The sequence below is a fragment of the Tabrizicola soli genome (genome assembly GCF_015999335.1).
Lineage (GTDB): Bacteria > Pseudomonadota > Alphaproteobacteria > Rhodobacterales > Rhodobacteraceae > Tabrizicola > Tabrizicola soli.
The window spans coordinates 110,427-166,223 of the sequence record NZ_JAEACP010000003.1 but is presented as its reverse complement, the minus strand read 5'-3'; the positions used below and the strand labels follow the sequence as shown (position 1 = coordinate 166,223).

Sequence of the window (55,797 nt, the reverse complement as noted above, 5' to 3'; positions counted from 1 at the left end):
GCGGCAACCTGATCCTGCGCACCCCGCAAGCCACCCTTGCCATCCCGGCCGCCGAAGTGTTCTTCTGACCTCTGGCGTCCTCCTGGCCGGAATGCTCCACGGGGTTGGCCATTGGTTTACGCCATTGCTTCAAGTAACCAATGGGATGTGACCTCCCGGTCCTTCGCCCCAACCCGAGATCCCGCCCATGCTTCTCGCCATCGACTGCGGCAATACCAACACCGTCTTCTCGATCTGGGACGGCAGCCGCTTCCTTGCCACCTGGCGGATCGCCACGGATCACCGGCGCACGGCGGACGAGTATTTCGTCTGGCTCTCCAGCCTGATGGCGATCCGCAAGGTCGAGGCCGAGATCACCGAGGCGATCATCTCCTCGACCGTGCCGCGCGTGGTGTTCAACCTGCGCGTCCTCTGCGACCGTTATTTCAACTGCCGCCCGCTGGTGGTGGGCAAGCCCGACTGCCGCCTGCCGGTGGCGCCGAGGGTGGACCAGGGCACCACGGTCGGCCCGGACCGGCTGGTCAACACGGTCGCCGGCTTTGCCCGGCATGGCGGCGACCTGATCGTCGTCGACTTCGGCACCGCCACCACCTTCGACGTGGTGGACAGCGACGGCGCCTATGTCGGCGGGGTGATCGCGCCGGGGGTGAACCTCAGCCTCGAGGCGCTGCACATGGCCGCCGCCGCCCTGCCGCATATCGACGTGGCGAGGCCCGCGCGCGCCATCGGCACGAATACGGTGGCCTGCATGCAGTCCGGCGTGTATTGGGGGTATGTCGGCCTGGTCGAGGGCATCGTGCGCGAAATCCGGCGGGAGCGCGAGCGGCCGACGAAAGTCATCGCGACCGGAGGGCTTGCCAGCCTTTTCGCCCAAGGAACCGAGCTATTTCATCAGATCGAGGACGACCTGACCATGCATGGCCTCGTCCTGATCAATGCATACAACAAGGAAAACCCATGAGCGCGAACCGACTGATCTACCTTCCCCTCGGTGGCGCCGGCGAGATCGGCATGAATTCCTATGTCTACGGCTACGGGCCGAGGGGGAAGGAGCGGCTGATCCTGGTCGATACGGGCGTGGCCTTTCCGGACATGGACAGCTCGCCCGGCGTCGACCTGATCATGCCGGATGTCTCCTGGCTGCATGACAAGCTGGACCGGCTGGAAGCGATCTTCATCACCCATGCGCATGAGGACCATATCGGCGCGCTGCCGCATCTCTGGCCCGAGCTGGGCAAGAAGGTCTATTGCCGCCGCTTCACCGCGACCATCGGCCGGCTGAAGTTCGAGGAGGCGGGCCTGCCCGTCGACCAGATCGTCACCGTCGAGCCGCGCCCCGCCACGGTCGAGGCCGGACCCTTCAAGGTGCAGTTCGTCCCGGTCAGCCATTCTATCCCCGAATCCTCGGCCCTGGTGATCGACACGCCCGCGGGCCGCATCTTCCACTCGGCCGATTTCAAGATCGACCACAGCCCGGTGGTGGGCGAGGCCTGGGATGACGCCCGCATCGGCGAGATCGTGGCGGAAAAGCCGGTCAAGGCGATGACCTGCGATTCCACCAACGTCTTCTCGCTGCATCCCGGCCGGTCCGAGGCCACGCTGGCCGAACCGCTGACCGAGCTGATCCGCGGCTGCACCGGCATGGTGGTGGCGACGACCTTCGGCTCGAACGTCGCGCGGCTGAAGACCCTGGCCGAGGCCGGCCGCGCGGCCGACCGCACGATCTGCGTGCTGGGCCGGTCGATGAAGCGGATGCTTTCGGCGTCGGAGGAGGCGGCGGTGCTGTCGGGCTTCCCGAAGACCGTGACGCCCGAGGAGGCGCTGGAAGTGCCGCGCCGCAACCTGATGCTGCTCGTCACCGGCAGCCAGGGCGAGCGCCGCGCCGCCAGCGCGCAGCTGTCGCGCGGCAAGTATCTCGGGCTGGAGATGAGGGAGGGGGACACCTTCCTCTTTTCCTCGAAGACCATTCCCGGCAACGAGCGCGACGTGCTGCGGGTCTGGAACGCGTTTTCCGAGATGGGCGTGCAGGTGATCGACGACCAGGGCGGCAAGTACCATGTCTCGGGCCATGCCAACCGCCCGGACCTGGAGCATGTGCACCGGCTGATCCTGCCCGACATGCTGATTCCGATGCATGGCGAGCATCGACATCTGGCCGAACATGTCCGCATCGCCACCGAATCCGGGATCGCGGCGGCGGTTGCGCCGAACGGGACGATGCTGGACCTGACCGGCGACGTGCCCGAGGTGGCGGAATACGTCGAGACCGGCCGGATCTACCTGGACGGCACCGCGATGGTCGGGGCCCTGGACGGGGTGGTGCGCGACCGGATCCGCATGGCGCTGAACGGGCATGTGCTGGTCACGCTGATCCTGGACGAGGGCGACGAGCCGATGGGCGAGCCTTGGGTCGAGATCATGGGCCTTCCCCCGGTCGGGCGGGGCGAGCGGCCGCTGGCCGAGACGCTGGAGGCCGACCTCGCACAGGTGATCGACCGGCTGGGCCGCAAGATCCTTGGCGACGACGACAAGCTGGAAGAGGAACTCCGCCGCGTCGTGCGCCAGATCTCGGTCGAGGAGATCGGCAAGAAGCCCGAGGTCACGGTGGTGATCAGCCGGCTGGTGGCGGAATAGCACGAAAGAAAAGGCCCCGCACTGCGGGGCCTTGTCGTCTCAGCCTTCGGTGCCGGCCGGGATCGTCTCCTCGGCCTCATCCGTTGGCGTGGGTTTCGGCGCGAAGCTGCGCAGGATGAAATCGGGCACATGGTCGCCCATGCCGATCACCGCCGGGCCAAGGTCGCGGTCGCGGCGCTGGTCGCGGCGGTCGTCCCGACGCTCCTCGCGCGGCTCGCGGCGATCCTGACGCTCTTCCCGGGGTTCGGGCCGGGGCTCGCGACGCTCCTCGCGCGGTTCGCGGCGCTCGTCGCGGCGGCGCGGTTCACGGCGTTCCTCGCGCGGGGATTCCTCCTCGGCCACCGCGGGCTTCGGGGTGACGACCAGCGGCTCCATCGGCGCCACTTCGTCATGGGCCTTGACCGGACGCTCGCGCTCACGCTCGCGGCTCCGGCTACGGTCGCGCCCCTTGCGCTCTTCGCGCGGGCGGTCGGGCTTGCCTTCGCGGGTGTCGGGCTCGAAGCCTTCGGGCAGGGGCGCGCGCGGGATTTCGGCCTTGATCAGGCTTTCGATCGCCTTGAGGTATTTCTCGTCCGAGGGGACGGCGATGGTGAAGGCCTTGCCCAGGCGCCCGGCGCGGCCGGTGCGGCCGATGCGGTGGACGTAATCCTCGGGGTGGGACGGCACGTCGAAGTTGAAGACGTGGCTCACGGCCGGGATGTCGAGGCCGCGCGCCGCTACGTCCGAGGCGACCAGAAGGTGCAGGCTGCCGTCGCGGAAGGCGTCCAACGTCTTCATCCGCTGCGACTGGTCAAGGTCGCCATGGATCGCCGCTGCGTTGAAGCCATGTGATTTCAGCGACTTGGCGACGACGTCCACGTCCATCTTCCGGTTGCAGAAGATGATCGCATTGGTGCAGGCCTCGCCCTCGGCGCGGATCAGGGCCCGCAGGCAGGCGCGCTTGTCGCCGAAGCTGCGGTCCTTGCGGACGGGTTTCACCTCGATCAGGCCTTGGGTGATCGTGGTCGAGGTCGTCGCCTGCCGCGCCACTTCGATCCGGGCGGGGTTGGTGAGGAAGGTGTTGGTGATCCGCTCGATCTCGGGCGCCATGGTGGCCGAGTAGAACATGGTCTGGCGGGTGAAGGGGGTCAGTTGGAAGATCCGCTCGATATCCGGGATGAAGCCCATGTCGAGCATCCGGTCGGCCTCGTCCACCACCATGATCTGCACGCCGGTGAGGAGGAGCTTGCCACGCTCGAAATGGTCCAGTAACCGGCCCGGTGTGGCGATCAGCACGTCGACGCCGCGGTCGATCAGCTTGTCCTGCTCGCCGAAGGCGACGCCGCCGATCAGGAGCGCCTTGGTCAGCTTGGTATGCTTGGCGTAGATGTCGAAGTTCTCGGCCACCTGGGCGGCCAGTTCCCGCGTCGGCGCCAGCACCAGGCTGCGCGGCATCCGGGCGCGGGCGCGGCCCTGGCCCAGAAGCGTGATCATCGGCAGGGTAAAGCTCGCGGTCTTGCCGGTGCCGGTCTGGGCGATGCCCAGCACGTCGCGGCCCTTCAGCGCCTCGGGGATGGCCTGGGCCTGGATCGGGGTGGGGGTCTCGTAGCCGGCTTCGGTGATGGCTTGCAACACGCGCGGGTCCAGCGCGAGGTCGGAGAATTTGGTCATGAGCGTCCTAATGGATGCGGTATCGGACCGCATGGATTATGGGACGCAAGTTTCCGGGCGCCCCGGCGTCTCGGCCCGTTTTGGCCGCAGTTGGCCCTTATCGCAAATGCGCGGAAGGGTCAAGGCAGCGGGAAAAGGGTCGGCCTCAGGCCATCATCTCCTTGGTCGCGGTCAGCTTGACGCCGGGATAGTCGCGCAGCACCCGGTCGATGTCCCATTGCAGGCGGGTCAGGAACACGAGATCCCCGTCGCTGTCATGCGCGATATGGCCCTTGTTCACCGCGACCAGTTTCTCGATCTCGGCCTTGTCGCCGGAAATCCAGCGGGCCGAGACGAAGTTCGAACCCTCGAAGCGGACCGGCAGCGAATATTCCAGCTCGATCCGGCTGGCCAGCACGTCGAACTGCAAGGCCCCCACGACGCCGACGATATAGCCCGAGCCGATCATCGGCTTGAACACCTTCGCGGCCCCTTCCTCGGCGAACTGCGTCAGGGCCTTTTCCAGATGCTTGGCCTTCATCGGGTCAAGCGCGCGGATGGTCTGCAGAAGCTCCGGCGCGAAACTCGGGATGCCGGTGAAGCGCAGCGACTCGCCCTCGGTCAGCGCGTCGCCGATGCGCAACTGGCCGTGGTTCGGGATGCCGATGATGTCGCCGGCCCAGGCCTCCTCGGCCAGTTCCCGGTCGGCGGCGAGGAAGAGGACCGGGTTGGTGATCGACATCGGCTTCTTCGAGCGGACGTGGAACAGCTTCATCCCGCGCTCGAAATGGCCCGAGGCGAGGCGGACGAAGGCGACCCGGTCGCGGTGCTTGGGGTCCATGTTGGCCTGGACCTTGAAGACGAAGCCGGTCACCTCGGGCTCGGCCGGATCGACCTGCCGCTCGGCCGCCTTCTGCGGCTCGGGCTCGGGGCCGAATTCGCCGATACCGTCCATCAACTCCTTCACGCCGAAGGAGTTGATCGCCGAGCCGAACCAGATCGGCGTCATCGAGCCGTTCAGGAAGGCCGCGCGGTCGAAGGCCGGCAGCAGTTCCCGCGCCATCTCCAACTCTTCGTGGAACTTCTGGAGCAGGTCGGCGGGGATGTGTTCGGCCAGCTTCGGATCGTCCACGCCGGAAATCTGGATCGATTCCGCGATCTTGTTGCGGTCGGCGCGGTCCATGATCTCCAGCCGGTCGTGCAGCAGGTCATAGGCGCCGACGAAATCCCGGCCCGAGCCGATCGGCCAGCTGGCCGGGGTCACGTCGATCGCCAGGTTCTCCTGGATCTCGTCGATGATCTCGAAGGTGTCGCGGGCCTCGCGGTCCATCTTGTTGCAGAAGGTCAGGATCGGCAGGTCGCGCAGCCGGCAGACCTCGAAGAGTTTCCGCGTCTGGCTCTCCACGCCCTTGGCCCCGTCGATCACCATGATCGCGGCATCGACGGCCGTCAGGGTGCGGTAGGTGTCCTCGGAAAAGTCGCTGTGGCCGGGGGTGTCGACCAGGTTGAAGCGATACTGGCGGAAGTCGAAGGACATCGCCGAGGCGGAAACCGAGATGCCCCGGTCCTGTTCCATCTTCAGGAAGTCCGAGCGCGTGCGCCGCGCCTCGCCCTTGGCGCGGACCTGGCCGGCCATCTGGATCGCGCCGCCGAACAGCAGGAACTTTTCGGTCAGCGTGGTCTTGCCGGCGTCGGGGTGCGCGATGATCGCGAAGGTCCGGCGGCGGGAGATTTCGGGCGGAAGGGGGGCGCGGTTTGTCATGCGCCCCCTATAGGCTGCGGTCGCGGGCATCGCAACAGAAGCAGGCTTGTGCGACTCGGGCAAGCCATGCAGGAAGAGAACATTGATAGAACATTGGAGGATGCCATGACTCTTGCGGAGATTGCCGACGAACTGGCCGCGGGCTGCCGCGAAGGGCGTGAGCGCGAGAATCTCGACCGGCTCTATGCGCCCGATGCCGTGTCGGTCGAGGCGACGGACATGGGCGGCGGGCGCGAGACCAGGGGCCTTGCGGGCATCCATGGCAAGCACGACTGGTGGGGCGCGAATTTCGACGTGCATGCCTTCGCCACCGAAGGGCCGTTCCTGCATGGCGAGGACCGTTTCGCGCTGGTGTTCGAGATGGACACCACCGACAAGGCCACGGGCGAGCGGTCGCAGGCCCGCGAGGTTGCGGTCTACCACGTGAAGGATGGAAAGATCGTCCGCGAGGAGTTCTTCTACACCGCCTGACCCCGCGCCTTGCCCTTCCGCCGCTGCCTGCTAGGCTTTGTACAAAGCAGGAGGTGATGCATGGATCTGGGGATCAGGGGAAAACGGGCGCTGGTCTGCGCATCGTCGAAAGGGCTGGGCCGGGGCTGTGCCGAGGCCCTGGCCGAGGCCGGGGTCGACCTGGTGATGAATGCCCGCGGGGCCGAGGCGCTGGAGGCGACGGCGGCCGGGATCCGGGCGAAATCCGGAGTGGATGTGGTCGCGGTCGCGGGCGATATCACCACCGAGGCGGGCCGGGCAGCGGTGCTGGCGCATGGTCCCTTCGATATCCTCGTCACCAATGCGGGCGGGCCGCCCCCCGGCATGTGGTCCGACTGGAGCCGCGATGACTTCATCAAGGCGCTGGACGCCAACATGCTGACCCCGATCGCGCTGATGCAGGCGGTCCTGCCGGGGATGATGGCGCAAGGCTGGGGGCGGGTGGTGAACATCACCAGCGTTTCGGTCAAGGCGCCGGTCTCGGTGCTGGGCCTGTCGAATTCAGCCCGGACGGGGCTGACCGGCTTTGTCGCCGGAACCGCGCGGCAGGTGGCGGGGAAAGGTGTGACGATCAACAATCTTCTGCCCGGCATCCATGCGACGGACCGGGCGGTGGCGCTGGACCAGGGCGTTGTGAAGGCCCGGGGGATCAGCATGGAGGAGGCCTTTGCCGAACGCGCCGCCACTATCCCGGCCGGGCGCTATGGCACGCCGGAGGAATTCGGGGCGGCCTGCGCCTTCCTCTGCTCGCGGCATGCCGGGTTCATCGTCGGGCAGAACATCCTGCTGGACGGCGGGGCTACGAACACGACCTTCTGATCCTGCCGGCCTCCGACCTTGCCGGGGGGGAGCGGCGCTGCTAGGAAAGCCCGAGGAATTTCCACGGGTTTCATGCCGGACAGCACCCCCCTTCGTCTCGAGGTCTCGCATCTGAGCCGCGCTTTCGGCGGGCGGCGGGTGGTGGATGACGTGACGCTGACCGTGGCGGCGGGGCAGGTGACCTGCCTTCTCGGCCCCTCGGGCTGTGGCAAGTCCACCACGCTGCGGATCATCGCGGGGGTGGAGCGGACGGACCAGGGCGAGGTGCGGATCGACGGCCGGCTGGTCGAAGGGCCAGGGGTGCATGTCCCGCCCGAGGCGCGCTCGGTGGGGCTGATGTTCCAGGATTTCGCGCTGTTCCCGCATCTGACGGTGGCCGAGAACGTGGGCTTCGGCCTGCGGGCCGAGCGGGCGCGGAAGGTGCAGAGGATCGGGGAGCTGCTTGAAAAGGTAGATCTTTCCGGCTTCGGCCAGAAGCATCCGCATGAGCTTTCGGGCGGCGAGCAGCAGCGTGTGGCGCTGGCGCGGGCTCTGGCGCCGCGTCCGCGCGTGATGCTGATGGACGAGCCCTTCTCGGGGCTCGACAACCGCTTGCGCGACGGGATCCGCGACCGCACGCTGGAGCTTCTGAAGGAAGAGGGCGCCGCCGTCCTCCTCGTCACGCACGAGCCGGACGAGGCGATGCGGATGGCGGATGAAATCGCGCTGATGCGGCAGGGCCGGATCGTGCAGAAAGGTGCGCCCTATAATGTCTACAACGCCCCGGTGGACAAGGCGGCGGCGGCCTTCTTCAGCGATATCAACGTGATACGGGGCATTTCGCGCGGGGCGCTGACCGAAACGCCCTTCGGCGCCTTCCTGACGCCGGGCCATGCCGACGGGGCCGAGGTCGAGATCGTGATCCGGCCGCAGCACCTGCGCATCGACTTCGACCGCGGCGGGCGGGGGCCGAATCCGACGCCCGAGGACGGCACGCCCGCCCGGGGCACGGTGTTGCGCAGCCGCTATCTGGGCCGCGAGAGCCTCGTCGATTTCTCGATGGATTTCGAGGGGGCGAAGCTGACCGCCAGCGTGCCGGGGGTCTTCCTGCCGAAGCCGGGGACGGTCCTGTGGCTGATGATCCGGCGCGACCGCTGTTTCGTCTTCGGGTCGCATGGCAGGAGCTGAGGTCGCGAAACGCCGGTCTGGACACCGTCTGGCAAGCGTATGGCACCTGTCGGGCGGCGAATCGGCCCGCGGATCAGCCATCGGTCCCGATCCCCGACTGCGGCAGGAGGGTGGCGATCTTGTAGAGAAGGCTTCGCGCCGCCCGTGCCCTCGGGTTGCCCTCCTCGCCGACATGGCGCAGGCCCTCGACCAGGGCGTCGAGTTCGTCAGGGGTCAGCATGGTCGGCGGCAGCATCAGCGGCGAGCGCAGGATATAGCCCAGGCCCCGCTCGCCGGTCACCGGCAGGCCGGTGGCGGCCAGCATCTCCATGTCGCGCCAGATCGTGCGGGTCGAGACGCCCAGCCGCTCGGCCAGTTCGGCCGCGGTGTGCAGCCGCCCGTCCCGCAGCACCTGGACGATGTCGTAGAGCCGGGCGTCGCGCTTCATGGTCCTGGCCTCGGCTGGGCAGGATTGCCCGCCTTACTGACAAAATACTGTCAGTAGAGCGGGAGGCGCAAGTCGCTTGGCCCTTGGAAGCGGGGGGGCATCCGCCATATTGGGGATGCAGTCAGGATGGATGCCCGCGCTTGATGCGGGACTTTACAGGAGAACCACCATGCACGCTCCGGGACCAATGCAGCTTCTGCTGATCGCCATCGTCCTTCTGGTGCTGTTTGGCCGCGGCAAGATCGCCTCGATGATGGGCGAGGTCGGCAAGGGCATCACCGCCTTCAAGAAGGGCGTGAAGGAAGGCAGCGAAGAGATCGAGAAGGCCGCGGCCGACGGCGCCAAGGACGTCACCCCCGAGAAGGACAAGGCCTGATCCGACCGATCCCTCGGGAGTGGCAAGATGGACTTCAGCTGGTCCGAGATGATGCTGGTCGGGATCGTCGCGTTGATCGTGATCGGTCCCAAGGACCTGCCGGGCATGTTCCGCGAACTGGGCCGGATCACGGCGAAGATACGCTCGATGGGGCGCGAGTTCAGCCGTGCCATGGAGCAGGCGGCGAAGGAGACGGGCGTCAAGGACGTGACCGACGGTCTCAAGGCGGTCTCCAACCCCGCCGGGGCGGGGCTGGATGCGGTGAAATCGGCCGCCGACCGCTTCGAGAAATGGGATCCCCTGAAGAATCCGGCCAAGACGACGCCTGCGCCGCAGACGGTTGCGGCCTCGGCGGCGGCGGTGACGGCAGCGGCACCGGCCGGAACCTCGGCAGCGGCTGAACCTGCCGCCCCGGCACTGGGCCCCGCGACGGCTGAGCTGGCCCGGAAGCAGGCGGCGCGCAAGGCGGTGGCCGAGGAAGCGGCGGCGAAGATGCGGGCCATCGGCGCGGGCGCGGCCGTGGCGGAAGCGGGTCCCGCCGAACCTGCGCCGAAGAAGGCGGGCCGGGTCCGCAAGAAGGCCGACAAGACCGCAGGGGACCCGGCATGAGCAGCAGGAACGAGATCGACGACAGCTCGGCCCCGCTGGTCGAGCATCTGGCCGAGCTGCGCAATCGCCTGATCTGGTCGGTCGGCGCCTTCCTGGTGGCGATGGTGCTGTGCTTCATCGTGGCCGAGCCGATTCTGGACTTCATGCTGGCCCCGATCGAGGAAGCCATGCGCGCGCTGGGCAACCCGAACCCGGTGATGCAGTACACCGCGCCGCAGGAATACTTCTTCACGCTCATGCATATCGCGATGGTGGGCGGGCTGATGCTCAGCTTCCCGGTGATCGCCTACCAGCTGTGGCGCTTCGTGGCGCCGGGCCTTTACCGCAGCGAGAAGCAGGCCTTCCTGCCGTTCCTCATCGCCTCGCCGGTCCTGTTCATCATCGGCGCCGCCTTCGCGCATTTCATCGTGACGCCGATGGCGATGCAGTTCTTCCTGGGCTATGCCGACAGCGCCTCGATCCTGACCGCGCTGATTCCCGGCTTCGGCGAGGTGCCCGGCGATGCCGTGGTCACGGCCCCGGCGGCGGCGTCCAAGGGCATCGACATCGTCTTCCAGGGCAAGGTGAACGAAACGCTGGACATCAGCCTCAAGCTGATCCTGGCCTTCGGCCTGTGCTTCCAGCTGCCGGTGCTGCTGACGCTGATGGGCAAGGCGGGGCTGGCGAGTTCGGCGGGCCTGGCGGGGATGCGGCGCTATGCGATCGTCGTCATCCTGTTCGTGGCCGCACTGGTGACGCCGCCCGACATCATGAGCCAGCTGATCCTTTTCGCCTGCATCTACCCGCTCTACGAGGTGTCGATCTTCCTGATCAAGCGGATCGAGAAGCGCCGCGAGGCCGAGTTGCGGGCCGAAGGCCTGTGGGTCGAGGACACCGACGGAGACACGGAGACCAAGGCGTGATCGACGACCCCCTGGAACGGATCGCGGCGGCGCTGGAACGTCTCGCCCCCGCGCCGATGCCCGCGCCCGATTTCGCGGCCGAGGCTTTCGTCTGGCATACGGCGCCCGACCGGCTTGACCCGGTGGCCCATGTCTCCCGCGTGGACCTGTCGCTCTTGGTGGGCGTCAACCGCTCGCGCGATACGCTGCTGGAGAACACCCGGCATTTCGCGGCCGGCTTGCCGGCGAACAACGCGCTCCTCTGGGGCGCGCGGGGGATGGGGAAGTCGAGCCTCGTCAAGGCCGTCCACGCCCAGGTCCGGGCCGAGGGGCATGACCTGAAGATCGTGGAGCTGTCGCGCGAGGACCTGCCTTCCGTCCAGCGCCTGCTGGCGCATCTGCGCGCCGCGCCGCACTGCTTCCTGCTGTTCTGCGACGACCTGTCGTTTTCCCATGATGACCAGCATTACAAAAGCCTGAAGGCGGTGCTGGATGGCGGGATCGAGGGGCGGCCAGAGAACGTGCTGTTCTACGCCACCTCGAACCGCCGCCACCTGATGCCGCGCGACATGATCGAGAATGAACGCTCGACCGCGATCAATCCCGGCGAGGCGGTGGAGGAAAAGGTCTCGCTGTCCGACCGTTTCGGGTTGTGGCTGGGCTTCCATCCCTGCACCCAGGACGAATACCTGGAGATGATCCGGGGCTATTGCGCCGCGCATGGGGTCAAGCTGCCCGAGGAGCGGCTGCATGCCGAGGCGGTGGAGTGGCAGGCGACGCGGGGCGGTCGGTCGGGCCGGGTGGCCTGGCAGTTCTTCTGCGACCTTGCCGCGCGCGAAGGGGTGCGGATTCGGGTCTGAGCCCGGCGGCCCCTTGCATGGCGGTGCGTTGCGCCTTACGCGTCTATTCATGCTAGCTGAAATCGTCGTCATCCTGGCCCTGATCGTCCTGAACGGCGTGCTGGCCATGTCCGAACTCGCCATCGTCAGTGCGCGTCCCGCCCGGCTGAAGCCCCTGGAGGGCAAGAGCCGCGGCGCGCGGCTGGCCCTGCGCCTGGCCGAGGATCCGGGCCGCTTCCTCTCGACCGTGCAGATCGGCATCACGGCGGTGGGCGTGCTCTCGGGTGCGCTTTCCGGGGCGACCCTGGGGCAGCGGCTTTCGTCCTGGCTGGTCGGGCAGGGGGTGACGGCCGAGATGGCCTCGACCCTGGGCGTGGGCGGCGTGGTGGTCGCGATCACCTATGTCAGCCTGATCGTGGGCGAGTTGGTGCCGAAGCAGATGGCGCTGCGCAATGCCGAGGGGGTCGCGGTGCGCATGGCCCCGGCGATGACGCTGCTGTCGATCGTCGCGGCGCCGTTGGTCTGGTTCCTGGACCGCTCGGGGCGCGGGATGCTCTGGCTTCTCGGCCAGCGCGGCGAGAGCGAGAATCGCGTGACCGAGGAGGAGGTCCATGTCCTCCTGGCCGAGGCGCATGAGGGCGGCGTCCTGGAAACCGAGGAACGCGAGATGATCACCGGGGTGATGCGTCTGGGCGACCGCACGGCCCGGGCGCTGATGACGCCGCGCCACGAGATCGAGATGCTGCCGCTGGAGGCGACCGGGGCCGAGGCCGTGGCCGCGATCCGCAAGGTCGCGCGGCCCCGGATGCCGGTCGCCGATGCTGAGGGCGATGTGGTGGGCATCGTGCTGCTGTCCGATGCCTTCCAGGCCGTCTCGCGCCGCGAGACGCTGGACCTCAAGGCGCTTCTGCGCGAGGTGCCGGTGGTCTCGGACCGGGCCGAGGCGCTGGATGTGCTGGAGATCCTGCAGAAGACCGAGCATCACCTGGCGCTGGTCTATGACGAATACGGCCATTTCGAGGGAATCATCACCAGCGGAGACGTGCTGGAGGCGATCACCGGCGCGGTGGCGGCCAGCGAGCCGGATGAGCCCGCCATCGTCACCCGCGCCGATGGCAGCCAGCTGGTGGCGGGCTGGATGCCGGTGGACGAGTTCTGCGACAAGCTGGGCCTGCCGCGCGAGATGGCGGGGGAATATGACACGGTGGCGGGGCTGATGCTGCACCAGCTGGGCCATATCCCCGAGCTGGGCGCCAGCTTCACGGCCGAGGGCTTCTGCTTCGAGGTGATCGACCTCGACGGGCGGCGGATCGACAAGATCCTGGTGGCCAGGGTCGGGGACTGATCCTCAGGTCCCCTCGTCGTTCGACTTCGTCTCCTCCTCGGCAGGTCGCCGGCGAGGAGTGCACGAAGTGCATCGACGAGCGGCCTATTGCAGATAGGTCATCGGGTCGAAGCTTTCCTTCGAGGTGTTGCGCACCTCGAAATGCAGGAAGGCCGGGTTGCCCGCCGCGACCGTGCCGATCGACTGGCCGCGGCTGACCTTGTCGCCCTTCTTCACGCCGACCCCGCCGACGCCGACATAGACCGTCAGGAGGTTGTTCGCGTGCCGCAGGATCACGATGCCCTTGCCGGTCGTGTCCGCCGAGATCACCGTCACCGTTCCCGCATCCGCCGCCTTCACCGGCGCGCCCGCCGCGGCCGAGATGTCGATGCCCTGGTTCGACTTGCGGTCGTAGCCGCGGATGATCTTGCCCGCGACCGGCATCGCCATCTTCGCGGCCGAGGCCGCGGTCGCCTGTTCGCCCATGTCGGGCGAGGGCGGGGTGGCCTTGGGCTTGGCGGCCGCGACCTCGGGCTTCTCGTCGGGCAGCGGCTTCGCGGCCGAGGGCGGCTCGGGCGTCGGGCTGCCGGCGCCGGGGGGCGTCGGCACGGGTTCGGGGTCCGGCGCGGGGGCGGTGGCGATCGGGATGATCAGGGTCTGGCCCTCACGCACGGCCATGTCCGCGCCCAGCTGGTTCCAGTCGGCCAGCGCCTTGGCCGAGACGTTGTAGGTCCGCGCGATGGTGAAGGCGGTCTCGCCGCGCGCGACGCGGTGGGTCAGGGGCTGGCCCGAGATCGGCTTCGACGCGGCGGGCGAGGCCGCGACCGGAGTCGGACCGGCCGCATCCAGCGCCGTGGTGGCGATCGAGGAAATGTCGATCGGCCCGCCGCCACCCGCGATGCCGCCGCTGGCGATGGCGGCAGGCTGCGGCGTGGCGGAGACGCGGGCGGGCAGCAGCAGCATCTCGCCCTCGCGCAGGGGATCGGTCGGGCGCAGCGCATTGCTCCGGGCCAGTTCCTCGGCATTCAGGCCCAGGCGGCCGGCCATGGCGGCGACGGTATCGCCGCGCCGGGCCTTGGCCAGCTGGTAATCGGGATAGGACAGGATGCCGTTCGCATCCGCCGTGGGCGCCGCCGCCGTGGCCTGGCGCGCGGCATCCGACGTGTCGCCGCCGCCGGCCCGCATGTCCCAGTCCAGGTTGCGGGTATCCATGCAGGCCGTCAGGGCCAGAAGGCTGGCGCCAAGGCCCAGGAGCCGCAGTCTGTCCAAGGAATTCCGCATCTGCCGCCTCATCTTCCGCTGTCCGGGTTGATCCCGTCTCGGGGCAAAGTCTACTCGGACCCCAGCCCTTCCACCAGAGGCACGAAGCGCACTGGGCGAAGTTCCTCGTAATCAAAGCCGCGTGATCCGCGGGTGACCTTGATCAGGCTTTGCACCGCATCCGACTGGCCGACCGGCAGCACCATGATGCCGCCGGGCTTCAGCTGCTCCAGAAGCGGGCCGGGCGGGTCCTCGGCGGCGGCGGTCACCAGGATGCGGTCGAAGGGCCCCTGATCGGGCAGTCCGAAAGAGCCGTCGGCCGCGATGGCGGTGATGTTGGTGATGTCGAGCTGGCGGAACAGTTCGCCCGCCTCGCGCACCAGGCGGCGGTAGCGGTCCACGGTATAGACCCGCCGGGCCAGCTGCGACAGGATCGCCGCCTGGTAGCCCGAGCCGGTGCCGACCTCCAGCACCGTGTCGCGCGGGCTGACCTGCAGCGCCTGGGTCATCAGCCCCACGACCGAGGGCTGGCTGATCGTCTGGCCGCAGGCGATGGGCAGCGGCATGTCCTCATAGGCGCGGTCGGCGAAGATGCCGCGCACGAAGAGGCCGCGGTCGATCCGCTCCATCGCGGTCAGGACCCTTGCATCGGTCACGCCACGGGATCTGAGGGCAAAGAGAAAGCGCATCTTGCGTTCGGCAAGGTCCCCGGAGGCGTCGTCTGGGTTGCGATCCTCCGGCCCCATGGTCATGCGAGCCGGAGCTCCAGGTCGGAAAGCAGGTCATGCGCGGTCAGGTCCGCCCGCATCGGCGTGACCGAGATCCAGCCGTCCAGGTTCACCGCCGCATCGGTGCCGGGCAGGGTCGGCGTCTGCTGCGGCCCGCCCTTGATCCAGAGGAAGCGCCTGCCCGAGGGCGACAGATGCGGCTCGACCGAGAAGGCGGTGTCGCGGCGGAAGCCCTGCGGTGCGACCTTCATCCCCAGCGTCGGCGCGGCGGGCAGGGGCGGGAAGTTCACGTTGTAGAAGACGCGGTAGTCGTCCTGGCTCCACAGCCCCTTGTCCAGCAGCGCGCGGACCACGGCAGCGCCATGGGTGCGGGCACATTCGAAGGGATCGGCAAGGCGCGCATTCTCGGGGCCGAAGAACTGCGACATGGCGATGGAGGGAACGCCCTGCAGCGCCGCCTCCATCGCGCCGCCGATCGTGCCGGAATACAGCACGTTCTCGGCCGCGTTGTTGCCCCGGTTCACGCCCGAGAGAACCAGATCCGGCTTCGCGCCCTCCAGCACGTCATAGATCGCCGCCAGCACGCAGTCGGCCGGGCTGCCCTCGGCCGCGAAGCGGCGCTCGGCCAGTTCGGCGATCATCATCGGATGGGTGTAGCTGATGCAATGCGCCACGCCCGATTGCTCGAAGGCCGGGGCCACCGTCCAGACCTCGCCCTCGGGTCCGGCGATGGTCATGGCGATTTCGGTCAGGACCTCAAGCCCCGGCGCGTTGATGCCGTCGTCGTTGGTGATCAGGATGCGCATGGTTCCCCCGGCTGATGCCCCTGATTAGACGAGCCGGGTTTTCCCTTCAAGGCGCGTCACCCGATGCCGGGCAGTCAGGGGGCGCAAAGGAAAAGCTTGCGCGGCGTTGAATTGCACGCTCATATAACAAGAAGCGGGGGGCGCATGACGACGGACAGGCCAGAGGCGATCAGGGTTGACGGGCTGCACAAGAGTTTCGGCGCGCATGAGGTGCTGAAGGGCGTCTCGCTCACCGCGCGCGAGGGCGATGTGGTGGCGATCATCGGCGGGTCGGGCTCGGGCAAGTCCACCATGCTGCGCTGCATCAACTTTCTCGAGACGCCCAGTTCCGGCCGGATCACCATCGCGGGCGAGACGGTGGCGATGCGCCCCGACGGCAGCCCCGCCGACCGCCGCCAGATCGAGCGGATCCGCCAGTCGCTGGGGATGGTGTTCCAGAGCTTCAACCTCTGGACCCACCGCACCGTGCTGGAAAACCTGATCGAGGTGCCGGTCCATGTCCTGAAGCTGCCGAAGGACCAGGCCATTGCGCGGGCGCGCAAGCTTCTGGCGCGGGTGGGCCTGGCCGAGAAGGAGGGCGCCTATCCGGCCTTCATGTCCGGCGGCCAGCAGCAGCGCGCCGCCATCGCCCGCGCATTGTGCATGGAGCCGCGCGCGATGCTGTTCGACGAGCCGACCTCGGCCCTCGACCCCGAGCTGGTGGGCGAGGTCCTCCAGGTCATCCGCGGCCTTGCCGAGGAGGGGCGCACGATGATCCTCGTCACGCATGAGATGAAATTCGCCCGCGAGGTCGCGGACCACGTCATCTACCTGCACAACGGCCGGATCGAGGAGGAGGGCCCGCCCGACCAGCTGTTCGGCGGGCCGAAATCCGACCGGCTGAAACAGTTCCTGAAATCCGTCGCCTGAACCGGCGGAACCCCCAACAAGGAGAGTGCCATGAACCTGAAATCCCTCGCCGCCGCGCTGATGCTGCTGGCCGCCCCGGTGGCGGCGCAGGAGGTCAAGATCGGCATCGCCGCCGAACCCTACCCGCCCTTCACCAGCCCCGACGCCGCCGGCAACTGGGTCGGCTGGGAGGTGGACATCATCAACGCCGTCTGCGCCGCCGCCGAACTGCAATGCGTGATCACGCCGGTCGCCTGGGACGGGATCATCCCGGCGCTGACCGCGGGCCAGATCGACGCGATCATGAATTCGATGACGATCACCGAAGAGCGACTGCAGACCATCGACTTCTCGGACAAGTACTACAACACCCCGGCCGTGGTCGCGGCGGCCAAGGGCTCGGGCATCCAGCCCACGCCCGAGGGGCTGGCGGGCAAGGTGATCGGCGTGCAGGTGGCGACGATCCATGAAGCCTATGTGAACAAGCATTTCGCGGAGACGGCGGCCGAGATCAAGGTCTACCAGACCCAGGACGAGGCGAACCAGGACCTCGCGGCCGGCCGGATCGACGCGACCCAGGCGGATTCGATCGCGCTGGACGCCTTCGTCGCCTCGGAAGCCGGGGCCGCCTGCTGCGAGATCGTGGGCGCCGTGGCCGATGACCCGGAGGTGCTGGGCCTTGGCGTCGGCGCCGGCCTGCGCAAGGGCGAGGACGAGCTGAAGGCGAAGATCAACGCCGGCATCGCCAAGATCCGCGAGGACGGCACCTACGATGCGATCACCGCCAAGTATTTCGCCTCGTCGATCTACGGCGGATAAGGATCTTGGGCATCCTGTCCTTCTGGCGGGCAGGTGCCCCCCACCCCCATCCCCTCCCCACGAGGGGGAGGGGAGTCGCCCGGCGCGGACGTCCCTGTCGTAGAACCGATGCGCGGCGCATCCGCAGGGGGGCATGGCTCTCCCCTATGGACTGCGGGCAGGCATGGAGCCCTCCCTCCCCCGCGTGGGGAGGGCCGGGGAGGGGGGCGTCGCGGGCCGCATCCGAAAGGGGACCGACCCACCCGCTTGTGCCGACCCACACAATCCCTTCCGGGGGGCGCAGATGATCGGCTCCCCCCTCCTCGCCTCCACCCTCGACCTTCTGGCGCTGGAGCCGCCGGGTTGGGGGGCGGTGCTGCTGCTGGGGCTCTGGCGCTCGGTCCTCATCGCGGCCGGAGCCTTTGCGCTGGGCCTGGTGATCGGGTTCTTCGGGGCCTATGGCAAGCTTTACGGCGGGCCGGTGACGCGCGATCTCCTTGCGATCTACACCACCGTCGTGCGCGCGGTGCCCGAGCTGATCCTGATCCTGATCCTCTATTTCGCGGTGACCGACGCGCTGAACCAGGTCCTCCTCGCCATGGGGGGCGAGAAGGTGCAGATCTCGGGCGTCGTGGCGGGGGTCCTCGTCCTTGGCGTGGTGCAGGGGGCCTATGCGACCGAGGTGCTGCGCGGCGCGATCCAGTCGGTCCCGGCCGGCCAGATCGAGGCGGCGCGCGCGATGGGGATGCCCGCGGCCCTGCTGGCCCGGCGGGTGACGCTGCCCCTGATGCTGGCGCTGGCCCTGCCGGGGCTGGCGAACCTGTGGCTGATCGCGACCAAGGACACCGCGCTTCTGGCCGTGGTGGGCTTTGCCGAGCTGACCCAGTCCACCCGGCAGGCGGCCTCGACCACCAAGGCCTTCTTCACCTTCTACGCCGCGGCCGGGGTGCTGTACCTGGCGGTCTCGATCCTGTCCACGCTGGTCTTCGCCCTGATCGAGCGGCGGGCGCGGCGCGGGCAGAGGCGGGTCGCGGGATGATCCGGTCGCTGATGCTGCCGCGCCGGCTGGCGATGCTGGCCATTCTTGTGCTGATCGTGGCGCTGGTCGCGGTCTATGGCCGCTGGGACTGGCTGGCCAATCCGAAATACCAGGCTCTGATCCTGCGCGGCATCGGCAACACGCTCATCCTGCTGGTCCTGACCATGGGGATCGGCATGGCTCTGGCGATCCCCCTCGGCCTCGCCCAGGCGGTCGGGCCCTGGTATCTGGCGGTCCCGGCGCGGGCCTTCTGCGGGCTGATCCGGGGCACGCCGCTGCTCTTGCAGCTGTTCCTGCTCTACTACGGGATCGGCAGCCTGTTTCCCGGAATCCCCGGCATCCGCGACAGCTTCCTCTGGCCGGTGCTGCGCGACGCCTGGTATTACGCGGTCCTCGGCCTGTCGCTCTCGGTCGCGGGCTATGAGGGCGAGGTGATGCGCGGTGCCTTCAAGGCGGTGCCGCATGGCCAGCTGGAGGCGGCGCGGGCGATGGGGATGCCGCGGCTGACGATGTTCCGCCGGATCTGGCTGCCGCAGGCGCTGCACCGGGTGCTGCCGACGCTGGGCGGCGAGACGGTGCTGCAGCTGAAGGCGACGCCGCTGGTCGCGCTGATCACCGTGGTCGACATCTACGCCGTCGCCAGCCGGGTGCGGTCCGAGACGCTGATCACCTACGAGCCCCTGATGCTGCTCGCGGTGGTCTACATGGCGATCACTGGCCTCATCGTGCTGATGTTCCGCTGGTTCGAAGGCCGGGTGCCGCAGCGGGTGGCCTGACGCCGCATCTTGCGCGATCCACTCCGCCAGCGGCATGGCGCGGGTGGTGGCCTTCGCCGTCAGCGCCACGGGCGCGTCGCTGGCGTCGAGGTCCGGGACAGGGGGCGCCCCCTGGTCGGCAAGATCCCTGGCGACCGGCCCGAGGCCCGAGGTCTGGAACAGCAGGTCGCCACGTCGCATCGGCGGGCCGTTTGCGCCAGAGAGGATACGCCCCGGAGCGTGGTTTACGCTTGGTGAACGTCCGCAGGCAAGCCCTTGAAATCGCTGGATCCCGGTCTTCGACCCGCGTGGCGGCCTCAGGCGTCGCGCCGGGCGATCCAGTCGTGGTCGGGATCGTTCTGGAACCGCCATTTCCGGATCGGCCCGGCCATCACGTTCAGATAGTACATCTCATATCCATAGGGCGCGCCGCAGGGGTGGTGGCCCTTGGGAACCAGCACCACGTCGTGATCCTTCACCGCCATCGTCTCGTCCAGCGCGCCATCCTCGGTATAGACCCGCTGGACGCCGAAGCCCTGGGCGGGGTTCAGCCGGTGATAATAGGTCTCCTCCAGACAGGTCATGCGGGGGAAGTCGTCCTCGTCATGGCGGTGGCTGGGGTAGGAGGACCAGTGGCCGGCCGGGGTGAAGACCTCGGTCACCAGAAGGCTGTCGGCGACCTCGCGCGCCTCCATCGCGATGTTGCTGACGTGGCGGGTGTTGGTGCCCCTGCCGCGCGGGGTCAGCTCGATCCCTTCCGGCCCCAGCCGCCGGGCGGGATGGTTGCCCTTGCCCGGCGCGGTGCAGATGGCAAGCGTGCAGGGGGTGGTGGCGACCGCCGTCCATGACTGCCCGTTCGGGACGTAGAGGCAATGCGGCGGCGTCTTTTCGAAGACGTCCATCCGCTCGCCCATCTCGCCCCAGTCCTGGCCCGCGGCCTCGACCTTCGCCTTGCCCTCCACCAGCACCAGGATCGCCTCGCGGTCGCCGGTCGCCTCCTCGGCCCGGTCGCCCGGTTCCAGCCGGTAGAGGGTGAAGCCGACATAGGTCCAGCCCGCGCTTTCCGGGGTGATCTCATGGACCTTGCCGCGCGTGGCGGTGGGGTGGCGCAGGAGCCGCATCAGCCGTCTCCGGGGGGCCGCATGAAGAGCCCGTTGAAGGCCCAGCCGGTGAGGGCGGTGAAGACCGCGCCCCCGAGGACCGAGCCGGAGGAAAAGAACCAGATCGCCGCCGCGCAGGGCAGGGCGGTGATCGCGAGGCGGAGGGCGAGGGGCCAGTCGGGATTCAGCATGGGGCCAGCCTGCCGCCGGGGTCAGCGCTTGTCGAGACCCGTCTCGCGCGCCAAACGCCGCAGGGTCGCAAGGCCGAGGGTCTGGTACAGCAGCGGATTGCGGAGCTTCGGGTCCTGCTCGGCCTCGATCACGATCCAGCCGTCATAGCGGGCACCGGCGAGGATCTTCAGGAGCGGGCCGAAGTCGATCCCGCCCTCCTGATCGCCCGGGACGGTGAAAGCCCCGGCAAGGACGCCCTGCAGGAAGCTGAGCCCCTCGGCGCGGACGCGCTGGGTGATCGCGGGGCGGATGTTCTTGGCGTGGAAATGGCGGACGCGGGCGATGTGCTTCGCCAGCACCTGCACGGGATCGCCGCCGCCGAAGGCGCAATGGCCCGCGTCGAAGAGAAGCTGCGTGTGCGGGCCGGTGGCGGCCATCAGGGCGTCGATCTCCTCGGGGCTTTCCACGATGGTGCCCATGTGGTGGTGGTAGACCAGCGTCAGGCCCTGCGAGGTCAGGTATTCCGCGAACTGCTCCAGCTTCGCGCCGAAGGCCTGCATCCCGGCGGCCGAGAGGTGCGGGCGTTCGTTCACCGGCTTCTTCGCATCGCCGTGGATCGCGTTCGAGGTCTCGCAGACGATCATGACCTTGCAGCCGTTGTGGCGCAGCTTGGCGATGTGGTGCTGCGCGGCCTCGATCTCGTCCTCGACGGAGCGGACCAGCAGTTCGGTCGAATACCAGCCCGAGATGAACTTCAGCCCGTAGTCTGCCAGCAGCGCCCGCAGCGCCTCGGGGTCGTCGGGCCAGCGGTGGCCGTTCTCGATCCCGTCGAAGCCGATCTGACGGCCGGCCTCGTCCAGGATGCGGGCGGTCGGGATCTCGGCGCCGATGGTCCGGTCGTCGTCGTTGGCCCAGGCGATGGGGTTGGTTCCGAATTGGATCATGGTTTTCTCAATTGATCGGCCATTGGGCGCGGAGGCCCGTTTCATAGCCCTTGCGGGCCTCGTTCACTTCTGTCCGGTCAGAGACTTCGGGGACCGCCACGTCCCACCAGTGCCCGCCCGCGCCGGTGCCGGGCATCGGGTCGGTGTCGATGACGATCACCGTGGGGATGGTGGCCGATTTCGCCTTCTGCATCTCGGCTTCCAGTTCGGCGATGCTGGCCACCCTGACCGCGTTCGCGCCCATGCTGCGGGCATGGGCGGCAAAGTCGATGTTGGCCGCGTTCACGTGGTAGCTGTCGTCCAGCATGTTGTTGAACGGCGCGCCGCCGGTCGCCTTTTGCAGCCGGTTGATGCAGCCGTAGCCCCGGTTGTCGGTCAGGACGACGGTGAAGGGAATCGCCATCATCACCGCCGTCGCAAGCTCGGAGTTGGCCATCATGTAGCTGCCGTCGCCGACCATGCAGATCACGTCGCGGTCGGGTTGGGCCATCTTGATGCCCATGGCCCCGGCGATCTCGTAGCCCATGCAGGAATAGCCGTATTCCATGTGATAGCCGCCTTGCGCCGCGCGCCAGAGGACATGCAGCGCGCCGGGCATGGTGCCGGCGGCGCACATGATGAGACTCTGCTTGCCGGCGTTGCGGTCCACGGCGCCGATGACCTGGGCGTCGGTGGGAAGCTCGTTGCCCTTCGGGGCGGCGAAGAGGGCGTCGGTGGTCTGGAACCACTTGTCTCGCGCCGCGAAGTCGGGGTCGGGGAAGCGGTGTTTCCCAAGCGCCGCGCTGATCTTTTCCAGCGCGACCTTGGCATCGGCCACCAGCGGCTGGGCGGCGCGTTTGTGGGCGTCGTAGCCGTGGATGTTGATCGAGAGGAGCTTGCGGCCGGGGTGGGAAAAGACGGTCCAGCTTCCGGTGGTGAAATCCTGGAAGCGGGTGCCGACGCCGATCACCAGATCGGCCTTCGCCGCCAGCGCGTTGCCGCAGCCGGTGCCGGTGACGCCGGGGGAGCCGAAGTGGAGGGGTTCCTCCCAATCGACCGCGCCTTTCCCGGCCTGGGTCTCGACGAGGGGGATATTGTGGGTCTTGGCGAAGGTCAGGAGCGTCTGCTCGGCGCCGGAGTAGAGGGTGCCGCCGCCTGCGACGATCAGCGGGGTCTTGGCGGCCTTGATCGCGGCGACGGCGGCTTCTAGTTCGCGCTGGTCGGGTTCGGGGCGGCGGATGTGCCAGACGCGGGGTTCGAAGAAGTTGGCGGGATAGTCGTAGGCTTCCGCCTGGGTGTCCTGGCAGAAGGCGAGGCAGACCGGGCCGCAGTTCGCCGGGTCGGTCATGACGCGAAGGGCACGGGGCAGGGCGGTCAGGATATGCTCCGGGCGGGAGATGCGGTCGAAATAGCGGACGACGGGGCGGAAGCAGTCGTTGGCGCTGACGGTGGCGTCGTCGAAATCCTCGATCTGTTGCAGCACCGGGTCGGGCGCGCGGTTGGCGAAGACATCGCCGGGGATGAAGAGGACCGGCAGGCGGTTGACATGGGCCAGCGCGGCGGCGGTGACCATGTTGGTCGCGCCGGGGCCGATGGAGGAGGTCACGGCCATCGCCTTGCGGCGGTGGTTGGCCTTGGCATAGGCGATGGCGGCATGGGCCATGGTCTGTTCGTTCTGGCCGCGCCAGGTGGGGATCGCGTCGCGGTGGGCGTGCAAGGCCTCGCCGATACCCGCCACGTTGCCATGGCCGAAGATCGCCCAGACGCCCTCGATGAAGCGGGAGCCGTCCTCGGCCTGCTGCACGGAGAGCCAGCGAACAAGGGCCTGGGCGGCGGTGAGGCGGATGGTGGTCATTGGCTTGCTCCCTCGCGGGCCCACTCTGCGCATTTGCTGTCCCAGAGGGCGGCAAGGCGGGCGTAACGGTCGGACATCAGGGTGACGGCCTCGGCGTCGGTCATCTGGCCCTTCAGCCAGGCGCGGGCGGCGTCGGCGAAGATGGTGCGGCCGATGGCGAAGCCTTTCACCAGCGGGTGCTTTGCCGCAAGGGCCAGCGAGGCCGAGAGGTCCTTTTCGCTGGCGTCGAGGCCGAGGACGACCACGCCGCGCACATGCGGGTCGTTGGCGGTGATGGCGGCGCAGGCGTTTTCCCAGGCGGCGTCGGTGGCGAAGGGTTCCAGCTTCCACCAGTCGGGATAGATGCCGAGGTCGTAGAGGCGCTGGATCACTTCGGCGCTGGTGGTATCGGTGACGGGGGCGACCTTGGAGGGGATGATCTCCAAGAGCATCTCCAGCCGGTTGCGGCGGCAGGCGTGGAAGAGGCGGAGGACGGTATCCTCCTGCTGCGCCTTCGTGGCCGCGTCGTCGTCGGGGTGATAGAAGCAGAGGACCTTGACCACCTGTTCCAAGGGCCATTCGGAAAGGCCGCCGAAGTCGGGGCCGATCTCGGGCTCCAGCGTCAGGGGGCGGGAGCCGGGCCATTCGACTGGCCGCCCGATCCAGAGGCCGGTGCCTGCTGCCTGGAAGAGGGCGTCGCGGCCGAGGCGGCTGTCGCAGAGAATGCCGTAGCCGGGCTTGCCACCCGCCACTTGCAGGGCGGCCTGCAGGCACAGTTGCTTGAACGCGCCGATCCTGGATGGGGTGGCGCCCTCCATCTGTTCCAGTTGCATCCGGTGGTCGAAGGCGAAGACGCGCATGGTGGAGTGGTCACCGTGGCGGTTGGTCGCCCAGTGGACCTGTTCGAGGGCGGCGTCCTTGCGGAGCGCCTTTTCGACCACGCCGCGCTGAAGGAAGAATTGCAACTCTTCCCAACTGGGATAGGCCGGGGTGCAGCCGTGGCGGCTGACGGCGAAGGCGCCGCAGGCGTTGGCGTATTTGAGGGCTGTGGGCCAGGGCTCGCCGTCGAGCCAGCCCTTGATCAGGCCGGACATGAAGCCGTCGCCCGCGCCGAGGACGTTGAAGACCTCGATCGGGAAGCCGGGGCCGGTCTCGCCGTGGTCGAGGCTGTCGGGGATCGCGCCGGTGAAGGCGACGGCGCCCATCGGGCCGCGCTTGCAGACGAGGGTGGCCCCGGACACGGCCCGCACGGCGCGCAGCGCGGCGATGGTGTCGGTCGAGCCGCCGGCGATGTGGAATTCCTCCTCGGTGCCGACGATCAGGTCGAAAAGGTGCAGGGTGGATTGCAGCTTGGCGGTGACGCCGGCGGATTCGATGAAGCGGTTCTCGCCGTCGCCATGGCCCGAAAGGCCCCAGAGGTTCGGGCGGTAGTCGATGTCCAGCGCGGTTTGCAGCCCGTGCTTCCGGGCGAGGGTGAGGGCCTTGAGGACGGCGGCTTCGGTCTTCGTGTTGGAGAGATGCGTGCCGGTGGCGACGACCGACCGGGCTTCGGCGATGAAGCTTTCGTCGATGTCGTCCTCGCAGAGCGCCATGTCGGCGCAGTTCTCGCGGTAGAAGATCAGCGGGAACTGCTTGTCGTCGCGGATGCCGAGGAGGACGAGGGCGGTCAGCCGCTCGGGGTCGGTCCGGACGCCGCGCACGTCGACGCCTTCGCGCGCCAGTTCCTCGCGGATGAAGCGGCCCATGTGTTCGTCGCCGACGCGGGTGATCAGGGCGGACTTCAGCCCCAGCCGGGCGGTGCCGGCGGCCATGTTGGTGGGGCTGCCGCCGATGTATTTCTGGAACGAGCCCATATCCTCCAGCCGTCCGCCGATCTGCGCGCCGTAAAGGTCGACCGAGGCGCGGCCGATGGTGATGACGTCGAGCGGGCGGGTCTGGGACATGGAGGCTCCGTGGAACCGGGGCGAGTCGTCTGCCGGGGTATGGAATGTTTATTCCAAATCCTGCAATCAGGGAAGCGTCAAGTTTCGCGTCGGGCCGCCACCGCCACCGCCAGCGAGAGTGCCAGCGCGATCACGGCGGAGAGCGAGCGGAAGGCGCCGAAGTCGATTTCGGTCACGGTGAGGATGGTGTCGCCCAGACCCGCCAGACGCGTGGCCGGGGGATCGGTCAGAAGGACGACCGGCAGGCCCCGGGCGCGGGCCTCGCGGGCAAGGGCGAGGGTTTCGTCGGAATATGGTGCGAAGGTGATGGCCAGAAGCGCATCGCCGGGCTGCAGGATGGTGCGCTGGCCAAGCCCGGCCACCCCGTCATGCAGGATCGCCGGAAGGCCCAGCTTGTCCAGCACATAGGCCAGGTATGAGGCCACGGGGAACGAACGGCGGAAGCCCGCAAGATGGATGGCGCGGGCGCGGGACAAGGTCTCAACCGCTTGATTCAGCGCGGTTTCATCCAGATCGCGCGCCAGGGCTTCCATCGACTGACGCCCGGCTTCGACGAATTCGGCGACAAGGGTGGCCGGATGCCCGGCCCCCTTGAGGTTCGCCAGCCGCGTCGCATAATCGGGCGGCGCGGTGGAGAGCGCCTCGCGGAACAGGCGCTGCATCTCGGCATAACCGGAAAAGCCCATGATCTGACAAAAGCGCATCATGGCCGAGGGCGGAACGCCAGCGCCCCGTGCGATCTGCGCCACGGTCGAAAGCGCGATCTGGTCGAGATGGCCCGCAAGATGGTCGGCGCATTGCTGCAACCGGCGCGGCAGGGTGCCGGACAGCGCCATCAGACGCTCGCGGAAGGCCTCGACCGTGGCGGGGGGATCGGAGGGGGTTTCCCGGGGCATCAGGCCTTATAGCATATGGAACAGATGTTCCAATATGGAATCGAAAAGCCCCGCACCTTGCGGCACGGGGCTTTCAGGATCGACGGCCCGGACCTACTGGCTGAGCTTGTTGTATTCGTCCAGGCCGGTGGCGACGATGTCATACCATTCGCCGGATTCCCGCATCTCGGTGATGCCGCGGTTCAGCATGGCGATGTAGACGCGGCCGCGCGGATTGCTCTTCGAGGTCAGGAAATGATAGGTGATGAAGGTCGCCAGCGCCGGGTTCGGGGCCACGCGGTCCGAGGCCCCCAGTTCCTCGAAGTTGGCCGTCACCGTCTCGGCCTCGATCGAATAGAGGTCGACCTGGCCATCCAGCAGCATCTGGGCGCAGTCCAGCGGGTTCTTCGGATGGGCGTAGGTCACCATCGGTTCGACCAGGCCCTGCACCTCGAGGTCGCTGGTCGGCCAGGCCTCGGGCCGGCAGATCCGCGCGCCGGCATAGTCGGCGAAGGTCCGGGCCTCGGCATATTTGCTGTCGACCAGGGTGTTGAAGGTATAGGCGGTCTCGTAGATCGGCAGCGAGAAGTCGAATTCGGTGCACATGCGGATGGCGAACTCGCCCAGGAGGTCGAGCTTGGTGCAGTCCGGCGCCTCCCAGGCGACCGACACGTCGAAGGCTCCGGTCGGCAAGAGCACGTCGATGTGCGACATCCAGTCGTCGACATAGGAGATCTCGTAGCCCCGGTCGTTGCCGCCGCGTTGCATCGCGGTGGCGGCCATGCGCACGAAGATCCCGCCGCCGGTGAGGCTTTCGTCCGCGAAGGGCATCCAGTTGTTCGAGGAGACGAATTTCAGCGGCGGCTCGTAGGTCTTGTTGCGCTTGGGCGCGGCGGCCTGACGCTCGGTCTCGGCCTGGATCACGGCGTTGAGTTCGGAATCGGCGGTGAGGCGACCGTCCTCGCAGGGCAGGATCAGCTGGAGGCCGGCGGGCAGGCTGTTGGGGTTCGCGGCCAGCGCGTCGCGGTTGGCGTTGAAGATCATCTGGTAGTCGTAGGAGCCATAGGCCGCCTGCGCGATCGACCCCAGCGTGTCCCCGTCCTTCACCGTATAGGTCGTGCAGGCCTCTTGTGCCGCAGCGACAGCCGGCAGGGCAAGCAGCAATGCCGCAAGGGCGACGGAGCGGGACTTTCCGGAAGCAAGGTTCATTTCAACGGTCCTCTATCGTCTTTTGCGGAAGGAGCGGGTGGACACGAAACTGAAACAATACTGGTTACAGAACCCAGCAAGAACCGCCGACATGGCACGATTATGGCAAATCGGTGGATTCACTGGAGAAATGCGTCAGGCAATCCAGGGATTTCATGCCGCGGCACCGGGGCTGTTTCATGTCGCACCTGTCATTGCGGGTTCAGCGCGGACGAGACGATCTCGTACCATTCGCCAGAGTCGTACATCTCGATGATGCCGGCATCGAGGCTGGCCAGCATGTCCACGGCGCGCTGGTTCGACTTGTGGGCGATGATGTGCAGGCTGGTGATCTCGGCCAGATGCGGGTTCTGTTCCACTTCCTTCACGAGTCCCAGCCGGGCGACCACGGAATCGCCCACTTCGGCGTCGATCGAGACCAGGTCCACCTCGCCCCTGGCCAAGGCCTCGAAACAGTCGGAGGCGCGCTCGGGGCGCGAGAGTTCCACCTGGCCCGCGCCCAGTCCGTTCGCCTCCAGCACGCCGGTGGTATAGCCCTCGGGGCGGCAGATCCGCTTGCCTGCAAGGTCGCCGTAGCGGGTGGCGGCGAAGAGGTCGCTGTCGCGGCGGGTGAAGAAGCCGTCGACGATCTCGAGGAAGGGGGCCGAGAAGGCGAAATCCTCGCAGCGCGAGAGGTCGCCGGCGTTCAGCGTATCGGGATTTTCGCAATCGGGGCGGATCCAGGGATAGCTCAGGTCATAGGCCAGCGAGGGCAGGAGCGCGTCGATATGCGCCTGCGGGTCGTTGATGAAGGTCAGGGAATAGGGGATCGACGGGTCGGCGCGGAAGACCGCCATCTCGACCAGCTGGGTGAACATGCCGCCGCCGGGCAGGTTTTCGTCCACATAGGGGGCGAAGTGGTTCACGGTGACGATCCGCAGCGGCATTTGCGGCGCTTCGGGAGCGGAATCGGCGGCGGGAAGCGCGGCATCGGCCGCTGCGGGCTGGACGGTCGCTTCGGCGGCCGGCTGGGCGGCTGCGGTCTGGTCCCCCCCGGTCTGGTCCCCCCCGGTCTGGCCTCCGGCGCAGGGCAGGCGCAGGCTCATGCCGATCTCGATATGGTCGGCCTTGGCGCCGATCAGGTCGACATTCGCCTCGTAGATCATCCGGTAGAGATCGGCGTCGCCATAGACGTCCCGGGCGATATAGCGCAGGTTGTCGCCCGCCTTGACCACATGGCTGCCGCAGGTCTCCTGCGCTGCGGCCAATCCGCCGGTCAGGGTCAGCGCGGTGCAGCCCAGGGCCAGCATCTTCATGGTGTTCATGGCAGGCTTTTCTCCTGTGGGCGGAAGGGGTCGCAGGGCGCGGCGGCGATCGGGCCGAAGCGGGCGCCGGGATCTGGCGGTCAGTGCTCCTGCGGATTGCGGGCGGTCTGGCGCAGGATCGCGCGGTCCAGCGCCGCGATCACATTGTCCAGCATGTGCACGGCCGCAGAGGGGGCGCCGGGAGGCTCGATGGTGATCTCCTCGGGGTCGAGAACGGCCCGGCGCGGCTTTTGCGACATGGATCCCTCACTCGGCCAAGGCGAGGCGCATCGCGCCGCTGACGACCTGGTTCTGGCGCACCACCGACAGATGGGCCAGGGTTTCGCCCTTCCCGACAAGGGTCTTCAGCACCGCGTCCACCGCATCGGGCTGGTCGAAAAGCGCCTGGGTCTGCTTTTCGCGGAACAGGACGTCGCCGGGCATCAGGTCGGTGGCGGCAGGGTCGGCGACGCCGGTGACGACGGTTTTCCAGCCCTCCTCCTGATGGCTGATTGCCAGGCCGACCCCGTTTGCCAGCGTGACGAGGCGCACGGTCGGAACGGTGAGGAGGCCGGTCCGGGAAGCCGCGCCGGGAGCGGCATAGTCCACCACCACCCGGGCGCGGCCGTCGGGATCGACATGCAGCGCATCCAGCACGGCGGCGGTGAAATCCTTGCCCTCGGCAACCGGAACGCCGTTGACGGCGTAAAGCCGCAGGCCGGGGGCAAGCCAGTCGCCCGCGACCTGGAGATCGCTGCGGCTGTCGAGCCGCGAGATGACGGTCACCTTTTCGTCCCCGACGATGCGGCTGGTGCTGTCGAAGGGCATCTGCACATCCCAGACCGAGAAGGCGATCTGAGCCTCGGCCGGGGTGCCCAGGGGCGCGGCGAGGGTGGCCTCGGCCTCGATGATGGTGGCTTCGTCGGCGGAACGGTTGGCATCGGCCGGAAGCTTTGCCTCGGCCGGGGTGGGGGCTGCGGGCTCGCTTGCCGCGACGGTCTCGGCGACAGCGGGCGGGGCGGGTTCGGCCGGGACCGGAGCCTCGGCCGTTTCGGCGGCCGCCGGCATGGGGGCTGCCGCCGCCGGGACGGGCGCCGCGCTGGCGGTGGCGGCCGTGGCGACCACCGCCGGGGCCGGCGCATCGCCCCGGCCGAGCATGACATAGGCCCCGAGGATCACCGCCAGCGCCACCGAAACCCCGGCGACGACCTGGGCCGGGTTGCGGCCGGACCTGGCCTGCGGGGGAGGCGACACGGGCGCGGGGGTCGAGACGGGGCGCGCCGGCGGAGGGGGGGCGACAGCGTCTGCGGCCACGGCAGTTGCCGGAGCGGCGGGCTCGGCCTGTTCCTGGGCGAAGCCGACGACGGTCTGGCGCACGGCTTCGGCCGTTGCATCGCGCTGCGGCGGGGGGGCGGCGCGGCGGAACATCACCAGCCATTCCTTCGCCGACTGCACCCGCTGCTTGGGCAGGGTGTTCAGCGCGCGGTCGATCGCCTCGAGAAAACCCGGCGGATAGCCTGCGAAGCGCCCGGCGAGGGGGAGATAGGGATCCGGCCGGTCATCCGCGAGCGCGGCAAGCCGGGCCTGGCCGTTCATCGGCGCCTCACCCGAGATCAGGTGGTAAAGCGTGGCCCCCAGGGCATAAAGGTCGCTCCACGGGCCCTGTTCCGAGCCGGCGATGTAGAATTCCTGCGGCGAATAGCCGTCCTTCACCACCCGCAGCGCCGACATGGCGCGGCTTTTCTGGCTGGCCTGTTCCCGCGCGGCGCCGAAGTCGATCAGGATCGGCTCGCCCTTCTTGTCGATCAGCACGTTGTCGGGCGAGATGTCGCGGTGCAGCATGTCGTGGTCGTGGATGAAGCCGACGGCCGCAAGAAGCTTTTCGGTGATCGTCACGATCTGCGCCGGCGTGGGTGTCGTGCCCAGGCCGTCGATGATCTGCTGCACATCGAAGCCGTCGATGAAGTCGATCGCCATGTAGGCGGTGCCGTTGTCCTCGAACACCTGGTGGACGGCGACGATGTTCGGATGCACGATCTTGGCGAGATTCCGCGCCTCTTTCACGAAAAGCTGCACGACCGAGCGCAGTTCGGCCGTATGCGCGCGCGAGCGGGCGGCGACGAGGCTCTGGCTGCGGCGGCAGAAGGCGGCGGGGAAACATTCCTTGATCACCACGTCCCGGTCCAGGCTGTCGCGGGCGAGATAGGTGATCCCGAAGCCGCCGCTGTTCAGGTAGCGGGTGATCGTATACTGCCCCTTGAGCAGCCTGGTTCCGGGTTCCAGCTCGTCGACGAGGTCCTCAAGCTCCGGCTCGGGAGCCTCGACAGCCTTCTGCTGCGCCATGTTGTTCCCCTTTCAGCACGACGGTCACACTGGAACGGCCCGGTGGGAGGTCTGGGGGTCCGGCGGACCACCGACAGGCTGGCAGCAATCGTCCACACAGGTGCACCAATACAGAACTTTATCGTAGGTTGTGGATGACGGCAAAAATGCGGCAGCGCGGTGAAAACTTGAAGGTTGGTGGATCAAAGACGTGATTATCCCCCCGGTTGAGCGGAATTTCAGCCGCACCGGGAACCGCCTTCTACCCGTCGCAGCGGGTCTTTCCTGGAAAAGCCACTGCCGGCATTTCCAACCGGGGGACAATGCCGTCAGAGGCGGCGGCGGACCGAGGCCGGACGGCCCTGCAGCGCCAGCCGGGCGTCGTTGCGCTGCCGTTCGGCCACCACCCGGCCTTTCGAGACCACCGCCAGCCGATCCGGCCGCAGGCGCAGCGCCTCGACCGGGTTGACGGCGTCCAGCACCACGAGGCTGGCCAGGCGGCCCGGTTGCAGTCCGTGGTCCAGCCCCATGATCCGGGCGTTGGTCTCGGTCACCATGGTGAAACAGCGCGCCATTTCGGCCGGATGGGTCATCTGCGCGACATGCAGGCCCATGAAGGCCACGTCCAGCATGTCGGCGGTGCCCAGCGAATACCAGGGATCCAGCACGCAGTCCTGGCCCCAGCCGACCGGGATGCCCATCGCCTGCATCTCCTTCACCCGGGTCAGGCCGCGGCGCTTGGGATAGCTGTCGTGGCGGCCCTGCAGGGTGATGTTGATCAGCGGGTTCGGGATCGCGGCCATGCCGCTTTCGGCGATCAGCGGCAGGAGTTTCGAGACATAGTAATTGTCCATCGAATGCATCGAGGTCAGGTGGCTGCCCGCCGCCCGGCCGCCCAGCCCGTGCCGCGTCACCTCGCGCGCCATGGTCTCGACATGGCGGGACATCGGGTCGTCGGTCTCGTCGCAATGGACGTCCCACATCAGGCCGCGTTCGGCGGCGATCCGGGCGAGGTCGCGCAGGCTTTCTGCCCCTTCCTCCATCGTGCGCTCGAAATGCGGGATGCCGCCGACGACGTCCACGCCCATGTCCAGCGCGCGGACCACGTTCTCGCGGCCGGTTTTCGTGCGGTAAAGCCCGTCCTGCGGGAAGGCGACCAGCTGCAGGTCGAGGTAGGGCGCGACAAGGGCCTTGACCTCCAGCATCGCCTCGACGCCCCGCAGGTGGTCGGGCGTGGTATCGACATGGCTGCGGATCGCCAAGAGCCCCATGCTGACCGCCCAGTCGCAATAGCGGAGCGCGCGGTCCACCATCTCCTCGACCGTCGCGATCTCGCGCAACTCGCCCCAGAGCGCGATGCCTTCCAGCAGCGTGCCCGAGGCGTTCACGCGGGGCAGGCCATAGGAGAGGGTCGCGTCCATGTGGAAATGCGGGTCGACGAAGGGCGGGGACACCAGGTCGCCGGTGGCGTCGATCACGCGTCCGGCCTCGGCTTCCAGCTTGCCCACTGCGGCGATGCGGTCGCCCTTGATGCCGATGTCGGCCTGGGTGCCGTCGGGCAGGGTGCCGCCCTTGACCAGAAGATCGAACATTCAGCGTTCCCCCTTGTTGTAGGGCACCATCAGCGCCGCCGGCACTTCGGCGCGGCGGGACATCAGGATCAGGGCCAGGATGGAGAGGATGAAGGGCAGGGCGAGGAACAGCTGGTAGGGCAGGGCCGCGCCGAGCGGGGTCTGTTGCAGGCGGATCTGCAAGGCGTCGAAGGCGGCGAAGAGGATCGCGCCCAGGACGGCCTTGCCGGGCCTCCAGGCCCCGAACACCACCAGCGCGATGCAGATCCAGCCGCGGCCGTTGACCATCTCGAAGAAGAAGGAGGAGAAGGCGGAGAGCGTCAGGAACGCCCCGCCCACCGCCATCAGGCCGGAGCCGACGATCACCGCCCCCATGCGCAGGCCGGTGACCGACAGGCCCTGTGCTTCCACCGCCGCCGGGTTCTCGCCCACGGCGCGGACGGCGAGGCCGAGGGGCGTGCGGTAGAGGGTGAAGGCGACGCCGCCGGCCATGGCGAAGGCGGCCCAGGTCAGCGCGGTCTGCGAGAGGGCCGCGCCCAGCCAGGGCAGGTCGGAAAGACCCGGAATGTGCAGCGGCTGGAAGGGGGCGATCTTCGGCGGGCTGGTGACCTCGGGCAGCATCAGACGGTAGGCGAAGGAGGCCGATGAGGTGGCGAGCAGCGTCACGCCGAGGCCGACGACGTGCTGCGACAGGCCGAAGGGCACCGTCAGGGTGGAATGCAGGAGGCCGAACAGCATCCCCGCGCCCATCGCCACCGCGACACCGCCCCAGAGCGGCATCCCCTGGTAGACCGCCATCCAGCCCGCGAAGGCGCCGATGACCATGATCCCCTCGATGCCGAGGTTCAGCACCCCGGCGCGTTCGCAGATCAGCTCGCCCATCGTCGCCAGGATCAGGGGCGAGGCGATGCGGATCACGGCGGCCCAGAAGCTGGCCGAGATCAGGATGTCGATGATCTCGCTCATCCGCGCACCACCCTTACCCTGGTCAGAAGGATGGCCAGCACCATGCACAGAAGCGCGGTCGCCATCAGCATGTCGGCGATATAGGTCGGCACGCCCGCCGCCCGGCTCATCGCGTCCGAGCCGACGAAGATCCCGGCGACGAAGATCGCCGTCACGACGACGCCGAGCGGGTGCAGGAGTGCCAGCATGGCGACGATGATCCCGGTATAGCCGAAGCCCGGCGAGAGGTCGGAGGAGAGATGCCCCTTCAGCCCGGCGACCTCGGACCAGCCGGCCAGCGCGGCAAGGCCGCCGGAGAGGAGGGCGGTTTTCACCAGCACCGCGTTGACCGGCATCCCGGCGAAACGGGCGGCCTCGGGGTTCTGGCCGACGGCGCGGATCTCGAAGCCGAGCGTGGTGCGGGTCTGGATCACCCAAACGGCGACGGCGGCGATGATCGCCAGCGCGAAACCCCAGTGCAGGCGCAAGCCGTCGACGATCCGGGGCAGGCGGGCCTCGGGGATCAGCGGGGTGGATTTCGGCCAGCCCATGCCCATCGGGTCCTTCATCGGGCCCTCCAGAAGATAGCCGACGAGGAGGAGCATGATGAAGTTGAGAAGGAGGGTGGTCACGACCTCGTCGACGCCAAGCCGGGTCTTGAGGAGCACGGGACCAAGGAGCAGCGCCGCCCCGGCCAGCATCGCCGCAAGGGCGGAGAGAGGCAGGACCAGCGGACCGCCGAGGGCGCCGGTGCCAAGGACGACGGCGATGATCGCGCCGGCGTAAAGCTGCGCCTCGGCGCCGATGTTCCAGAGCCTGGCGCGGAAGGCGACGGCCACGGCGAGGCCGGTGAAGATCAGCGGCGTCGCGCGGTTCAGCGTCTCCAGGATCGCCAGCTTCGACCCCAGCGCGCCCTTGGCGATCTGGCCGAGGACGGCGAGCGGGTTGGCCCCGGCAATGAGCGCAAGCAGCATGGCGACCAGCATGGTTGCCGCGATCGCCAGCGCGGGCAGGCCCAGCCGGCGCGCGGCCGAGGGGTTGGCGATGGCTTCAAGCCGCATCCGCGCCCTCGAACTTCTGGCCGGCCATCCAGAGGCCGAGATCGGCCGCCGACATGCTGCCCCGGGCGAAACCGGGCGAGAGGCGGCCCTGAGAGATTACATGAATGACGTCAGACAAGCCCATGATTTCGTCCAGATCCTCGGAAATCAGCAGCACCGCCGCACCCCGGTCGCGGGCGGCGATCAGCTGGGATTGGACATAGGCGATCGCGCCCACGTCCAGACCCCGCACCGGCTGGTTCGCCAGGATGATGTCCGGCCCCGAGGCCATGGCGCGGCCCAGGATCAGCTTCTGCATGTTGCCGCCGGAGAGGAGCCGGATGCGGGTTTCAGGACCGGGACAGCGCACGTCGTAGCTCGCGATGATCTCTTGCGCGAAGGCACGGGCGGCGCGCCAGTTCATCCAGCCCCGGCGCGAGAAGCGGGAGCGGTAGGCCTCCAGCACCGCGTTCTCGGTCAGGTCGAAGTCGCCGATGGAGCCCTGGTGGTGCCGGTCCTCGGGGATGCGGCCGACGCCTTTCGCCAGCGCGGCGCGGGGCGACCAGTCGGTCACCGGGGCACCGTGCACCGTCAGCGTCCCGGCAGAGGGCAGCGCAAGACCCGCGATGACTTCGGCCAGCGCGGCCTGGCCGTTGCCCGAGACGCCGGCAAGCCCGGTGATCTGGCCCGCGCGCAGCGCCAGCGTCAGCCGTTTCAGCCCCGGCACCGCGCCGCGGTCGGGGGTGGTCACGCCGTCCAGCTGCATCAGCACCGGGCCCGGCGCGCGGGCCTCGGCGCGGGGCAGGGAAAGCTCGCCCCCCACCATCAGCGCGGCGAGGCGGCCCTTGTCGGTGGCGTGGGTATCGACCTCGCCGACCACGCGGCCGTGGCGCAGGACGATGCAGCGGTCGGCGATGGCCATGACCTCGTGCAGCTTGTGGCTGATGAAGATCACCGAGAGACCGAGGGCGGTCGCCTTGCGCAGGGTGGCGAACAGGGCGTCGGATTCCTGCGGGGTCAGGACGGCGGTCGGCTCGTCCAGGATCAGGATCCGGGCGTCGCGGTAAAGCGCCTTCAGGATCTCGACCCGCTGGCGCTCGCCGACCGAGAGACGGCCGACCTTGGCGTCGGGATGCACGGCCAGGCCGAAGTCGCGCGACAGGCGCTCCACCTTCCCGCGCGAATCCGGATGGCGGCGCGCCCAGAGACGTTCGGTCCCGAGCCGGATGTTCTCCAATACCGTCAGGTTGCCCGCCAGCGTGAAATGCTGGTGCACCATGCCGACCCCGGCCGCCAGCGCGGCGCGGGGGTTGCCGGGGGGGAGAGGCTGGCCGAAGACCTCCACGCCCCCCTCGTCGGCCATGTAGTGACCGAAAAGGATGTTCATCAGCGTGGTCTTGCCGGCGCCGTTCTCGCCCAGCAGCGCCACGACCTCGCCGCGCCGCAGGGCCAGCGACACGGCGTCGTTGGCCTTCAGCGCGCCGAAGCTCTTGGAAATGCGGTCGAGGCGGAGGACGACCTCCGCCCCTTCATCCTTGCTCACGACGATTTCGGCTCGCTGTCGTCGATGGCGACGGTGAAGCTGCCGTCCTTGATCGCCGCTTCCTTCTCGGCGACCTTGGCCATGACCTCGGCCGGAACCTTGCCCTCGAAGGTGCCGAGTGGCGCCAGCGAGCAGCCGCCCGCGTTCATGTAGGAATAGACGCCGTAGTTGTCGGCCTTGAACGCCCCGCCCTGGATCGCAGCGACGGCGGCGTTCAGGGTGGGTTCGAAATGCCAGAGCGCGGAGGTCAGCACCGTCTCGGGGTAGTCGGCTTGCGTGTCGATCACGTTGCCGATCGCCAGCACGCCGCGTTCCTTGGCGGCATCCGAGACGCCGAAGCGTTCGGCATACATCAGGTCCGCGCCGCCGTCGATCATCGCGAAGGCGGTCTCCTTGGCCTTCGGCGGGTCGAACCACGAGCCGATGAAACTGACCTGGAATTTCGTATCCGGCTTCACCTCGCGCACGCCGGCCATGAAGGCGTTCATCAGGCGGTTCACCTCGGGGATCGGGAAGCCGCCGACCATGCCGATATTGCCCTTGGTCATGCCGCCCGCGACGATGCCGGACAGGTAGGCCGCGTCCTGGATGTAGTTGTCGAAGACACCGAGGTTCGGATTCGCGGCTTCGTCCGGCGGGAAGCTCGACCCCAGAAGGAAGGCCACGTCGGGATATTCCGCGCAGACCTCGCGCGCTTCGGCCTCGGCCCCGAAGATCTCGCCGACGATGAGCTTGACCCCCGCCTCGCAATATTCGCGCATCACGCGGGGATAGTCGGTGTTCGCCACATTCTCGGTATAGGTATAGTCCACCGTCCCCGCCACCTTCAGCGCCTCGGCGGCGATGTGGATGCGGCTGACCCATTGCTGTTCGACCGGCACCGTGTAGATGCCCGCCATCTTCAGCGGTTCCTGCGCGAAGGCGCCGCGCGGCAGGTTTGTCGCGATCAAGGCGGCCGCGCCGCCCAGAAGCAGACCGCGCCGAGAGACCAGGAAGTTTCCGTTCGTCATGCTGTCATCCATCCCCTGTTGTACGCTGATTTTTACCAGGCAGTAAAAACTGCCCGTCGATTCGTTACAAGCTTGCCGGAAGGTTAAACCGGATTGCCCGAGCGAAGGGCAAGCCCCGGCGGTGTCACGGGGCGCGCGGGGTGATCGCAGCGCCGTCCTGCAGGGCCGAGGAGGGGAAGATCACCACCGTCTCGCCGGCTTGCAGGCCCGAGACGACCTCGGCGCTGTCCTCGACCTGACGGCCGATCCCGACCGGGACCAGCCGGGCCTTGCCCGCGTCCAGGCGGAAGACGGCCCAGCCCTCGCCGTGACGGAACAGGGCGGATTGCGGGACCTGCAACACGCTCTCCTCGTGCCAGAGAAGCAGGCGGACATAGACCCGGAACCCGTCGCCGAGGCCCGGCCGGGTGCCGGGCGGATCGGTGAGGTCGAGATGGACGCGGACGCGCTGTTCCTCGATCCCGAGGGCGCTGATCTTGGTGACGGCCGAAGGCGCGACGCGCCGCACCGTGGCGGCCAGCGTGCCGGGCCCGCCCCAGCGGTCGACCTCGGCCACCATGCCGGGCGCGACCTGCACCGCGTCCGAGGACAGGAGGTCGACCACGATCTCAAGCTCGGTCAGGTCGCCCAGCGTCATCAAGGGCTCGCCGGCCTGGACGGGGCGTTCGGAGGGGTCGGCAAGGGTCAGGACCACCCCGTCATGCGGCGCGGTCAGGCGCAGGCAACATTCGCCGGGGTCGGCCTCGGGGGCGCCAAGGGTGGGACCGATCAGCTGCGCCTCGGCCCGGACCAGCGAGGCGCGGGCGAGGTCCACCTCGGAGCGGGCGGCGGCAAGGCGCTGCGAGGCGGTGATCTGGGCGGTCTCCAGCTCTTCCAGCGAGCGTTGCGGGATGGTGCCGCTGGCCGCCAGCGCCCGGCCGCGGGCAAGCTGGCTTTCGGCCTGCGAGAGCGCGGCCGCGGCGACGGTCACCCCGGTCTCGGCCAGGGCAAGCGCGGCGCGGGCCTCGGTCACGGCGGCCTCGGCCTGGGCGCGGCTGCGGGCGTCCATCAGCACAGGCGCGGCGGGGCGGATGACGGCAAGCACCGTCTCGCCCTTTGTCACCGGGTCACCCACCTCGACCGGGCTGCGCTGCATCGTGCCCGAGATCGGGGCCGAGACGGAGAACGGGTCGCGCACCCTGGTCACGCCTTCGGCCAGGACGGTGCCGCGCATCGGGCCGGTGGCGACCCGGCCCAGGTCCACCTCCAGCGGCGCGGGCCACAGCGCCCAGACCGTGGCCGCGACGAGGGCCAGCCCAGCGATGCCCCAGAGAGATCCTTGCCGCAGGTTCATCCGGTTCTCTCCTTCACTCACGCGATTTCAGGGCCGAGACCAGGTCGATCCGGTCCAGCCGCCGCCGCACCACCTGGACCGAGCCGAAGGCCGCCACCGCCGCCGCGATCCCGGCCAGGGCATAGGTCCGGCGGGTGATGGCGAGGGGCAGCTGGATGATGTCGCTGGAGACCGCGTGGACCAGGCCCTGCGCCAGCCAGGTCCCGGCCAGCCAGCCCAGCGGGATCGCGACGAAGGTCAGCATCATCATCTCGCCCACCAGCACATAGGCCACCTCGCGGCGGGAAAAGCCCAGCACGCGCAGGGTGGCAAGTTCGTAGCTGCGTTCCGACAGCAGGATCTGCGCGGCATTGTAGATCACCCCCACGGCGATCATCATGCCGATCGCGGTGTAGATCGTCACCATGGTCAGAAGGTTCTCGCGCAGGAGGGTCTGGAACTGGCGCTCGACCTCGACCCAGTCGATCAGGCCCGCCACCGCCGGAAGCGAGCCGAGGCGGGCGTCCAGCGCGCCACGTTGCGCCGCGTCGAGGGACAGGTGCAGCTGGCTGACCTGCGGCACGCTGCGCAGCGCGGCGAAAAGGGCGGGGGCGGCGATATGGGCCTCTTGTCCCATGCCTTGCGCGAAGACGGCGGTCACCGGCAGGCGCAGGGTCTCGCGCGGGGGGGCGAGGAGCTCGACCTCGAGCCAGGAGCCGGGGCCGACGTCCAGCGCCCGGGCCAGCATCTCGGGCAGGACAAGGCCGTGCGGGGGCAGGGCGACCTCGGCCCCGTGGTCGTCGACGAGGCGGGCGAGGGTGGCCCCTTCCCAATGCGCCTGCACCGCCCCCAGGCGTTCGGCGGCGCCGTTCACCAGCCGGGCCGGGATGGCATAGCCGGGTTCCACCTTCACCACGCCGGGCAGCGAGCGGGCGGCAAGCAGCGCCTCCTCGCCCTCGGGTTCCGAAAGCGCGAGGGTCAGGTCCTGCCGGTTCGCCGCGCCGAAGACGCTGGCCCCCAGAAGCTGGGCGCTGTCGAACATGAAATAGCTCATCACCAGCACCGCGACCGAGGCCGAGACCCCGAAAAGCGTGATCGCCGCCCGGCCCGGCCAGCGCAGGATCGAGCGCAGGATCATCACCGAGGTCTGGCGCAGGGCCAGCCGGTCGAGCGCCCGGTCCAGCACCCCGCGCGAGAAGCTGGCCGGAGCCGGGGGGCGCATCGCCTCGGCCGCGGGAAGGCGGACCGACTGCCAGACGGTGCGTCCGCCGCCCAGGACCGCCACGCCCAGGCCAAGCGCGGCCGAGGTCACCAGCGCCGAGGGATTGGCCGCGCGCCGGACGAAGGGAAAGCGGAAATACTCGGCATAAAGGTCGATCATGGCATCGGCCATCCAGAACCCCGCCGCCCAGCCGGCCGCGATGCCGATCGCCCCGATCAGGAGCGCGAGCTTCAGGTAATGCCAGGCGATCTCGCGCGTGGAATAGCCGACGGCCTTGAGAAGGCCGATCTGCGGCCGCTCCAGCGCGATGAGACGGCCGAGGACCATGTTGACGAGGAAGGCCGAGACCAGCAGGAAGACCGGCGGCGCGTAGGTGGACATGGCGGAAAGCTGGTGCATCTCGCTGGTCATGAAGGCGTGCGACTGCTGCCGCTCGCGGTCATGCGCGCCGGTGCCGCCATAGGGGGCGAGCAGGCGGTCGAGGGCGATGGCCACGGCGCGGGGGTCGGCCTCGCGCATCAGGCGCAGCGAGATCTGGTTGACCGCGCCGGTCATGTCCATCGCGGCGGCCACCGCGGGTTCGGGCATGAAGAGGATGCCGAAGCGGCGGTCGTCGGGCATGACCGAGCCGGGGCCGAGGGCATAGACGAATTCCGGCGACAGGACCCAGCCGGTCACGGTCAGCTCGCGGCTCTGGCCGCCGAGGATCACCCGCAGCTGGGTGCCGGGGATAAGGCCATGCGCCTCGGCGAAGGGTTCGGAGAGCGCGACCTCGTCCAGCCGGTCGGGCAGCGGCATCCTTCCCCGGCGCAGCACCGGCAGGTTCAGGACCGCGCCCTCCGACGCATGGGAGATGACCTGTCCGGTCGCGGGGACCGCCATGCCGGGCACCTGGACCAGCGCAAGGGTGGCGATCCGCCCCTCGACCTGGGCCACGCCGTCGATCAGTGCCACATCGTCCAGCACCCCGCGCGGGGCGCGTTTCAGGGTGCTGAAGACCTCGGCAAAACGGGTGCGGTCGTAATAGGCGGCGAGCGTGCCGTCGAGGGTGCGCAAGGTGGCCTGCGCACCGACGAGGACCATGATCCCGCAGCCCAGCACCAGCGCGATGGCCAGCGCCTGCGCCCAGATCCGGCGCAGGTCGCGCAGAAGCTTGCGGTCAAGCGCCCTTACCATGTCAGTTCGGCGGGTTGCAGCCGGTCGGTCACCGGCTCGTCCCGCACGATGCGGCCGTCGGCCAGCACCACCACCCGGTGCGCGATGCGCTGGATCACCGCGTTATGGGTGATCAGCACCGTCGCCGTGCCAAGGTCGCGGTTGACGGAATGCAGCGCCTCCAGCACCTGTGCCCCGGTGGCGATATCGAGCGCGCCGGTGGGTTCGTCGCACAGAAGCACGTCCGGCCGCTTGGCGATGGCGCGGGCGATGGCGACGCGCTGCTGTTCGCCGCCGGAAAGCTCGGCCGGGAAATGGTTCATCCGGGGACCGAGGCCCACCCGCTCCAGCGCCTCCTCCGGGGGCATCGGGCGGGCGGCGATCTCGGTCACCAGGGCCACGTTCTCGCGCGCGGTAAGGCTGGGGACGAGGTTGTAGAACTGGAACACGAAGCCGACATGGGCGCGGCGATAGGCGGTCAGCTCGGCCTCGGTCGCGTGGGTCAGCTCGGTGTCGCGGAAGAAGACCCGGCCTTCCGTCGGCCGGTCCAGCCCGCCGAGGATGTTCAGAAGCGTCGATTTGCCGGACCCCGAGGCGCCGAGGAGGACGACCATCTCGCCCTCGCGCAGGGAAAGGTCGATGCCGCGCAGGGCCCGGACCTCGACCGCGCCGGTACGGTAGACGCGGGTGACGCCTTCGGTGCGGAAGACCGGACGGGCAGGGAAGGACGCTTCAGGCTGCAAGATCATGCATCCTTCTACACCATCACGCGGCTTTGCCATTGATCTGTCGCAAGGATATGACCCTTGTGGACCTGCCACAACGATCACGGGCCGGATGACCGATCCCTTCCACCACCTGACCGCCGCCGAAGCCCTGGCCGCGCTGGATGCCAGACCAGAGGGGTTGACCCAGGCCGAGGCCCGGCGGCGGCTGGAACGCCACGGGCCGAACCGGCTGCCCGAGGTGCGCCGGCGCGGGCGGCTGCGTCGGCTGCTGGCGCAGTTCGACAATGTGCTGATCCATGTCCTTTTGGCCGCTGCGGTCGTGACCGGGGCCTTGCAGCACTGGGTGGATACCGGGGTGATCCTGGCGGTGGTGCTGGCCAATGCGGTGATCGGCTTCCTGCAGGAGGGCAAGGCCGAGGCCGCGATGGCCGCGATCCGGGTGATGCTGGCCCCCCGCGCCGCCGTCCTGCGCGACGGCCAGCGTGTTTCGGTGCCGGGGGACGAGGTCGTGCCCGGCGACGTCGTCCTGATCGAGGCGGGCGACCGCGTCCCGGCGGACCTGCGGCTTTTGCAGGCGCACGGGCTGGCCGCCGACGAATCGATGCTGACCGGCGAATCCGTCCCGGCCGGGAAATCCGCCCGCCCCGCCCCGCGCGCGGCGGCGCTGGGCGACCGGCAGTCGATGCTGTGGTCCGGCACCCTGGTCACGCAGGGCTCTGCGCGGGGCGTGGTCGCCGCGACGGGGACCGCGACCGAGATCGGCCGGATCGGCGGGCTTCTGGCGCAAGTCGAGGACCTGACCACGCCGCTGGTCGCGCAGATGGACCGCTTCTCGCGCGCCTTGTCGGTGGCGATCCTGGGGGCCTCGGCGCTGCTGCTGGCCTGGGCCGCGATCTTCGGCGAGCATGATTTCGCCGCGCTGTTCATGCTGGTCGTCGGCGTCGCCGTGGCCGCGATCCCCGAAGGCTTGCCGGCGGTGATGACGATCACGCTGGCGATCGGGGTGCAGGCGATGGCGCGCCGGCGGGCCATCGTGCGCCGCCTTCCGGCGATCGAGGCGATCGGCTCGGTGGGCGTGATCTGCACCGACAAAACCGGGACGCTGACCCGCAACGAGATGGTAGTGACCGAGGTGGAGACGCCCGAAGGCCGTTTCCACGTCGCCGGCGAGGGCTATGCGCCCGAGGGCCGGATCACCCCCGACGGGGACCTTGCGCGTCTGGCCCGGGCGGCGGCGCTCTGCAATGACGCAAGCCTGGTCCGGCAGGGCGACGGCTGGAGGGCCGAGGGCGATCCGATGGAGGCGGCGCTTCTGGCCTTTGCGGGCAAGACGGGGGAACGCGCGGCCGCGCGGCGGCTGGACGCGATCCCCTTCGACAGCCGCCACCGCTATATGGCCGTGCTGGTCGAGGCGGGGGAGGGGCCGCTCGCCCTGGTCAAGGGCGCCCCGGAGCGGGTGTTGCGGATGTGCGCGGGGCTGGACCGCGAAGCGTGGCACGGACGGGCAGAGGCGCTGGCCGGGCAGGGGCTGCGGGTGCTGGCGCTGGCCGAGCGGCCGCAGACCGGCGCGCGGCTTTCGGCCGGCGAGCTTGATGCCGACCTGCATTTCCTGGGGCTCCTCGGGCTGATCGACCCGCCCCGGCCCGAGGCCATTGCCGCCGTGGCCGAGTGCCGGGCGGCGGGGATCGAGGTCAAGATGATCACCGGCGACCACGCCGGGACCGCGCGCGCCATCGCCGGCGCCATCGGCCTTGCGCAGGCCGGCCGGGTGCTGACCGGGGCCGAGCTCGACCGGCTGGACGATGCCGGGCTGGCCGAGGCGGTGGCGACGGTCGATGTCTTCGCCCGCACCAGCCCCGAGCACAAGCTGCGACTGGTCCGCGCGCTGCAGGCCGGGGGCCGGTCGGTCGCGATGACCGGCGACGGGGTGAACGACGCTCCGGCGCTGAAACGGGCCGATGTGGGCATCGCGATGGGGCAGAAGGGCTCGCAGGCGGCGAAGGAGGCGGCGGATCTGGTGCTGGCCGACGACAACTTCGCCACCATCGCGGCAGCCGTGCGCGAGGGGCGGACGGTGCAGGACAACCTGCGCAAGGTGATCAGCTTCGAGCTCCCGACCAACGCGGGCGAGGCCGCGACCGTCGTGCTGGCGCTGCTGCTGGGACTGGCGCTGCCGATCACCGCGATCCAGATCCTCTGGGTCAACCTGATCACCGGCATCACCCTTGGCCTGGCGCTGGCTTTCGAGCCGACCGAGCCCGGCACCATGGCCCGCCCGCCGCGCCCACGCGACGCACCGCTTCTGTCGGGGGGGCTGGTCTGGCATGTCGTCCTCGTCTCCGCCCTGTTCTCGACCGCCGTCTTCGGCGTCTTCGCGCTGGCGATCGGGCGCGGCTATCCGACGCCCATGGCGCAGACCCTGGCGATGAACACCCTGGTCGTGCTGGAGATCTTCCATCTGTTCTTCATCCGCAACCTGCACGGCACCTCGCTCCGGCCCGGCATGGTCCGGGGAACGCCGGTGGTCTGGGCGGTGGTTCTGGTCGTGGCCGTCGCCCAGTGTGCCGTGACCTATTTGCCGGCGCTGCAGCCGCTTCTTGGAACCCGGTCCATCCCGCTGGCCGACGGCGCGATGGTGGTGGCACTGGGGGGCGCCCTCCTTCTGGTGCTGGAGGGGGAAAAGCAGCTGCGCCTGCGCCTTGGCCGGAAGACCTCCTGACAGGGATCGGCCGGGACCTGCGCCCGCACTGGACGGCGGGGCGGCCAGCGGCCATATCTGTCGCATGTCGCTGCCCAACGGATTCCTCGACGACCTGCGCACCCGGGTGACGCTTTCGGCCATCGTCGGCCGCAAGGTGACCTGGGACATGCGCAAGTCGAACCTGGCCAAGGGCGATTTCTGGGCCCCGTGCCCCTTCCATCAGGAGAAATCCGCCAGCTTCCACGTCGATGACCGCAAGGGCTATTACTACTGCTTCGGCTGCCATGCGAAGGGCGATGCCGTCACCTTCGTGAAGGAGTCCGAGAACATGGGCTTCATGGAGGCGGTCGAGGTCCTGGCGCGCGAGGCGGGGATGCAGATGCCCTCGCGCGATCCCAAGGCGGCCGAGCGCGCCGACCGCCGGACGCAGCTGCAGGCGGTGATGGACGAGGCCGTGAAGTTCTACCGCCTGCAACTCAAGACCGGGGCAGGGGCCGCCGCCCGCAGCTATCTGGCCGAGAAACGCCGGCTGAACGAGGCCGCCTGGGACCGCTGGGACATCGGCTGGTCGCCCGAGAACGCGCAGGCCGTGGTCGAGGCGCTGAAGGCCAAGGGCGTCCCGCCCGAGCTGATGGTGGCGTCCGGCGTGGTGGCGAAACATGACTCGGGCCGCCTTTACGACCGCTTCCACGCCCGGATCATCTTTCCGATCCGCGACGCGCGCGGCCGGGTGATCAGCCTGGGCGGGCGGTCGCTGGACCCGAACGCCCGGGCGAAATACCTGAACGGCCCGGAGACGGAGCTTTTCGACAAGGGGCGCAACCTTTTCAACCACGGACCTGCGCGCGAGGCGGCGGGGAAGGGCAGGCCCCTGATCGTGGCCGAGGGCTACATGGACGTGATCGCGCTCTCCGAGGCCGGGTTCACCGCCGCCGTCGCGCCCCTGGGGACGGCCGTGACCGAGGAGCAGCTGCGCATGATCTGGCGCATCGCGGACGAACCCATCCTGGCGCTGGACGGCGACAAGGCGGGGCTTCAGGCCGCGCAGCGGGTGATCGACCTCGCCCTGCCGCTCCTGGAGGCCGGGAAGGCGCTGCGCTTCGCCATCCTGCCCGGCGGCATGGACCCGGACGACCTGCTGAAGGCGCAGGGCGCGCCCGCGATGCAGGCGGTGCTGGACGGGGCGAGGCCCATGGTGCAACTCCTCTGGCAACGCGAGACGGAAGGCCGCGATTTCGACAGCCCCGAGCGCCGGGCGGCGCTGGACAAGGTGCTGCGCACCCATCTGGCGCGGATCGCCGACCCCTCGATCCGCAACCATTATGCCGACGAGATGAAGCGGCTGCGGCGCGAGCTGTTCGGCAGCTTCGACGCCCGTCCCTTCCAGCCCGGCCCCTTCCGCCCGCGCGGCAGGAACGCCCCGCCGGGCGGCGCGCTTGCGGCCACGCGCTCGTCGCTTCTGGTGCAGGCCGAGGGCCCGGTGGACGAGATCCTGCGCGAGGCGGTGATCCTGGCCACGGCGATCCTGCATCCCGCGCTGATCCACCGCTTCGAATCGGCGCTGGAGCGGCTGGACCTGACCGGCGAGGGGCACGAGACCCTGCGCCACCTGATCCTGAGCCATGCCGACGACGCCGATCCGCAGGCCAGGATCCGCGCGGCGGCGCCCGGCGCCCTTGACGCGCTTCTCCGGCGACCCCATGTGGCCATTGCGCCCCCGGTCCGCAACGCTTCCGACGATGAGCTCGCCGCGCTCTGCCTTGCCGAGGAACTGGCCAAACTGGAAGCCCGACGCGGAGTCCGGCGCGAGATTGAAGATGCGATGGAGGATTTCGACGGCCTGCCCGACGAGGGGTTGACCTGGCGCCTGTCCAAGGCCGCCGAGGCCCGCCACCGCTCGGAACATGGCGCCGCCCGCGACAGTTCGGACCTGGGCGAGGACCGGGCCGCACTGTCAAGACATCTGCAATCGCTGATCGATAGCCAGGTCTGGGTCAAGAAAAACCGCTGATTCGGCCTTTCCCCCGATTTGATTCGCGGTATTGATTCGTCGCAGCCCCGACCGATTCGCGCCCCCGATAGGAGACCACATGGCCCTCAAGGACACCGACGACGCCAAGCCGGAAGCGGAAGAACCCGATGTCTCGCTCGACATGAGCCAGGCCGCGGTCAAGAAGATGATCGCCGATGCGCGCGAGCGGGGCTACATCACCTATGACCAGCTGAACGCCGTTCTCCCGCCCGAGCAGGTGTCCTCCGAACAGATCGAGGACGTCATGTCCATGCTGTCGGAGATGGGCATCAACGTCATCGAGGACGAAGAGGTCGAGGAAGGCGAGGCCCCCGCGGGCGAACTGGTCGAGACCTCCTCCAGCCGCGAGATCGCCATCGCCGGCACCACCAGCGAGACGCTGGACCGCACCGACGACCCGGTGCGGATGTATCTGCGCGAGATGGGCAGCGTCGAGCTTCTCAGCCGCGAGGGCGAGATCGCCATCGCCAAGCGGATCGAGGCCGGCCGCAACACGATGATCGCGGGGCTTTGCGAAAGCCCGCTGACCTTCCAGGCCATCATCATCTGGCGCGACGAACTTCTGAACGAGGAGATCCTTCTTCGCGACGTGATCGACCTCGAGGCCACCTTCGGCCGCAGCCTCGACGGCGAGGAGGACATGGACGGCCCGGCGCTGGACGATGTCGAGGTCGAGAATGCCCCGCGCCGCTCGGCCAGCGCCGAACCCGAGCTGGACGCCGACGGCAACCCGATCCTGCGCGAGGCCGACGACGACGAGGACGACGAGGGCTCCAACCTCTCGCTCGCCGCGATGGAGGCCGCGCTGAAGCCGCGCGTGCTGGAGACGCTGGACCTGATCGCCCGCGATTATGACAATCTGGCCGACATGCAGCAAAGCCGGATGAACGCGACGCTGTCGTCCAGCCAGCGCTTCTCCACCGCCGACGAGGCCGCCTACCAGAAGCTGCGGTCGGAAATCGTGCTCCTGGTCAACGAGCTGCATCTGAACAACTCCCGGATCGAGGCGCTGATCGACCAGCTTTACGGCATCAACAAGCGGATCATGTCGATCAACTCGGGCATGGTGAAGCTGGCCGATGCCGCGCGGATCAACCGTCAGGAATTCATCCACGAATACCAGGGCTACGAGCTGGACCCGACCTGGCTGGACCGCATGTCGCAGAAGGCCGGGCGCGGCTGGCAGGCGCTGATCGAGCGCTCGCGCGAGAAGGTCGAGGAGCTGCGCAACGAAATGGCGCAGGTCGGCCAGTATATCGGCGTCGACATCAGCGAATTCCGCCGGATCGTGAACCAGGTCCAGAAGGGCGAGAAAGAGGCGCGGCAGGCCAAGAAGGAAATGGTCGAGGCCAACCTGCGCCTGGTGATCTCCATCGCCAAGAAATACACCAACCGCGGGTTGCAGTTCCTTGATCTCATTCAGGAAGGCAACATCGGCCTGATGAAGGCCGTGGACAAGTTCGAATACCGCCGCGGCTACAAGTTCTCCACCTACGCGACCTGGTGGATCCGGCAGGCCATTACTCGCAGCATCGCCGACCAGGCCCGCACGATCCGCATCCCGGTCCACATGATCGAGACGATCAACAAGCTCGTGCGCACCGGCCGCCAGATGCTGCACGAGATCGGCCGCGAACCGACGCCCGAGGAGCTGGCCGAGAAACTCCAGATGCCGCTGGAAAAGGTCCGCAAGGTGATGAAGATTGCCAAGGAACCGATCTCGCTGGAGACCCCGATCGGCGACGAGGAGGACAGCCAGCTCGGCGACTTCATCGAAGACAAGAACGCGATCCTGCCCCTGGACAGCGCCATTCAGGAGAACCTGAAGGAAACCACGACCCGGGTGCTGGCCTCGCTGACTCCGCGCGAGGAACGGGTGCTGCGGATGCGCTTCGGCATCGGCATGAACACCGATCACACGCTGGAAGAGGTCGGCCAGCAGTTCAGCGTGACGCGGGAACGCATCCGGCAGATCGAGGCCAAGGCGCTGCGGAAGCTGAAGCACCCGAGCAGGAGCCGGAAGCTGCGGTCGTTCCTGGATCAGTGAGCACTACGCTATGAACATCGCCGATTTGCGTAAAGAGATTGTTTCGTCGGACGCCAAGGTCGCGTTCGATGCGATTGTCGATGGTTTCTCAGGACAGGTCGGCATGTCCATGAATGCCCATGAACAGGGCTTCCTCAACAGCCTGAGGATTTACCGGGACAGCGATTATTGTTTTGCCGCCGTCCCAAATGACGAGTGGGTTTTGGCCTACATCCGCAAGCCGGAACTGAGGCGCGGTAAGCTGACGGTTGACGGCGTGATGGCGGCCTTTCCCGAGGCCCGCTTGACCAATCAGGGGGAAGTCACCTTGCGTATCCGTGATGCAGGCACGGCTGCTCGCTGGCTGGCGATGATCCGTTCAGCTGCCTAACGGCGGCTCGTATCCGAGCCGCAAGCGTAGGGTGGGTGCCAACCCACCACCTCGCACAGGGTGGGTTGGCACCCACCCTACACCAGACCTCCGACTCACCCCATTCGTGCTATCCTTTCCCCTTGGCAAACGGGGGGGATGTGCCATGACCGCGATGAATGTCGTCCACATGCGAGTGAAGCCGGGTATGGAAGCCGAATTCGTCCGCCTGCACCAGGATTTCGACATGAAATCCCTGCGCGGCGGTCGGAACTTCTGGCTGGTGAAATCGGGAGACCGCAGCTTCGTCGTCATCGGCGAATGGGACAGCACCGAGGCCCTTGTGGCCGCCCGGCCCGCGATGATCGCGAACCTCGACAGGCTGCGGCCCATCCTGGAAGACCTCGGCGGCGGGCGCGGCGTGACCGAGCCCTGGTCGGGCGAAGTGGCGCTGCATCTCGGCCAGTAGCGCGGGCCGCAAACCGGCAGGCAGGACCGGCGGAGAACCGGCCTTGTCTGCTCTGCCCCTCTGCCGCACAGTCCCGGCAAAGGAGTCCTCCATGCGCGCCGCCCTTTTCCTTGTCCTTCTCGCCGCCCCGGCCGGGGCAACCTGCCAGGGCGACACCGTCTTTTCCTGCCGCATCGGCGCAAAGATACTGGAGGTCTGCCACAAGACCGGCGCCCTGAACTATGCCTTCGGGCCCGAGGGCCAGCCCGAACTGGCCCTCACCCAACCGCTGGAAACCGCCGCCTATACCCCCTGGCCGGGCGTCGGGCGGGCGATCTGGGACAGCCTGGCTTTCACCAACAAGGGAACGACCTACGAAGTCTGGACCTCATTCGACCGGATGGACGAGGCCGCCAAACTGGAAGGCGGCGTCAATGTGCTGGAGGGCGAAACGCTTCTGGCGACGCTTGCTTGCGATCCGGGCAGCGTCGCGACATCGCTGGATATCCTTTCGGAACTGAAGTCCCAAATCGGCCAGTGCTGGGACGTCGACGCCAAGGCCTGGACCCGCAGCTGCGACTGAAATGAGTCCCCGCCGCCACACCGGGCCCCCCAGATGCGGGGCCTGTAACTTCGCGCTGGCCGAAATGCGCGACGGTCGCCTATAGTCTGTGGCAGGAACCGGGGAGAACACCCGGCCTTGAGGCAGGACAACCATAGCAAGGAGGGGGCCGATGCGCTGCCCATTCTGCGGCAACATCGACACGCAGGTGAAGGATTCCAGACCGGCCGAGGATCACGTCTCGATCCGCCGCCGCCGGTTCTGCCCGGCCTGCGGCGGCCGCTTCACCACCTATGAACGCGTCCAGCTGCGCGATCTCGTCGTGATCAAGTCCTCCGGCAAGCGCGAGGATTTCGACCGCGCCAAGCTGGAACGCTCGATCCGCATCGCGATGCAGAAACGCCCGATCGACCCCGAACGGATCGACCAGATGATCAGCGGCATCGTCCGGCGGCTGGAAAGCCTCGGCGACACCGACATCCAGTCCAAGCAGATCGGCGAGATCGTGATGGAAAGCCTCGCGCGGATCGACACGGTTGCCTATGTGCGGTTTGCCAGCGTCTACAAGAACTTCCAGGCGGCGGACGACTTCGACCGCTTCGTGAGCGAGCTTCGCCCCGGCGCGCCGGGCGAGGAGTGAGCGACCAGGACCACATGGCCCATGCCCTGCGCCTTGCCGCGCGGGGCCTTGGCAATGTCTGGCCCAATCCGGCTGTCGGTTGCGTTATCGCCAAGCAGGGCCTGGTGGTCGGGCGCGGCTGGACCCAGCCCGGCGGCCGTCCCCATGCCGAGGTCCGCGCGCTGGCGCAGGCCGGGACGCTGGCCCAGGGCGCCGTGGCCTATGTCACGCTGGAGCCCTGCGCCCATCATGGCCACACCCCGCCCTGTGCCGAGGCGCTGATCGCCGCCGGCGTGGCGCGGGTGGTGACCGCGCTGACCGATCCGGATCCCCGCGTCTCGGGCAGGGGGCACGCGATGCTGCGCGCTGCCGGGATCGCGGTGACCGAGGGCGTCCTGACCGATCAGGCCAGGCATGCGAATGCGGGTTTCCTGAAACGGGTCACGCGGGGGCTGCCCTTCGTGACGCTGAAGCTGGCGGCAAGCCTGGACGGCCGGACGGCGACGGCGACGGGGGAGTCGCGCTGGATCACCGGCGGCGAGGCGCGGCGCAAGGTCCATGCGCTGCGCCTGGCGCATGACGCGGTGATGGTGGGCTCGGGCACCGCCCTGGCCGACGACCCCGACCTGACCGTGCGCAACATGGGGGCGGTGCGGCAGCCGGTCCGCATCGTGCTGGACCGGGCGCTGCGCCATTCCCCCGACAGCCGCCTTGGCCGGACCGCGCGGGACAATCCGGTCTGGATGCTGCATGGCGCCTCGGCCCCCGGGGCGGCGCGGGCGGCCTGGGAGGCCACGGGCGCGACCCTGATCGAGACCGCGGAAGCTGCGGGCCGGCTTGACCTGAACGCCGCCCTGTCGGCGCTTGCCGCGCGGGGATTGACCCGGATCTTCAGCGAAGGCGGCGGCACGCTGGCGGGCGCGCTGGTCCGGGCCGGGCTGGTGGACGAACTGGCCCTGTTCTCCGGCGGCGTGCTGATCGGCGACGAGGGGCATCCGGCGCTCGGGGCCCTGGGCCTTGCGGCGCTGGCGGATGCCCCGCGGCCGCGCTTGCGCGAGGTTCAGGCACTGGGGCCGGACAGCCTCACCCTCTGGTCCTTCTGATCACAGACCCAGCCGGTCGCGCATCGAATACCAGGTCATCGCCGTGACCAGGAGCGGCCAGCGCAGCGCCGCGCCACCGGGGAAGCGGGGTTGCGGCAGGCCGGCCATCAGGTCGAACCGTTCCTGCTGTCCCGCCGCCGCCTCGGCCATCAGCTTGCCCGCCAGCGTCGCCATCGCCACCCCATGCCCGGAATAACCCGAGGCCGACAGCAGGTTCTGCCCCGGCCGGGTGAAGCAGGGCATCCGGTTCAGCGTGATCGCCAGCGTCCCGCCCCAGGCATGGGTGATCCGGGTCTTCGCAAGCTGCGGATAGACCTCCAGCATCGGTTTCGAGACTGTCCTGATGATGTCGGGAAAGCGGTAGCCATAGCTTTCTCCACCGCCGAACAGCAGCCGGTTGTCCTCGGAGAGCCGCCAGTAGTTCACCACGAAGCGGGTGTCGGCGACGGCGACGGGTTCCGACAAGAGATCCCGCGCGCGGTCGCCCAGCGGTTCGGTCGCCACCATGAAGTTGTTGATCGGCATGACCTTTGCCGCAACCTTCGGCGAAAGCTGGCCAAGATAGCCGTTGCCCGCCAGAACCACGGTCGCGCAATCGACATGGCCCGAGGGGGTGCGGACCACTGGCCTCGGCCCCGGCTCGACCCGGTGGACCTCGGACAGCTCATGGATGCGGACGCCCGCCCTGACCGCCGCCTGCGCCAGGCCGATGGCATAGTTGAGCGGATGCAGATGGCCCGCATCCCGGTCGATCTCGCCGCCGACATAGGCCTGCGAGCCGATCAGGCGACGGATGCCGGCGCGGTCCAGCGGCTCCAGATGGGCATAACCGTAGTCGCGGTGCAGTTTCTCGGCATAGGCATGGGTTTCGCGGACCTCGGCCTCGGACCGGCAGGCATGGGCGATGCCGGGGTGGAAGGTGACGGGCATCGCATGGTCCCGGACCAGGTCCTTGACCAGGGTCTTGGCCTCCTCGGCCAGCGACCATAGGCGATGCGCGTTCTCCTTCCCCACGGCCTTCTCGATCCAGACCTGATCCTGCCGCTGGCCGGAACCGACCTGCCCGCCGTTGCGGCCCGAGGCGCCGAAACCCATGCGGTGCGCTTCGAGCAGCACCACGTCATAGCCTTTCTGCGCCAGATGCAGCGCCGCGGAAAGGCCGGTATAGCCGCCGCCCACCACGCAGACATCGGCGCGGGTCGCGCCCTTCAGGACCGGGAAACGGTCGAGGGGTGCCGCCGTCGCAGCATAATAGCTGGCGGGATATTCGCCCCGCCGGTCGTTCGCATGCAGGAGATTCATCAGACGTTCAGGAGCAGATGCTCCCTCTCCCATGGGCTGATGACTTGCAGGAACTCCTTGTATTCGTTGCGCTTCACCGAATCGTAGACCTTGACGAACTCGGTCCCCATGACCTCCTTCAGCGCCGCGTCCTCGTCCAGCATGTCCAGCGCGTCGCCCAGGTTCACCGGGATGTCCTCGCTGTCGATATAGGCCGAGCCGGTGAACTCCGGCCGGGCCTGGACCTTGTTCATCAGCCCGAGATAGCCGCAGGCCAGGGTAGAGGCGATGCCGAGATAGGGGTTGCAGTCCATGCCGGGCAGGCGGTTCTCCACCCGCCGCCCGTTCGGGCTGGAGATCGGAATCCGCAGGCCGGTGGTGCGGTTGTCCCGGCCCCATTCCAGGTTGATCGGGGCGGCGAAGTCGGGGACGTAGCGGCGGTAGCTGTTGACGTAGGGCGCGAACAGGGCGACGGCGGCGCCGAGATGTTTCTGCAACCCGCCGATGAAGTGCATGAAGGCTTCGGTTTCGATGCCCTTCGGACCGGCGAAGATGTTCTTGCCGGTTTTCGTATCGACGACCGAGGTGTGGATGTGCATCGCGGACCCCGGTTCTCCGGCGATGGGCTTGGCCATGAAGGTGGCGAAGCAGTCGTGGCGCAGCGCCGCCTCGCGGATCAGGCGCTTGAAGAAGAACACGTCGTCGGCCAGGCGCACCGGATCGCCATGGGCGAGGTTCAACTCGACCTGGCCCGCGCCGCCTTCCTGGAGGATGCCGTCTATCTCCAGCCCCTGCGCCTCGGCGAAGTCGTAGATGTCGTCGATGACCTTGCCGTATTCATCGACGGCGGACAGCGAATAGGCCTGCTTGCCCGCCGCCCGCCGGCCCGTGCGGCCCATCGGCGGGATCACCGGCAGGTTGGGGTCGATGTTGCGGGCGGTCAGGAAGAATTCCATTTCGGGCGCGACGACCGGCCGCCAACCCTGCGCGGCGTAGAGATCCACGATCCGGCGCAGTACGTTGCGCGGCGAGAAGGGAACGAGGTTGCCCTGCTGGTCCTTGGCGTCATGGATCACCTGCAGCGTGATGTCGGCGGTCCAGGGCGCGGCGGTGGCGGTGGACCAGTCCGGCTCCAGGATCATGTCAGGTTCGGTGAAGGCGTCGAACGGGTTGTCGGCCCATTCGCCGGTGATCGTCTGCAGGAAGATCGAGTTCGGCAGGAAATAGTTGGTCTGCTTGGCGAATTTCGCGGCAGGCATCGCCTTGCCGCGCGCCACGCCGGCGATGTCGCCGATGATGCATTCCACTTCGTCTACCCGGCGGTTGCCGATGTAGTCGCGCGCTGCCTCGGGCAGCTGGTCGGTCCATTTGGACATGGGTCACACTTGGGTTGGGGGGTGGCCCCCGCGACTGACGATCAGGCGCGGAGCTTCTCGGCCCCAGTTTTCTTGGCTTGGTGAGACAGGAAGAAATCCGCGATCCGGTCAGCCATCCGGGGGCTGTCGAGCGGCCCCTGGAAACGGTCGCGGGCGGCGGCCATCAGCTCGTCCGGGACGAGGCCGGGGCCGCGGGTGCGCATCAGCCCGTCCACGAAGGAGTTGGGAAATTCGGGATGGGCCTGCACGGTGAAGATGCGGTCGTCGTAAAGCAGCGCCGCATTCTCGCAAAAGTCGCTGGAGCCGACGATCTCTGCCATCGCGGGCTTCAGGGTCACCTGGTCGCGGTGCCAGGCGTTCAGGGTGAACCTCTCGCCGCCGAAGTCATAGTCGGTGGGCCCGACCGACCAGCCGCCCGCATAGCGTTCGACCTTGCCGCCCATGGCCTGGGCGATGACCTGGTGGCCGAAGCAGATGCCGACCACCGGGACATGTTCGGCATAGGCCTCGCGGACGAAATCCTCGAGCGGCTTGATGAAGGGATGGTCCTCATAGGCCCCGTGGCGCGAGCCGGTGATCAGCCAGCCATCGCAATCGTGGACCGAGGCGGGGAATTCCATCGCCTCGACGTGGTACCGGCGGAAGGCCAGGCCCCGGCCCTGAAGCAGGCGCTCGAAGAAATCCGGGTAATCGCCATGCTCGCCGCGCAATGCGTCGGGCGAGGCTCCGGTCTGAAGAATGCCGATCTGCATCTGTTGGCCCTTTGCTTTTCCCTAAGGTGGGTGCGGAATGGCGCTTCGGTCAAGAGGGTGCTCGTCGTTCGACTGCGTCTCCTCCTCGCGGGCGAACCGGCGAGGCGGGGCCGAGGGCGAACGAAAAGCGGTCAGACGGTGTCGAGATAAAGCTCCACCCGCTCTTCGGGCGAAAGCTCGGCGATGTAGTGCAACTCCTGCCGCTTGGTCTGCACCAGGTTGCGGATCAGCTCCTTGGGCAGGAAGCGGTAGAGGATGTCCGAATGTTCGAAAGCGTCGATCGCCGCTTCCCAGCTGGCCGGGATCTGCGGCAGGTCCATCGCATAGGCGTTGCCGGTGACGGCGGGCGGCGGCTCGATCTCGTCCTCGATTCCGGTCAGCGCCGCCCCGAGGATCGCGGCGAGCATCAGGTAGGGGTTCACGTCGCCCCCGGCCACGCGATGCTCGATCCGGCGGGCGGCGGGGTTGCCTGCCGGAATGCGGATCGCCGCGGTGCGGTTCTCATATCCCCAGCTGATCGCGGTCGGCGCGTGCTTGTCGGGCACGAGGCGCTCGTAGCTGTTGAAATGCGGCGCGAAGAGCAGCGTGGAATCGTGCATCGCGTTCAGACAGCCCGCCACGGCATGACGCAGCTGCGCGGTGCCCTTCGGACCGCCCGAGTCGAAGATGTTGTCGCCCTTGGTGTCGAGCACCGAGAAATGCGTGTGCAGGCCCGAACCGGAATATTCCAGATAGGGCTTGGCCATGAAGCTGGCGGCAAAACCATGGCGGCGGGCCAGGCCCTTGACCAGCATCTTGAACAGCCAGGCGTCGTCGGCGGCGCGCAGGGCGTCGTCGCAATGCATCAGGTTCACCTCGAACTGACCCAGCCCGGTCTCGGAGGTGGTGGTGTCGGCGGGAATGTCCATCGCCTCGCAGGCGTCGTAGAGGTCGGTGAAGAAAGTGTCGAAGGCGTCCAGTGCCCGGATCGACAGGGTTTCGGCCGCCTTGCGGCGTTTGCCGGAGCGCGGACTGGCGGGGACCTGCATGGTCTTGCCGCTGTCGTCGATCAGGAAGAATTCCAGCTCCATCGCGCAGACCGGCGTCAGGCCGCGCGCCTTGTAACGCTCCA

General features: G+C 68.4%; 51 protein-coding genes (2 of these 51 running past the window's edge). 23 read left to right on the top strand and 28 right to left on the bottom strand.

Annotated features, from left to right (window positions below; translation table 11 throughout):
• From I7S92_RS03995 to I7S92_RS03985, 3 genes are all read left to right on the top strand, one after another.
• A protein-coding gene (locus I7S92_RS03995) for a biotin--[acetyl-CoA-carboxylase] ligase (RefSeq protein ID WP_197642184.1) crosses the window boundary here: on the top strand, positions 1-68 show its 3' end. 688 nt of this gene lie to the left of the window's left edge; 68 of the gene's 756 nt are visible here — the last part of the coding sequence; its start codon lies off the left edge, out of view; the stop codon is at positions 66-68.
• Between the two features lie 119 nt (positions 69-187).
• Positions 188-961 (top strand): type III pantothenate kinase, encoded by a 774-nt coding sequence (locus tag I7S92_RS03990; protein WP_197642183.1) that lies wholly within the window; start codon positions 188-190, stop codon positions 959-961.
• Positions 958-2,634, top strand: coding sequence for a ribonuclease J (locus tag I7S92_RS03985; protein WP_197642182.1), 1,677 nt, complete (start codon positions 958-960; stop codon positions 2,632-2,634). The genes I7S92_RS03990 and I7S92_RS03985 overlap by 4 nt, the downstream gene beginning before the upstream one ends.
• A 39-nt stretch (positions 2,635-2,673) precedes the next feature.
• On the opposite strand, the gene I7S92_RS03980 is transcribed toward I7S92_RS03985, so the two are convergent.
• Together I7S92_RS03980 and I7S92_RS03975 are read right to left on the bottom strand one after the other, a co-directional pair.
• Positions 2,674-4,284, bottom strand: coding sequence for a DEAD/DEAH box helicase (locus I7S92_RS03980; RefSeq protein ID WP_197642181.1), 1,611 nt, complete (start codon positions 4,282-4,284; stop codon positions 2,674-2,676).
• A gap of 145 nt (positions 4,285-4,429) precedes the next feature.
• On the bottom strand, positions 4,430-6,025 hold the full coding sequence (locus I7S92_RS03975) for a peptide chain release factor 3 (protein ID WP_197642180.1): 1,596 nt from the start codon (positions 6,023-6,025) through the stop codon (positions 4,430-4,432).
• A 105-nt stretch (positions 6,026-6,130) separates the two neighbouring features.
• On the opposite strand from I7S92_RS03975, the gene I7S92_RS03970 reads away from it, so the two are divergent.
• From I7S92_RS03970 to I7S92_RS03960, 3 genes are all read left to right on the top strand, one after another.
• Positions 6,131-6,496 (top strand): nuclear transport factor 2 family protein, encoded by a 366-nt coding sequence (locus tag I7S92_RS03970; protein WP_197642179.1) that lies wholly within the window; start codon positions 6,131-6,133, stop codon positions 6,494-6,496.
• A 60-nt stretch (positions 6,497-6,556) separates the two neighbouring features.
• Positions 6,557-7,333, top strand: a complete 777-nt coding sequence (locus I7S92_RS03965) for an SDR family oxidoreductase (RefSeq protein WP_197642178.1) — start codon at positions 6,557-6,559, stop codon at positions 7,331-7,333.
• 72 nt (positions 7,334-7,405) lie between these two features.
• Positions 7,406-8,500: an ABC transporter ATP-binding protein gene (locus tag I7S92_RS03960; RefSeq protein WP_197642177.1), complete on the top strand. Its 1,095-nt coding sequence runs from the start codon at positions 7,406-7,408 to the stop codon at positions 8,498-8,500.
• A 73-nt stretch (positions 8,501-8,573) separates the two neighbouring features.
• Here I7S92_RS03960 and I7S92_RS03955 read toward each other — a convergent pair whose 3' ends face one another.
• Positions 8,574-8,927, bottom strand: coding sequence for a helix-turn-helix transcriptional regulator (locus I7S92_RS03955; protein ID WP_197642176.1), 354 nt, complete (start codon positions 8,925-8,927; stop codon positions 8,574-8,576).
• Between the two features lie 187 nt (positions 8,928-9,114).
• Between I7S92_RS03955 and I7S92_RS03950 the strand changes: the two genes are divergently transcribed.
• The 5 genes from I7S92_RS03950 to I7S92_RS03930 are packed head-to-tail and all read left to right on the top strand — an operon-like array spanning position 9,115 to position 12,977.
• Complete coding sequence (locus I7S92_RS03950; protein WP_242070062.1) at positions 9,115-9,303, top strand: twin-arginine translocase TatA/TatE family subunit; 189 nt, start codon at positions 9,115-9,117, stop codon at positions 9,301-9,303.
• A 27-nt stretch (positions 9,304-9,330) separates the two neighbouring features.
• A complete protein-coding gene (locus tag I7S92_RS03945; protein ID WP_197642174.1) occupies positions 9,331-9,912 on the top strand; it encodes a Sec-independent protein translocase subunit TatA/TatB in 582 nt (193 codons plus the stop codon).
• Positions 9,909-10,814 carry a twin-arginine translocase subunit TatC gene (gene tatC / locus I7S92_RS03940; protein ID WP_197642173.1) on the top strand — a complete coding sequence of 302 codons (906 nt, stop codon included), beginning with the start codon at positions 9,909-9,911 and terminating at the stop codon, positions 10,812-10,814. The genes I7S92_RS03945 and tatC overlap by 4 nt, the downstream gene beginning before the upstream one ends.
• A complete protein-coding gene (locus I7S92_RS03935; RefSeq protein WP_197642172.1) occupies positions 10,811-11,653 on the top strand; it encodes an ATP-binding protein in 843 nt (280 codons plus the stop codon). The genes tatC and I7S92_RS03935 overlap by 4 nt, the downstream gene beginning before the upstream one ends.
• A gap of 49 nt (positions 11,654-11,702) precedes the next feature.
• Entirely contained in the window at positions 11,703-12,977 is a 1,275-nt protein-coding gene (locus I7S92_RS03930; RefSeq protein WP_197642171.1) for a hemolysin family protein, read from the top strand.
• A gap of 84 nt (positions 12,978-13,061) precedes the next feature.
• Here the strand turns inward: I7S92_RS03930 and I7S92_RS03925 are convergent, their stop codons facing one another.
• From I7S92_RS03925 to surE, 3 genes are read right to left on the bottom strand one after another with little or no spacing between them, the layout of a single operon-like run.
• A complete protein-coding gene (locus I7S92_RS03925) occupies positions 13,062-14,237 on the bottom strand; it encodes a peptidoglycan DD-metalloendopeptidase family protein (RefSeq protein ID WP_197642170.1) in 1,176 nt (391 codons plus the stop codon).
• 50 nt (positions 14,238-14,287) lie between these two features.
• Positions 14,288-14,962: a protein-L-isoaspartate(D-aspartate) O-methyltransferase gene (locus I7S92_RS03920; RefSeq protein ID WP_386003956.1), complete on the bottom strand. Its 675-nt coding sequence runs from the start codon at positions 14,960-14,962 to the stop codon at positions 14,288-14,290.
• A gap of 2 nt (positions 14,963-14,964) precedes the next feature.
• Positions 14,965-15,750, bottom strand: coding sequence for a 5'/3'-nucleotidase SurE (gene surE / locus I7S92_RS03915; protein ID WP_197642168.1), 786 nt, complete (start codon positions 15,748-15,750; stop codon positions 14,965-14,967).
• A gap of 144 nt (positions 15,751-15,894) precedes the next feature.
• Between surE and I7S92_RS03910 the strand changes: the two genes are divergently transcribed.
• The 4 genes from I7S92_RS03910 (at position 15,895) to I7S92_RS03895 (ending at position 19,251) form a co-directional block, all read left to right on the top strand.
• Entirely contained in the window at positions 15,895-16,659 is a 765-nt protein-coding gene (locus tag I7S92_RS03910) for an ABC transporter ATP-binding protein (RefSeq protein WP_197642167.1), read from the top strand.
• Positions 16,660-16,689: 30 nt separating this feature from the next.
• The gene (locus I7S92_RS03905; RefSeq protein ID WP_197642166.1) at positions 16,690-17,457 is read left to right on the top strand and encodes a transporter substrate-binding domain-containing protein; all 768 of its coding nucleotides are present in this window, start codon (positions 16,690-16,692) and stop codon (positions 17,455-17,457) included.
• A 283-nt stretch (positions 17,458-17,740) separates the two neighbouring features.
• The gene (locus tag I7S92_RS03900) at positions 17,741-18,475 is read left to right on the top strand and encodes an ABC transporter permease subunit (RefSeq protein WP_197642165.1); all 735 of its coding nucleotides are present in this window, start codon (positions 17,741-17,743) and stop codon (positions 18,473-18,475) included.
• Positions 18,472-19,251, top strand: a complete 780-nt coding sequence (locus I7S92_RS03895) for an ABC transporter permease (RefSeq protein WP_197642164.1) — start codon at positions 18,472-18,474, stop codon at positions 19,249-19,251. The genes I7S92_RS03900 and I7S92_RS03895 overlap by 4 nt, the downstream gene beginning before the upstream one ends.
• A gap of 296 nt (positions 19,252-19,547) precedes the next feature.
• Here I7S92_RS03895 and iolB read toward each other — a convergent pair whose 3' ends face one another.
• The 18 genes from iolB to I7S92_RS03805 all read right to left on the bottom strand — a co-directional run bounded on the left by iolB (position 19,548) and on the right by I7S92_RS03805 (position 41,437).
• Positions 19,548-20,354 (bottom strand): 5-deoxy-glucuronate isomerase, encoded by an 807-nt coding sequence (gene iolB / locus I7S92_RS03890; RefSeq protein WP_197642261.1) that lies wholly within the window; start codon positions 20,352-20,354, stop codon positions 19,548-19,550.
• The gene (locus I7S92_RS03885; protein ID WP_197642163.1) at positions 20,351-20,521 is read right to left on the bottom strand and encodes a hypothetical protein; all 171 of its coding nucleotides are present in this window, start codon (positions 20,519-20,521) and stop codon (positions 20,351-20,353) included. The genes iolB and I7S92_RS03885 overlap by 4 nt, the downstream gene beginning before the upstream one ends.
• A gap of 21 nt (positions 20,522-20,542) precedes the next feature.
• Positions 20,543-21,445 (bottom strand): myo-inosose-2 dehydratase, encoded by a 903-nt coding sequence (gene iolE / locus I7S92_RS03880; RefSeq protein ID WP_197642162.1) that lies wholly within the window; start codon positions 21,443-21,445, stop codon positions 20,543-20,545.
• A gap of 7 nt (positions 21,446-21,452) precedes the next feature.
• Positions 21,453-23,279: a 3D-(3,5/4)-trihydroxycyclohexane-1,2-dione acylhydrolase (decyclizing) gene (gene iolD / locus I7S92_RS03875; RefSeq protein WP_197642161.1), complete on the bottom strand. Its 1,827-nt coding sequence runs from the start codon at positions 23,277-23,279 to the stop codon at positions 21,453-21,455.
• Positions 23,276-25,201, bottom strand: coding sequence for a bifunctional 5-dehydro-2-deoxygluconokinase/5-dehydro-2-deoxyphosphogluconate aldolase (locus tag I7S92_RS03870; protein WP_197642160.1), 1,926 nt, complete (start codon positions 25,199-25,201; stop codon positions 23,276-23,278). The genes iolD and I7S92_RS03870 overlap by 4 nt, the downstream gene beginning before the upstream one ends.
• Positions 25,202-25,278: 77 nt before the next feature.
• The gene (locus I7S92_RS03865) at positions 25,279-26,097 is read right to left on the bottom strand and encodes a MurR/RpiR family transcriptional regulator (RefSeq protein WP_197642159.1); all 819 of its coding nucleotides are present in this window, start codon (positions 26,095-26,097) and stop codon (positions 25,279-25,281) included.
• A 93-nt stretch (positions 26,098-26,190) separates the two neighbouring features.
• Positions 26,191-27,285 carry a LysM peptidoglycan-binding domain-containing protein gene (locus tag I7S92_RS03860; RefSeq protein WP_197642158.1) on the bottom strand — a complete coding sequence of 365 codons (1,095 nt, stop codon included), beginning with the start codon at positions 27,283-27,285 and terminating at the stop codon, positions 26,191-26,193.
• Between the two features lie 191 nt (positions 27,286-27,476).
• Positions 27,477-28,589, bottom strand: coding sequence for a transporter substrate-binding domain-containing protein (locus I7S92_RS03855; RefSeq protein ID WP_197642157.1), 1,113 nt, complete (start codon positions 28,587-28,589; stop codon positions 27,477-27,479).
• Between the two features lie 80 nt (positions 28,590-28,669).
• Positions 28,670-28,828 (bottom strand): hypothetical protein, encoded by a 159-nt coding sequence (locus I7S92_RS03850; RefSeq protein WP_197642156.1) that lies wholly within the window; start codon positions 28,826-28,828, stop codon positions 28,670-28,672.
• Positions 28,829-28,835: 7 nt separating this feature from the next.
• The gene (locus I7S92_RS23310) at positions 28,836-30,911 is read right to left on the bottom strand and encodes a serine/threonine-protein kinase (protein ID WP_197642155.1); all 2,076 of its coding nucleotides are present in this window, start codon (positions 30,909-30,911) and stop codon (positions 28,836-28,838) included.
• Positions 30,912-31,219: 308 nt separating this feature from the next.
• The gene (locus tag I7S92_RS03840; protein ID WP_197642154.1) at positions 31,220-32,482 is read right to left on the bottom strand and encodes an amidohydrolase family protein; all 1,263 of its coding nucleotides are present in this window, start codon (positions 32,480-32,482) and stop codon (positions 31,220-31,222) included.
• The gene (locus I7S92_RS03835; protein WP_197642153.1) at positions 32,483-33,427 is read right to left on the bottom strand and encodes an ABC transporter permease; all 945 of its coding nucleotides are present in this window, start codon (positions 33,425-33,427) and stop codon (positions 32,483-32,485) included.
• Complete coding sequence (locus I7S92_RS03830; protein ID WP_197642152.1) at positions 33,424-34,467, bottom strand: ABC transporter permease; 1,044 nt, start codon at positions 34,465-34,467, stop codon at positions 33,424-33,426. Before I7S92_RS03830 ends, I7S92_RS03835 begins: the two co-directional genes overlap by 4 nt.
• Positions 34,457-35,989, bottom strand: coding sequence for an ABC transporter ATP-binding protein (locus I7S92_RS03825; protein ID WP_197642151.1), 1,533 nt, complete (start codon positions 35,987-35,989; stop codon positions 34,457-34,459). The genes I7S92_RS03830 and I7S92_RS03825 overlap by 11 nt, the downstream gene beginning before the upstream one ends.
• The gene (locus I7S92_RS03820) at positions 35,986-36,999 is read right to left on the bottom strand and encodes a BMP family protein (protein WP_197642150.1); all 1,014 of its coding nucleotides are present in this window, start codon (positions 36,997-36,999) and stop codon (positions 35,986-35,988) included. Before I7S92_RS03820 ends, I7S92_RS03825 begins: the two co-directional genes overlap by 4 nt.
• 124 nt (positions 37,000-37,123) lie before the next feature.
• Positions 37,124-38,332 carry an efflux RND transporter periplasmic adaptor subunit gene (locus I7S92_RS03815; RefSeq protein WP_197642149.1) on the bottom strand — a complete coding sequence of 403 codons (1,209 nt, stop codon included), beginning with the start codon at positions 38,330-38,332 and terminating at the stop codon, positions 37,124-37,126.
• Positions 38,333-38,345: 13 nt separating this feature from the next.
• Entirely contained in the window at positions 38,346-40,709 is a 2,364-nt protein-coding gene (locus I7S92_RS03810) for an ABC transporter permease (protein ID WP_197642148.1), read from the bottom strand.
• Entirely contained in the window at positions 40,703-41,437 is a 735-nt protein-coding gene (locus I7S92_RS03805; protein WP_197642147.1) for an ABC transporter ATP-binding protein, read from the bottom strand. Before I7S92_RS03805 ends, I7S92_RS03810 begins: the two co-directional genes overlap by 7 nt.
• Before the next feature lie 88 nt (positions 41,438-41,525).
• Between I7S92_RS03805 and I7S92_RS03800 the strand changes: the two genes are divergently transcribed.
• The 8 genes from I7S92_RS03800 to ribD all read left to right on the top strand — a co-directional run bounded on the left by I7S92_RS03800 (position 41,526) and on the right by ribD (position 51,277).
• Complete coding sequence (locus I7S92_RS03800) at positions 41,526-44,135, top strand: HAD-IC family P-type ATPase (protein ID WP_197642146.1); 2,610 nt, start codon at positions 41,526-41,528, stop codon at positions 44,133-44,135.
• A gap of 64 nt (positions 44,136-44,199) precedes the next feature.
• Entirely contained in the window at positions 44,200-46,128 is a 1,929-nt protein-coding gene (gene dnaG / locus I7S92_RS03795; RefSeq protein ID WP_197642145.1) for a DNA primase, read from the top strand.
• A gap of 79 nt (positions 46,129-46,207) precedes the next feature.
• On the top strand, positions 46,208-48,196 hold the full coding sequence (rpoD, locus tag I7S92_RS03790; RefSeq protein WP_197642144.1) for an RNA polymerase sigma factor RpoD: 1,989 nt from the start codon (positions 46,208-46,210) through the stop codon (positions 48,194-48,196).
• Positions 48,197-48,206: 10 nt separating this feature from the next.
• The gene (locus I7S92_RS03785; protein WP_197642143.1) at positions 48,207-48,566 is read left to right on the top strand and encodes a hypothetical protein; all 360 of its coding nucleotides are present in this window, start codon (positions 48,207-48,209) and stop codon (positions 48,564-48,566) included.
• Positions 48,567-48,711: 145 nt separating this feature from the next.
• The gene (locus I7S92_RS03780) at positions 48,712-49,014 is read left to right on the top strand and encodes a putative quinol monooxygenase (RefSeq protein ID WP_197642142.1); all 303 of its coding nucleotides are present in this window, start codon (positions 48,712-48,714) and stop codon (positions 49,012-49,014) included.
• Positions 49,015-49,105: 91 nt separating this feature from the next.
• Positions 49,106-49,576 (top strand): hypothetical protein, encoded by a 471-nt coding sequence (locus I7S92_RS03775; RefSeq protein WP_197642141.1) that lies wholly within the window; start codon positions 49,106-49,108, stop codon positions 49,574-49,576.
• Between the two features lie 151 nt (positions 49,577-49,727).
• Positions 49,728-50,195 (top strand): transcriptional regulator NrdR, encoded by a 468-nt coding sequence (gene nrdR, locus I7S92_RS03770; protein ID WP_197642140.1) that lies wholly within the window; start codon positions 49,728-49,730, stop codon positions 50,193-50,195.
• A gap of 14 nt (positions 50,196-50,209) precedes the next feature.
• The gene (gene ribD / locus I7S92_RS03765) at positions 50,210-51,277 is read left to right on the top strand and encodes a bifunctional diaminohydroxyphosphoribosylaminopyrimidine deaminase/5-amino-6-(5-phosphoribosylamino)uracil reductase RibD (RefSeq protein WP_197642260.1); all 1,068 of its coding nucleotides are present in this window, start codon (positions 50,210-50,212) and stop codon (positions 51,275-51,277) included.
• On the opposite strand, the gene I7S92_RS03760 is transcribed toward ribD, so the two are convergent.
• The 4 genes from I7S92_RS03760 to I7S92_RS03745 form a co-directional block, all read right to left on the bottom strand.
• Positions 51,278-52,579, bottom strand: a complete 1,302-nt coding sequence (locus I7S92_RS03760; protein ID WP_197642139.1) for an NAD(P)/FAD-dependent oxidoreductase — start codon at positions 52,577-52,579, stop codon at positions 51,278-51,280.
• On the bottom strand, positions 52,579-53,934 hold the full coding sequence (locus tag I7S92_RS03755; RefSeq protein WP_197642138.1) for a glutamine synthetase family protein: 1,356 nt from the start codon (positions 53,932-53,934) through the stop codon (positions 52,579-52,581). The genes I7S92_RS03760 and I7S92_RS03755 overlap by 1 nt, the downstream gene beginning before the upstream one ends.
• 41 nt (positions 53,935-53,975) lie before the next feature.
• A complete protein-coding gene (locus tag I7S92_RS03750) occupies positions 53,976-54,686 on the bottom strand; it encodes a type 1 glutamine amidotransferase (protein WP_197642137.1) in 711 nt (236 codons plus the stop codon).
• A 131-nt stretch (positions 54,687-54,817) separates the two neighbouring features.
• On the bottom strand, positions 54,818-55,797 hold the 3' portion of the coding sequence (locus I7S92_RS03745; RefSeq protein WP_197642259.1) for a glutamine synthetase family protein. The gene runs 355 nt beyond the window's last position; only the last 980 of its 1,335 coding nucleotides appear in the window; the start codon falls outside the window, past its right edge; it ends in the stop codon at positions 54,818-54,820.

Excerpts from the sequence above, each read along its gene's own strand:
- I7S92_RS03990 (WP_197642183.1), top strand. The coding sequence starts at position 188 with ATGCTTCTCGCCATCGACTGCGGCAATACCAACACCGTCTTCTCGATC.
- I7S92_RS03985 (WP_197642182.1), top strand. The coding sequence starts at position 958 with ATGAGCGCGAACCGACTGATCTACCTTCCCCTCGGTGGCGCCGGCGAG.
- I7S92_RS03980 (WP_197642181.1), bottom strand. The coding sequence starts at position 4,284 with ATGACCAAATTCTCCGACCTCGCGCTGGACCCGCGCGTGTTGCAAGCC.
- I7S92_RS03975 (WP_197642180.1), bottom strand. The coding sequence starts at position 6,025 with ATGACAAACCGCGCCCCCCTTCCGCCCGAAATCTCCCGCCGCCGGACC.
- I7S92_RS03970 (WP_197642179.1), top strand. The coding sequence starts at position 6,131 with ATGACTCTTGCGGAGATTGCCGACGAACTGGCCGCGGGCTGCCGCGAA.
- I7S92_RS03965 (WP_197642178.1), top strand. The coding sequence starts at position 6,557 with ATGGATCTGGGGATCAGGGGAAAACGGGCGCTGGTCTGCGCATCGTCG.
- I7S92_RS03960 (WP_197642177.1), top strand. The coding sequence starts at position 7,406 with ATGCCGGACAGCACCCCCCTTCGTCTCGAGGTCTCGCATCTGAGCCGC.
- I7S92_RS03955 (WP_197642176.1), bottom strand. The coding sequence starts at position 8,927 with ATGAAGCGCGACGCCCGGCTCTACGACATCGTCCAGGTGCTGCGGGAC.
- I7S92_RS03950 (WP_242070062.1), top strand. The coding sequence starts at position 9,115 with ATGCAGCTTCTGCTGATCGCCATCGTCCTTCTGGTGCTGTTTGGCCGC.
- I7S92_RS03945 (WP_197642174.1), top strand. The coding sequence starts at position 9,331 with ATGGACTTCAGCTGGTCCGAGATGATGCTGGTCGGGATCGTCGCGTTG.
- tatC (WP_197642173.1), top strand. The coding sequence starts at position 9,909 with ATGAGCAGCAGGAACGAGATCGACGACAGCTCGGCCCCGCTGGTCGAG.
- I7S92_RS03930 (WP_197642171.1), top strand. The coding sequence starts at position 11,703 with ATGCTAGCTGAAATCGTCGTCATCCTGGCCCTGATCGTCCTGAACGGC.
- I7S92_RS03925 (WP_197642170.1), bottom strand. The coding sequence starts at position 14,237 with ATGCGGAATTCCTTGGACAGACTGCGGCTCCTGGGCCTTGGCGCCAGC.
- I7S92_RS03920 (WP_386003956.1), bottom strand. The coding sequence starts at position 14,962 with ATGGGGCCGGAGGATCGCAACCCAGACGACGCCTCCGGGGACCTTGCC.
- surE (WP_197642168.1), bottom strand. The coding sequence starts at position 15,750 with ATGCGCATCCTGATCACCAACGACGACGGCATCAACGCGCCGGGGCTT.
- I7S92_RS03910 (WP_197642167.1), top strand. The coding sequence starts at position 15,895 with ATGACGACGGACAGGCCAGAGGCGATCAGGGTTGACGGGCTGCACAAG.
- I7S92_RS03905 (WP_197642166.1), top strand. The coding sequence starts at position 16,690 with ATGAACCTGAAATCCCTCGCCGCCGCGCTGATGCTGCTGGCCGCCCCG.
- I7S92_RS03900 (WP_197642165.1), top strand. The coding sequence starts at position 17,741 with ATGATCGGCTCCCCCCTCCTCGCCTCCACCCTCGACCTTCTGGCGCTG.
- I7S92_RS03895 (WP_197642164.1), top strand. The coding sequence starts at position 18,472 with ATGATCCGGTCGCTGATGCTGCCGCGCCGGCTGGCGATGCTGGCCATT.
- I7S92_RS03885 (WP_197642163.1), bottom strand. The coding sequence starts at position 20,521 with ATGCTGAATCCCGACTGGCCCCTCGCCCTCCGCCTCGCGATCACCGCC.
- iolE (WP_197642162.1), bottom strand. The coding sequence starts at position 21,445 with ATGATCCAATTCGGAACCAACCCCATCGCCTGGGCCAACGACGACGAC.
- iolD (WP_197642161.1), bottom strand. The coding sequence starts at position 23,279 with ATGACCACCATCCGCCTCACCGCCGCCCAGGCCCTTGTTCGCTGGCTC.
- I7S92_RS03870 (WP_197642160.1), bottom strand. The coding sequence starts at position 25,201 with ATGTCCCAGACCCGCCCGCTCGACGTCATCACCATCGGCCGCGCCTCG.
- I7S92_RS03865 (WP_197642159.1), bottom strand. The coding sequence starts at position 26,097 with ATGCCCCGGGAAACCCCCTCCGATCCCCCCGCCACGGTCGAGGCCTTC.
- I7S92_RS03860 (WP_197642158.1), bottom strand. The coding sequence starts at position 27,285 with ATGAACCTTGCTTCCGGAAAGTCCCGCTCCGTCGCCCTTGCGGCATTG.
- I7S92_RS03855 (WP_197642157.1), bottom strand. The coding sequence starts at position 28,589 with ATGAACACCATGAAGATGCTGGCCCTGGGCTGCACCGCGCTGACCCTG.
- I7S92_RS03850 (WP_197642156.1), bottom strand. The coding sequence starts at position 28,828 with ATGTCGCAAAAGCCGCGCCGGGCCGTTCTCGACCCCGAGGAGATCACC.
- I7S92_RS23310 (WP_197642155.1), bottom strand. The coding sequence starts at position 30,911 with ATGGCGCAGCAGAAGGCTGTCGAGGCTCCCGAGCCGGAGCTTGAGGAC.
- I7S92_RS03840 (WP_197642154.1), bottom strand. The coding sequence starts at position 32,482 with ATGTTCGATCTTCTGGTCAAGGGCGGCACCCTGCCCGACGGCACCCAG.
- I7S92_RS03835 (WP_197642153.1), bottom strand. The coding sequence starts at position 33,427 with ATGAGCGAGATCATCGACATCCTGATCTCGGCCAGCTTCTGGGCCGCC.
- I7S92_RS03830 (WP_197642152.1), bottom strand. The coding sequence starts at position 34,467 with ATGCGGCTTGAAGCCATCGCCAACCCCTCGGCCGCGCGCCGGCTGGGC.
- I7S92_RS03820 (WP_197642150.1), bottom strand. The coding sequence starts at position 36,999 with ATGACGAACGGAAACTTCCTGGTCTCTCGGCGCGGTCTGCTTCTGGGC.
- I7S92_RS03815 (WP_197642149.1), bottom strand. The coding sequence starts at position 38,332 with ATGAACCTGCGGCAAGGATCTCTCTGGGGCATCGCTGGGCTGGCCCTC.
- I7S92_RS03810 (WP_197642148.1), bottom strand. The coding sequence starts at position 40,709 with ATGGTAAGGGCGCTTGACCGCAAGCTTCTGCGCGACCTGCGCCGGATC.
- I7S92_RS03805 (WP_197642147.1), bottom strand. The coding sequence starts at position 41,437 with ATGATCTTGCAGCCTGAAGCGTCCTTCCCTGCCCGTCCGGTCTTCCGC.
- I7S92_RS03800 (WP_197642146.1), top strand. The coding sequence starts at position 41,526 with ATGACCGATCCCTTCCACCACCTGACCGCCGCCGAAGCCCTGGCCGCG.
- dnaG (WP_197642145.1), top strand. The coding sequence starts at position 44,200 with ATGTCGCTGCCCAACGGATTCCTCGACGACCTGCGCACCCGGGTGACG.
- rpoD (WP_197642144.1), top strand. The coding sequence starts at position 46,208 with ATGGCCCTCAAGGACACCGACGACGCCAAGCCGGAAGCGGAAGAACCC.
- I7S92_RS03785 (WP_197642143.1), top strand. The coding sequence starts at position 48,207 with ATGAACATCGCCGATTTGCGTAAAGAGATTGTTTCGTCGGACGCCAAG.
- I7S92_RS03780 (WP_197642142.1), top strand. The coding sequence starts at position 48,712 with ATGACCGCGATGAATGTCGTCCACATGCGAGTGAAGCCGGGTATGGAA.
- I7S92_RS03775 (WP_197642141.1), top strand. The coding sequence starts at position 49,106 with ATGCGCGCCGCCCTTTTCCTTGTCCTTCTCGCCGCCCCGGCCGGGGCA.
- nrdR (WP_197642140.1), top strand. The coding sequence starts at position 49,728 with ATGCGCTGCCCATTCTGCGGCAACATCGACACGCAGGTGAAGGATTCC.
- ribD (WP_197642260.1), top strand. The coding sequence starts at position 50,210 with ATGGCCCATGCCCTGCGCCTTGCCGCGCGGGGCCTTGGCAATGTCTGG.
- I7S92_RS03760 (WP_197642139.1), bottom strand. The coding sequence starts at position 52,579 with ATGAATCTCCTGCATGCGAACGACCGGCGGGGCGAATATCCCGCCAGC.
- I7S92_RS03755 (WP_197642138.1), bottom strand. The coding sequence starts at position 53,934 with ATGTCCAAATGGACCGACCAGCTGCCCGAGGCAGCGCGCGACTACATC.
- I7S92_RS03750 (WP_197642137.1), bottom strand. The coding sequence starts at position 54,686 with ATGCAGATCGGCATTCTTCAGACCGGAGCCTCGCCCGACGCATTGCGC.